We start from the raw sequence: 57,671 nt of genomic DNA, 5'->3' as shown, positions 1-57,671 counted from the left end.
CTGGTCCGCGCGCTTTGCCAGCATCGATTTCTTCTTCCATAGGTATCATCCTTGTTACTAACGCTGGAAAATGTGCCGTCTTCCAGCTGAATATTATTCGTATATATGGATGGCTCTTGTTTAACGCGAGGGTTTCAAATGACCAATAGCAAGCATCCCATTCTCGTTTTCGGCGCCACTGGAAGACAAGGAGGATCTGTCGCCAAAGCCTTGTTGAAGGCAGGATGGTCCGTTCGCGCGCTCGTTCAGGATTCCAGCAAAGTTGCATCTGTGCAATTGCGAAATGCTGGAATCGAGCTTGTGCAGGGCTCATTTGAAGAAGCCAATGTAATCCGCTCGGCGATGAAAGGCGCCTATGGTGTCTTCAGCGTGTTGCCAGCAAACCTGGCCGCCGAGGACGAAATTCGTCATGGTATCTCGATCGCAGATATTGCTGCTGAAACGGGCATCAACCATTTTGTTTATTCATCGGGCGCTAGCGTGGGCAATGAACTGACAGGCGTTCCACGTTTCGATGCGAAATCCCGCATCGAAGCCCATGTTCGACAACTGGACATGACCATCACTATCATCCGACCAACGATTTTTATGGAGATGCTGGTGCGCCCCGGTTTCGGTCTGGATGAGGGCCGTTTGGTTTCCCTCATCCGGCCGGATCACTCCATTCAGTTAATCTCTGTGGAAGACATCGGCAGGTTCGTTGCTGCCGTGTTTTCTAATAAGTCCCGTTTTGGCGGCGCAACCCTTAAGATCGCGAGCGACCGCCTGACTGGACACGAGCTTGAGGTCGCTCTCAGTGAAGCAGCCGGTCGCCCAATAACCTATGACCGGCTTTCTGAAGACGTTCTCGCTGCAAACGCTGACCTCGCACATATGGCAAAGAGCCTGGAAAGCGGGCCGCTTGCAGAGCTGATTGATCTCGAACTCATGCGCGAAATTAACCCCGAACTTGTGAAATTCGTGCCTTGGCTCGCTGGCAATGGCCGCCGTTCGCTAGATGTCGCCTTGCATGCGTCAGTATCCTGACGCTACGCCAAATCCAATAATCACAGCGGGACTGTAACGGGCACAGGCTTAGCAGGCGGCTTTCCACCTTAATTGCCGTCGTTCCTCTCCGTTTCGGCGACATCGCTGCGGATCAGCCTCTTCCCTAGTCGCGCGCAAGGGCTTCGATCGGGTTAAGATTGGCGGCGTTGCGCGCGGGGAGAAAGCCGAATACCACACCGATAATGGTTGAACAGGCGAAAGCTATTACAATGGAACCTGCGGAGAAGATCATTTTAAAGTTGGGGCTCAACACGTTAAAGAGCGTGCCGATCCCGAAAGCGACTATCACGCCCATCAAGCCGCCCACGAGGCAGACCAAGATGGCCTCGATTAGGAACTGGGAGAGGATGTCGCTGCGGCGAGCTCCAACAGCCACACGAACACCGATCTCCTTGGTGCGCTCAGTCACTGACACCAACATGATGTTCATCACACCTATGCCGCCGACTATCAGTGAGATCACGGCGACTGACGAAATCAGTAACGTCAGGGTTTGCGTGGTAGTTTCGATGGTTTCGCGAATGGTCGCCGAGTTGGTGAGGAAAAAGTCTTTTGCGCCGTGCCGACGCTCGATAAGGCGCGAAACCGCTGCCTCAACATTTCCTGGATCAACATCGTCGCTAATGCGGATCGTTATGCCTTCGACGTTCGGACGACCCAGCATGCGGCCCATAACTGTCGTGTAAGGCGCATAAATAGTCAATGTATCAATCGCCGGGCCGAAAGAATTTTCCTGTTTTGTCACGCCCACGACCCTCGCCGGCATTGTGCCCAGAAGGATGACTTGTCCCACTGGGTTTACTCGGTCAGGAAACAGGTCTCGCGCGGCATTTGCATCTATCACTACCTTCTGGCTGGAGCCGTTAATATCCCTGGGATCGAACAATTTTCCATGCGCCAATTCAAGGCCCCTTACGCGAAAGAAATCTGCTCCAACGCCGTTAACTTGCGCATTGACTGCCACATTGGCGCGCTTGACAGTTACGTCAGTCGAGATAGTTGGCGTCACGCTATCGACATACGGCTGGTTCGCGAGAGCTTCGGCGTCGGATGGTACCAAGGTCCGTATCTTGCCGGCTTCAAGATCACCGAAGCCTTTCCCGACACGCACCTCGATCGTGTTGGTGCCGAGCGAACTGATACTGTTTAGGATTTGTTGCTGCGAGCCGGCCCCAAGGGCCGAGATTGCCGCCACCGAGGCTATACCGATGATGATGCCCAGCATTGTGAGAAGCGAACGCATCTTGTGTGCCCAGATTGCCGCGCCCGCCATACGAAAGGCTTCACTCAACCGATCAAATGCGCCACGCCAACCAGCATTCGATGGGCGTTGGAGGATGGGACGAGCCATCGCGGCTGACTTGGATATATTGAGCTCGTCGGAAATGATAACGCCGTCGCTGATTTCTACAACACGATCCGCTTGCTCGGCAATCTTCTTGTCGTGAGTAACAAGGACAATGGTGTGCCCCTCTGCGTGCAGCTCCCGCAGGATTGTCATCACTTCGGCGCCACTATGTGTGTCCAGTGCTCCTGTCGGCTCGTCCGCCAAAATTATTTCGCCGCCGTTCATTAGAGCACGGGCGATCGACACTCTTTGCTGCTGCCCCCCCGATAACTTGCCCGGGACATTGCCCGCCCGCTCGGCCAAGCCCAGTCGACCCAACAGTGAAAGGGCCCGCTTACGCCGGTCTACCCCGCTGCGCCCGGCATAGATGGCCGGTACCTCGACGTTACTAGCCGCGCTAAGGTCTCCAAGCAGATGATAACGCTGAAAGATGAAACCAAACCGCTCACGGCGCAGCGCAGCCAGTTCGTCGACGGTCATCTTCGACGTCTCAAGCCCTTCGATCCAGTAGCTGCCGGTCGTTGGACGATCGAGACAGCCAAGGATATTCATAAGGGTTGATTTTCCAGAGCCCGAGGCACCGATGATGGCCATCATCTCACCTGTTTTTATGTCGAGATCGACGTCTTTCAGCACCCGCACCATCTCGTCGCCTGCGGGAAAAGCGCGTGATACCCCATGTAAGCGGATCAGTGGCTCTGTCATAGCACTGTCCTACTGCTTCGCCACTGCAAGCTGAGCCTGGCCATCTGCACGCTCGTCTGTAGACGCTCCCAGCACGATGATCTCACCTGCCTTAAGGCCGTTAAGGATCTGAATTTCTGAGCCATTGTCGACGCCGACCTGGACCTGTCGGATCTGGATCTCTCCCCCTGCGTCGAGTACCCGGATGCGTGCGATATCGTTGGCGCGTGGCGCGCCTTCTACAGCACTCAGCGGGACCAGCAGGGTCCCGCTAACGCGGCTGAGAACGATCGATACTTGCGCCGTCATGGAGGGCCGCAGAACCCCGTCGGCGTTTGCTACGTCGATCAAACCGGTGTAATAGACCGCGCCGTTCGTTGAGCCAACCCCGCTTGCCGCGGTGTTGCTCTCGTTGGAGATAGTTACCGGGGCCGGTTCCACTTGACGTAACTCACCATCGAAGCGGCGTCTCGGCTCGCCAAGAATGCTGAACCAAACCGGTAGCCCCTGCCTTACACGCACAACATCAGCCTCGGAAATATCAGCGCGCACAGTCATTGTGTCCAATCGCGCGATCATGACGATAGTCGGAGCGGTCTGCAGCGCATTTACGGTCTGCCCTTCTTCGGTGACAATCGCTACCACGGTGCCACCGATTGGGGCGGTAATTCGGGTATAGCCAAGCTCTATACCAGCGGACTCAAGCGCGATCTGCGCCTGAGCGACCTGAGCCTCCAGTGCATGGACTTCCGCCCGCGCACTATCTCGCGCAGCGACGGCTGTGTCATACTGGGCGTGCGCCGTCGAACCTCCTTTGAGCAACTCATGCTGGCGCTCTAGATCCTTTTCGGCTTTCACCAGACCAGCCATACGCGCGGTGTGGAGCGCACGGATATTGGCCAAAGCAGCCTCTCGGTCCCGTAAGGTATTGCGCCGGGTCTGGGCATCGATCTCGGCTACCAATTGGCCAGCCTCGACAACGTCGCCGATCTTGACCGCCAGGTGCTCAACGCGACCCGAAGCCTGAGCACCGACACGCACCAGCTCAAGCGGTTCGAGAACTCCGGTCGCCAATACGACCTCCTCAATGTCGCCCGTTCGCGCCTGAGCGGTGACCAGTTCTGGCTTTGCCGGTGTACGCAGAAACTGGTGCCAGACAACCAGCAGACCCACTAGGACCGCGGTCGCCAGGGTGAAACGCTTGCGGGTAATGTGTCGTGTCATTAAATATTGGTCCATGCCATTGAAAACTGGTGGCTTTTTCGGTCATGAAAATTACCCCAAAATTACGGGTACTGGTTGCCGCGGCTGGCAACTGCTCAGCGTCCTGACACTAATTTTCAGCCGTCAATGTTTGACGCACATTGCAAGGCTAACCAATCGACAAAGCCTGTCGGCAAGGTGGATGGCACCCCGAAGAGGGTCCGCCGGACGTCAAAGACGGTGACAGTCTTATTCAGCTGGTATCAACCGACTAAACCAACGATAGCACAGTCGGCGCTACCGGCGGCTCCCTACAACTTGCGGAAAACGCGCATGTCGCGCCAACGAACCGCAAAGATACTGCCTTCACCGGGAGCGGAAGAGACCTCGACATACCCCCCATGGCGCGTCACGATCTCGTTGACCATGCTGAGCCCAAGGCCCGCACCTGAGCCGTGAGGGCTGACCCGGTAGAACGGCTCAAATATACGCGCTTGCTTATCATCGGCAATGCCGCAGCCCTGATCGGCTACAGTCACACTTCCGTCAGCTTCAATACCAACTGATATCTGGCCCCTTCCACCTCCGTACTGGACTGCGTTGCGCACCAGATTGACAAATGCACGCTCCAGAGCTTCAGCATCACCACGAATGAACACGTCTTCGGCATCGCTGTCGAAGGAAATCTCATAGCCTTCGGCGATCGCCAGGGGAGCCAGGTCGGCAACCACGTTTGATAGAGCCCTATTAAGATCGATAGGTAAATTCTGCTGCGGCTTCTGCCGGTATTTCTCAGTATCTAAAAGCTGGTTCGCGATAACTGTAAGTCGCTTGGTGGCCGTCTGTAGGTGCGTTTTGTCTGCACTTGGTGAAAGGGTATCGATTCTCACCTGCAAAATAGCGATCGGTGTTCGAAGTTCGTGCGCGGCGTTAACGAAGAAGCGTTCCGTCGCTTCGAACCCACTATCAAGACGACGCAGCGCTTTGTTAATGTCGCGCACCAGGCGAAGCACCTCATTGGGCAAGCCATGCTCTTCCACCAGAGCGCCACGTGTGTCGAGAACAATCCTGTCGAGGCGATTTGCCAGAACGCTGAACGAACGCAGTGCCCACCGTGTCACAACCGGAACCCCAATCAGGGAAATGGCGACAAGGATGAGCGCCGGGACGCCGATGGCAAGGTTCCCCAGCAACACGGTCAAACCGTATTGAGACATAGAAATTCCGCCCGCAAAAATCGTTGCCTTACCGGCTTGAGTGTCGAAACGCTCCATGCGGGCTACACTCATTGGATCATCCAGATAACCATGGAGTTCAACGCTTCTAAACGTCCGCAAGAATTGTATGTTGTCTGCGATGTTGTCGGGAGGCGCGCCATGGACAAGAATAGTATCGTTGCCCATATCCGCCACGAACCACAAGTCAGGGGCGTCGTTCATCATTTCTGTCAGTTTGGCTGTCGGTTCAAGGCGGGGCCGACGGTCCGGCCCAAGATCAATCGAATCTGCTATTTCCTGAGACACCCACACTGACGTTATTGCCACATCAGGTTTGATGCCCGAAAGAAGATAAAACACCAGGCCCAGCGAGGCGATGACCGCACATAACTGTAGGACAATAAAGCCAAGAGTGAACCGCCAGCGAAGCGATGTTGTGGTCATTCTAGTTCTGCTCATGAAGATAGTAGCCTATGCCACGAATGTTCTTAATGACAATGTCGGCATCCGCTTCACCGAGCTTTCTTCGCAGGCGAGACATATTGGACTCCAGTGAGTTCGATTGGATCTCATCGTCGAAGGAATACACGTGCCCCTCAAGAGACGAGCGCAACACTGTACGACCGCGATTTCTTAGAAGTGTTTCCATAATGAGCAACTCCCGGCGGGTTAGCGCAATACGAACGCCGTTGACGCGCACATCGCATGAAACACGATCATAGGTAACATTTCCGGCAGCTAGAACGGACGACCCCGTTGTCGGAGCCCGCCGCAGCACAGCGCTCATTCTGGCAATCAGCTCGGGAATTTCGAACGGCTTCGGCAAATAGTCATCAGCACCGTCATTGAGTCCGGAAATACGCTCGCCGGTCGTCCTTAGGGCGGAAATGATTATCGATCGCGTATTTGAACCCGCGCGGCGCAAATCACCGAGGAATGTACTGCCATCTCCATCCGGCAGCTGCCGATCGATGAGGACGATGTCATAATTCGCCATAGCGATTGCTTCCCGTGCCATTGCCAGATTTCCAACAGCGTCAATAACGATACCATGCTGCGAGAGGGCTGCCCTCAACGCATCAGTCATTTCCGGATCGTCTTCGATGAGTAGAAGTTTCATAGTCGCCTAATCAGTCAAGTTTCTGACTATCACTCCGATAGTCTTTACAGCAAAACTACGGCTCTGGTTCAGATAAACTCGACGGTCGTGATGTCGTGACAATCCGGTTGTAGGACATCATCAAACTGCGATGGACGTTTAGACCGGAAAGATCGAACATCGTCCGGTATCCATCTCGCCTTTGATATGTGTCAGCCAAACCACAATATTTATCGGCAGCGACCGTAATAATCCCGGTATCTGCACCCATAGCCGCGGCCGTCCTGTTGTTCCCAGCGTTCGCGGCGGTTCCTGTCGTTGCGTTCGCTGATATTACCTGCCACGGCCCCGCCCACGCCACCCGCCGCAGCTCCGACTGCAGCGCCCTCCCATGTGCCGCTTGCCAGCCCGCCAATGATGGCGCCTCCCGCTGCGCCAATTCCTGCACCCTTTTCCGTCTGGCTGCACGCTGTCAGCATTATGCAAACGATTACACCTGAAATGATCTTATTCATGCCCGTCCTTTCGTTCCGTCACCAAAGCGGTCGTCCGTCGACCGTTGAAGCGCACCGAGGCAAAGACGTATGGCCATCGAAACTTACGGGGAAGTTACGCAGAATATTAGGTCCCTAGCCCCGGCTGCGCAATTCATCTTCGTTAAGATTGTCGAGTTGTAGGGGCTGTGGCCTTGCTCAAAAAGCGAGCCTTCCTTGTGCATTCGACGAGGATACCTGCGGTGAATGCCTTGCGCGCCAATACGCCATCGCCGGTGTCTCGCCGCCAAGCTGGTATCAGGATCATGCTCCCACGGACTGACATTTTGCCCAGTGCCCTGACACGTGGGCCAAGAAAAGTAGAGTTGAAACAACAGCTCACACAGGATGAGAAGGCGCTGTCACCGTTGACTGCCGCATTGATGTTCTCAACTTAGGTTGCCAGGAAACCGGATGAGAACAGCTTGAAAGCGGCCGATGCCTTGGGCAGTGTTGCGTGCGGATCGCCACTTGACGCGACCCAGAGTGCTGCATTAAGAGCCGCGCCGTTCAGCAGGCGCGCCGCAGCTTCGATGTCAACCGGCTTGAGCACACCCGCCTCGAACATCTCAGTCAATGCCATGCGGGTATCCTCAAGACATGCGCTCTGGCTGGGCCATTGCGATGGATCACCCAGAAAGGCCGGTCCGTCCAACAACACGATACGTTGAACCTCGGGGTCCAATGCCGCCTCAATGTAAGCCAAACCCTGCGCTTCCAGCGCGGCCCAACCAGTCAAAGCTTGTTCACCTGTCTGCCGAGCCCGCTCGGCCATTTCTCCATCAATTTGTGCCACGACTGCTGCCAACAGCCCCTTCTTGTCTCCGAAATGGTGATAGAGAGCGCCCCGCGTGAGTCCGGCCGTAGCAGTAAGATCGTCCATCGAAGCATTGGCGAACCCCTTTTCGGCAAAGGCAAGCCTCGCCGCGGCAATCAGCTTCAGACGAGTTTCCTCCATCATTGCCGACCGACTTCTGGACGCATTTCCGACCACTAAGATTTCCTTTCCTGCACACCCGGATTGACATACGATGCGTATGTCAATTACACATACGCATCGTATCTGAAACCTTGCCGCCTGTGAAGGCTTTCGTTCCATGAGGTAAATATGACTACTCCCATTCCTGTTTTCCCTGCGAACCGCCATGCACTTTACAAAGCGCACGGCTATTCGGCAGCAATTCGCTCTGGGGATCTGCTTTTCGTGTCCGGCCAGGTCGGCAGCCGCGAAGACGGCAGTCCTGAGCCAAACTATCCGTCACAGGTCCGCCGCGCCTTTGAGAATCTTAAGAGCGTCCTGTCGGCAGCCGGATGCGGTTTTGCGGATATCGTTGATGTGACCAGCTTCCATACAGATCCGGAGTCTCAAATCGAGGCATTCATGGCGGTGAAAACCGAGGTTTTCCCGAACGCGCCTTATCCAAACTGGACAGCTGTCGGTGTGAACTGGCTCGCGGGGTTCGATGTTGAGATCAAGGTTATCGCCCGTATTCCCACAGTATCTTAGCTTAGGCGCTGCCTATTCCTCCCGCTGAACTGCCAGCACAACTGGCCCGCTCACGACAACCGATCGGAGCAGCGGGACCTTACGCCAAAGAATTCAGGGAATGTGGCCATTCAGTTGATCGCATAGGTTATCAGCAATGAGCCGTTGAAATCGATATGCCTACATGGGTTGAGCGAGATCGAGTTTGTCTTGCGAACCAGAAGGCCAGCAAGGATGGCGGCACAGATAAACGCCCTGCCGCCGACGCCAGCCAATACGCCAAATTGGAGATGTGCATTAAAAACTGCATTATCCGAATAGAAGGTCAGTCCGGAAAAGGACCGTTTGGTCTTGAAAGGCCGGAAAGGTACAGCTGCCATATAGCCTGAGAACTTTGCATAACCGCTTCCGACCTCCTTGGGTGCCGCTCCCCGGTATTAATGACGTCCGCCGTTCTGGACACTACGGTCACCGAGGCTATCGGGTGGCTTGAAAATTCAGCAATAAACGGGATGGCCAGAATTCGTATGGATCCGTTCTAATTTCAGATTCGACGGTCGCAAATGAGTGTGCAATCTGGCAGACTTTCAGACAACGATAAGAACTGACAGGAGGAAACATGAGCGATCGTCACGAACACAATCCATTCGATGGCCTTCAAATGCAGGGAGTGCATTACGAGCGAGTCGATATGTCAGGCGCAAATTTCGATTGTGTGAACCTCGCAGGAGCGCAATTTTACGCGGTTCTAACTAAGGCAAAATTCACCGATACGAATTTGAGCGAAACGCTTTTTGACGATATCAGCCTTGCAGACGCGCGTTTTAACAACGCCAATATGTCCGGAGTCACCATCACTAATGCAAATTTATCGCGATTGACAATGCGCGGTGTCACCTTGGCAGACGCAGACATCAAAGACGCCGATTTGACTGGAATGAAGATCAATGGTGTTCTCGTAACTGATCTATTCAGCGCCTATGAAAAGACAAAACCCTAGAGAAATCCGACTTGCATGACAGAATATTGTGCCATTAGACGGCCGACCTGCGCGCATTGCCGGCAAGGAAGCTGGCGGGTTGGCTCCTACATCTTTGCGATCGTTGTTAATATGAAAAGAAAATAGCTGTTCTCAACTGAATGTCACTGGATTACGGAGGCGAATGATCCGGCGATGGAGGCGTCGCAAAGGTGATCAAGTTCCCGTCGGGGTCACGCTCATGTGCCAGCCTTGAATAGGCGCACGGGATATCGTCACCCAACACGACTCCACCTTTCCCGATTTGCTCCAATGTCATCAACAATGAGCGACAGTCACGCCGCATCCGGCCATTTCATTATACTTTGGGCACGTGCATGTTTCATATCAGCAAGGCTGTGTGTTTTCATCGATTTCGCTACTGATAATTGGCGCAAACGCAAGATTGCAGTTGGCCCATGACCTGCTAATTAGAATTGCCGCAATTCCGCGACCACGAAATCGAGGAATACCCTGAGCTTCGGCGAAAGTTGATGCCTAGACGGATAGATGGCGTAGACCGACAATTCGACCTTGGTCCAGTCTGGCAAAAGCGAAACGAGGTCGCCACTGGCAAGATCCTCAGCCACGTAACGTAAGGGTATCAAACTCAGGCCAAAGCCCTCCAACAGGGCATCGCGAACCGCGAGGCTGGTCGTAACCGAATAGCGACCTTGTACGGGGACCGATACTCGCTCGTCCCCGTTGTAGAACTCCCAAACGTCGGCATGGCCGGAAAGACTGAAACGGATACAGTTATGCCCCTTCAAATCTTCAGGTGTCACGGGTGTTCCCGCGGCCTCCAGGTATCGAGGTGACGCGCACAAGACGTGCGGTAGGGTCATCAGTTTGCGAGCTGTAAGGCTCGTGTCCTCGAGCGCGTCGCTTCCGCGGATCGCAAGGTCGAAACCGTCGCGAACGATATCAACACGCCTGTCGTTCAGGTCAAGGTCCAGTTTGATATCAGGAAATTGCTCGAGAAATTTCGGAATAGCTCGTGATAGGCAGACCAAGGTCGTGGTCATCGGCGCCGCGACGCGAAGCGTACCAATCGGCTTCGAATTGAGAGGCCCCATAGCCTGATCCGCCTCATCAAGCCCGTCAAGAAGAGGTACAATCCGCGAGAGGTACATCAATCCGGCCTCTGTCAGGCTCATCCGTCGTGTGGTTCTGTTGAACAGGCGAACGCCAAGCCTAGCTTCGAGCTCGGCAACGTTCTTTCCTATCGCGGCAGGTGTCATCCCAAGGCCTCTTGAAGCTTCTGCGAAGCTGCCTTTCTCAGCAGTGCGGCGAAAAGCCGTAAGAGCTGTTAATCGTTCCATATTCAATACTCTCTGTTTCGAGTGTCGATATAAATTCGATCATTAACAAATGGAAGAAGGGTTATAAATTGCCGCTATCTTGAAATGGAGATAGCCATGGTGCCTTTGCATAAAATCAACCTCGAGCCCGAAACTATCATCGACGCGATCGAACGTCGCGTTTCGACCAACCACTACGATACAGATGCAAGCATCGATGATGCGATGCTCTGTGAGCTTGTTCGACTGGCCACACTCGCACCAACCGCATTCAATCTTCAGAACTGGCGTTTCATCGCTGTACGCTCGCGGGAGGCAAAAGAGCTGTTGTGGGAGGCATCGGGTCGACAAGACAAAATAAAGGCAGCGGCCGCCACTTTCATCGTCTGCGGTCGCAATCCCAAAACGATTGATCTCCAGCGAATTCTTCGCCTCTCCGTTACTGCGGGGTTCATGCCGGAAACAGTTGCGCTCGGCTGGGTTGATGCTGTTCACCACATGTATGGGAATGATCCGCAAATGCAGCGCGACGAAGCGATCCGATCTGCGACTTTCGGCGCTGCGAACCTGATGTACGCGGCAGCCGGTTACGGCCTGGCAACGGGGGCCATGGTTGGTTTCGATCCCATTGCGGTCAGTAGAGACTTCGGACTTGCCGGTGATGAAGTCCCCGTCCTGCTGATGACTGTCGGCAAAGCCACGGCCAATAACTGGCCGCAGAAACCCCGGTGTGATCTGCGCGAAGTACTGGAGTTCGCATGATCATGACACATACAACAACGGCCGGTCACAGTTCTTCCTCGGGGTGTCGCGGCCATGGCGTCGATGTTTTGATAACCGCGATTGCTCCGACGGTCTGGGGCAGCACCTATATCGTCACGACAGAATTTCTGCCATCTGGATATCCTGTCACAGTTGCGGCGCTCAGGGCACTCCCGGCGGGTCTTTTGCTTCTCGCGATCGTCAGGCAGTTGCCTACAGGAGTGTGGTGGTGGCGCAGCTTCATTCTCGGGATTCTCAACTTCACAGTCTTCTGGTCACTTTTGTTCGTATCGGCCTATAGGCTGCCTGGAGGCGTCGCTGCAACTGTCGGCTCTATCCAACCTCTGGTCGTGGTCGTTCTTGCCCGTGTCCTGATGGACGCGCGGTTGAAGCTTGGTGGGATTCTTGCGGCCTTGGTCGGAATAGGCGGTGTCGGGCTTCTTGTGCTGGCTCCGAATGCGAAACTGGACATGATTGGTATCTTTGCGGGCACGGGGGCGGCAGTCTCGATGGCATTCGGAACAGTTCTGAGCCGCAAGTGGCAACCTCCCGTTTCAGCTCTGACGTTCACGGCCTGGCAACTGACGGCAGGCGGATTGTTGTTGGCTGTTCTGGCACTTTTGCTCGAACCAATGCTGCCGTCACCGAGCTTGCAGAATATGGCAGGTTTCCTGTGGCTTGGTCTGATCGGGGCCGCAGCAACCTACATCATCTGGTTTCGCGGTGTATCCCGTCTTGAGCCCGCGCTCGTGTCGTCCCTAGGCTTCCTCAGCCCGTTGACCGCCGTAATTCTCGGGTGGGGTTTTCTCGGTCAATCTCTAACGTTAGTGCAGGTTCTAGGGGTACTCCTGGTTCTCATCAGCATACTCACAACGCAGCGCCAATCTCTCAAGGATCGGAGCCCTGAAACCGCGGCTCGCTGATGAATACATAGGCGAAGCTCCGTTCAAACACTCGTTCCTTTAGCTGCTGCTCGACCATTACGAATGGCATCCACGTTTGCAACGATAAGATTGTGTTCGTTATTGTCGTCGATGTTGTAGCGGCAGCTTTCGGAGATCCGACAGACGGAAACTCTGTTCAAGGCTCTATGCGCAAGACCAAGAGCTTCGGATGTCACAATTGCCTTCGATGTAGCATAGGCACGTGGCACCGCATGGCTTGAAGCCTTATACGAGCCAACGACGAATATAATATGGAAAGACGCCAACGAGATGCTCCACTAAATTCTGCTACAAGGATATCAAGGTCCTGAAGGCAGGATTAGTCGAGCGGTTTGGATCAGGTCGGACTATTAGACGTGTCTCGCCTTGATTGGCAGTCCATGACAGGCCTTAATTGCAAAATTGGATTTATTTTCCGCCTTGCGTCGAGCATACGAGAGAATCCATATCGTCTGCTGTGGGCTCTATCCCGGTAAACGTGAGGAGATATGAGCGCAAATGCGATAAACGTTCTTCGATGCTTTCTTTAACCTGCAGCGTAAAATGTCCAATCTGATTGTAATAAATGACGCGGCCGCGCGTCATTGCTTCTTCTTCAGCATAATCGAAGCGCATAAACATACGTTGTAACGCCTCAATACGTTGTTGGTCGGAATTATCCACAACCGCCCGAATGTTCGCGTCATGCCGTCCCCAAAAACGTATGGCTACATCGAGGGCTGGATCAAAAAGATCATCGTCAATCCAACATTCGAATACGTTACATACAGCCTTGTTAATAGTGGGTGCCGGACGCATGGCTCGTTCAATGATTGGACCCGTATTCTTCCTGAGCCAGTAATCGAGCAACTGATTATGTAAGTCCTGAATACTATCGAAGAACCAATAAAAGCTTGAGCGAGATACTCCAAGTTTTTTTGCTATTACCTGCACTTTTACTTGGTCAACGCCTTCCCGGATCAGAATTTCTATCGCGAGTTTAAGCCAATTGTTTTTGCCGGATTTTCCTTCCGTTTCGCGAACCACTATTTCTGTCTCCATGTGTATTCTTGCAGCCCATTGATGCTAAGGCTGCGCCTGTCTTAAAACCTAGCGCATGAAGCCGCCATCAAATCACGACCTTCAGAACGCAAGGAATGGTGTACCGCATCATTCTCGTGGATAGAAACTATATGAATATATGTATGGAAAGAATACCCTATGCTTATGTGCCGCCTGTGCTCCGGCGCTGTTGGTGTCGCAAATAGCGCAGTGACACATCTGCTTTTGGGTTCCTTCAGAGGAGGTGAACCCGAAAAGGCGCCCTGATATACAGAATTCATCTTCCCCCGCTTTTAAAGAGGGGATCGAACCGCTGTAGCTTCAATATTACAAATTTCGCATTAAAGACGAAAACTAACGGCGCGAAATCGTAAGTAGTGGGCAAGGCACCCTCTGCGCGGTCCGGATTCTGAAACACGTTTGGCTAACCACGCGAGATCAAAGTGGCTGATCCAGCATTCCCCGCCCTCGACGAGGACGACGTCAACGGGGGAAAATTTCGGATAGCCTTCTGGCTCGGACTAGAGGTCTGCGCCTATACGTTCCAAAAGAAGCCCGTAAATCAGCTTACTCTTCTCGAAGGCATCGAGGCGAAAAAACTCGTCTGGCGCGTGCAAGTTTTCATCCGCATGCGCGAAACCGAGCATGGTCGCATGAACTCCTGTCGCCTGCTGCAGCGTCGTCATCACGGGAATGGAGCCACCTAGGCGCGTTCTGTATGGAGCTGCGCCATAGACTTCCTCAAGTATGGCGGCGGCGACCTCGGTCGGTCGATGTCCGGCGGGCACGAGGAAAGGCTCTCCCCAATTGTTTTCGGATATGAGCTCAGCCGTCAGACCCCACGGACAATTCTTCTCTACATGATCGCGGATCAGGTCCTGAATCTGACGCGGATTTTGGTTTGCAACAAGCCTGCACGTGAACTTCGCGCTCGCCTGTGCGGGCAAAACTGTCTTGCCACCATCGCCCTGCCAACCGGCTGTTAGTCCATTCACATCCAGTGTCGGCCGGGCCCATAGCCGCTCGCGTGTCGAATACCCTCGCTCGCCGTCGACTGCCGTTGCTCCCGTTTCCGCTAGATATGCGGCCTCATCGTAAGGAACGAGCGCAATCGCCGCGCGCACATCGTCGGAAAGCGCGACCACATCATCGTAAAAGCCCTCTATTGTGACCACGCCGTCAGGAGAACGCATCGAAGCGAGGAGGTGAGCCAGTCCCATCGCGGGGTTTGCAATGCCGCCGCCATGCAGTCCGGAATGCTGATCCTTCGAAGGCCCTCGTACAATGAGTTCAAAATCGACGATGCCTTTTAACGCCTCGACGATCTGCGGCTGCTCGGGAGACCATTGCAGCCCATCCGCGGAGAAAATCATATCGCAAGCGAGCAGTTCTGCGTTTTCAGCAACGAAGCCCGGCATGTCGGGAGAGCCAATTTCCTCCTGTCCCTCGAACAGGAATTTAACATTCACAGGCAAGCGACCATCGCTCTGCAGCATAGCTTCAACAGTGAGAATCGGGGCCAGCATGTTCCCCTTGTCGTCGGTGGCGCCTCTTCCATAAATCCGCCCCTCCCTCACCTGCGGATCGAAAGGTGGTGTCGTCCATTGCTCGAAAGGCTCTGCTGGCTGCACATCGTAGTGACCATAGATCAGAACAGTTGGTCTGCCCGGACCGGCCCCCATCCAAGAGCCAAAAACGATGGGATGGTCGCCGGCTTCCAATATTGCAGCATTAGAGATACCTGCATTCTTTAAACGATCGGCGACCCAGGCGGCTGCTTTGCGCATATCCGGAAGATTGGCAATATTGGCAGAAACCGAAGGAATGCTAATAAACTCAAGCAATTCCGCGACAGCTTGATCACGCGTCTGGTTTAGCAGCGTCTCCCATCTACGTGTCGTTTCTTGCATAGTTTTACCTTCTTTTATGTAGTCTCTTAAATCGATGTCGAGGTCGCAAAGCCGGGCGGTGTAGAGGGCAGCCACTAGGAACTGCCGGATTACTTCGCCAGTTCCTAGTGGGCAAAAAAGAACACCCATGGATAGAAAGCGTACCGAGCCGATTTACTTCGCTATCGGGGCATACGTACCCTTGCTCCACCGGTTGATATCGTAGCTTGCGCCCGTCATGTCGCCTTTATCGTCGAAGCTGATACTACCGACGACCGTGTCGATCGGCTTACCATTCTTGAGAGCTTCTACTACCTTGGCAGGGTCGTCCGAACCGGCGCGTTCGATGCCTTGTGCGAACGCTTGGATAACCGCGTAGGAGAAGAGCGTGAAGCCTTCTGGCTTGAAACCACCCGATTGGATTTTTTCAACCGCGGCCTTCGCCTCGGGTTTGGCTTGTGGATCAGAAGGGAAGACAAACAGCGTCCCCTCACCGGCCTCGCCGGCAACCTGCCAGAATTCCGGTGATGCGATGGAATCAGGCATAATGAGTTGGAACTTGTATCCCTGCTCTTCCGCCTGACGGAGGATCAGGGCAGCTTCCGGATGATAACCGCCAAAGTAGACGACGTCGACCTTGGAGTCCTTCAGCTTCGTGATGAGCGCGTTGAAATCCTTTTCGCCAGCATTGATGCCCTCGAAAACTTCTTCCTTGAAGCCGCCCGCGTTCATGGAAGTGCGCACCGCATCCGCGATCCCGTGACCATAGGCAGTCTTGTCATGCAGGATTGCCACTTTCTTGCCCGCATATTCCTTGGTGATCCAGGGACCAATGAAAGCGCCCTGCGCGTCGTCACGTGTATAAAGGCGCATGATGCTCGTCCAACCCTTGGTAACCGCATCGTCTGTCATGGAAGGGTTGGAGGAGGCTGGGCTCATCATCAAGACGCCATTTTCGGCGTAGACTGCAGATGCGGGAATGCTCGCGCCGGAGCAAGCATGGCCATCGATGAACTTGACCCCGCTGGCCGCAACACGGTTGGCGACCGAGACAGCCTGTTTTGGATCACACTGATCGTCTTCAAGATGCAGCTTGATAGGCCGGCCAAGGACTCCACCTTTGGCATTGATGTCATCGGCTGCGGCTTGCGCTCCCTGCTTGAACTGGTCGCCGATCGTCGCGAGCGGCCCCGTCAATGGGCCTACGACGGCGATGGTGAGGTCGTCCGCCCGCGCTGCAGCCCCCAGGAGCACGCTTAGTGCGGCTCCAATGATCAATGTCTTTCTCATTCTCTCAACTCCCATATCTCTCGCGTTAATGCGAGGCTCCTTCCACTTTGAAAATCTTACGCATCCTCAACGCGCATGCCATCTCCCAAAAAGAGTGGATGACATTCGAGCCAATCCCAGACATAGGCGGCGTACCCGCGATCCAAGTGAATTCGAAGGAGCTGAGGCCCGGCATGCCGGTATACGACAGCGGACACGTCGCAAAACGAGATCGCCGCACAGGGTCCAGGATTATCCGGATCGATCGAAGTCGTCCGCCTCAATAGATCAACAATGCCCCGTCCCTCGACCTCAAGCAGTCGAAGGGCCGAACTTGCGGTCGATACAGCAAAGCCTTCGTCATGCCATCCATCCGCCAGCTCGGAGACAGATATGCCTACGACCAGCAGGCGATCACGTGCCATCCGCACGGCGTAACGATCGCCAAGTGCAATGCTGAGCGCTCCGACATCCCGACCAAGATTGTAGGTACCGAGGAAACGCTCGATATTCCCGCTGACGAAACGTTGGTGCAAACCAGTCCGGCTGCTAATTTTGACCGATCTTTCGACAATCCGGGCTTGCTGCCAATCGGGCTCTGCCTGCCATTTACGCGCGTTGTCAAACATGCAGGCGGCTCCCTTCTCCGTCGAAAGCGCAAGACGATACAATGCGTGCGCGCTTGACCTTCCCCAGATGCTGCAGCTCGATCACATCACCTGTGCGCGACAATCCGCGTTCGATCAATCCAAGCGCGATCGGCTTCTGCAACCAAGGACTGAAATAACTCGACGTGACATAGCCGATAGTGCGCACACCGCCATCAACTCTCTCTATGCCGTGCGCGCCAGTTTGTAGCACTTCCTGGTCATCTACCGCTTCGAGCCCGACAAATTGCCGACGATTAGGTCGAACTGCGTCCTCAGTGAGGAGAGACCGGCGCCCGATGAACTCGACCTGTTTACGTTCCAATGGCGCGGTCGCGCCAAAATCCATAGGTCGGCTTGTGCCATCGGTATCCTTACCGATGACTATATAGCCTTTTTCAGAGCGTAAGATCATCAGAGCCTCGAGTCCAAGCAGCACAGCGTCGAAAGCCTGGCCGTTCTGTTTAAGTCGCGCCCAGAGTGCCTCAGAGGAATCGGCTGGCACGGAAATTTCGTAGGAGCGGTCGCCGGTAAAGCTGACGCGAGAAATTCGCACCGCCACGCCCTCAAATGCTCCCGAAACGGTGGTCATATGCGGCAGCGTCGCATCGTCGAGCGCAATTCCCAGGTCGATAGTTTCCAGAAGTTCGCGCGATAGTGGACCGCTGACTGTCAATGTCGCCATCTCGGCCGTTACGTTGTGGATGAAAACCCGCTGCCTGTCGAAGCGGTCCTGACGCCATTCTTCCAAAAGAGCATGAACACCTGCGACATGAGAGGAAGAGCAAGAGACAATGAAGCGGTTCTCGTCGAGCCGTACGAGTACGCCGTCATCGTAAATGTTACCGCCTTCCGAAAGAATGAAACCGTACCTGCAACGGCCGGGCGCCAGCGTCGACATAGTGTTGTAGTAAATGAAGTCCAGGAAGCTCGCCGCGTCTGGCCCAATAACTTCGATCTTGCCGAGCGGCGAACTGTCGAACAGCGCAACGCTTGTTCGAGCCGCCTTTGCTTCAGCCTGGATCCGTTCATACGGCGCGCCCGCTCCGTAATAGGCCGGACGAAGCCACCCGCCATACTCACGGAACACAGCGTCATCTTCGCGATGCGCCTTTTCCAGCGGCAAGCGTCGCAGCGGCTTCATCCGCGTGCCAGCTCGTGTACCGGCAAAGCATGCAAGTGGAACAGGTGCAAAGGGTGGGCGGTAAGTTGTTGTGCCGACGTCGGGGATACGGCGACCGGTGATTTCGGCCATCAGCGCGATGCCGTTGAGGTTAGAGGTTTTACCTTGCTCAGTTGCCATACCGAGCGTGGTGTAACGCTTGACGTGCTCAACCGAGACGAAATTCTCGCGTACCGCCAGTTCTACGTCCTTGGTGGTGACGTCGTTTTGCAGATCGATCCAGACACGATCCTTCGCAGCTGGCTTTGGCCAGGCAGCAACAATACCGAAATCATGGCTAGGCCGGTCAGCCAGATCTACAGGAAGCTGAAAATTTCCCGCGGCGGCACCCACAACTTCCAAGCCTTCTACAGGCCCTCCGGGTACGAAAGCCAGGATATCATCACGCCAATCGAGTTTACCCTGTGCCTGACAATAAAGATGAACCGTAGGCGTAAAGCCTCCCGAAACGAGCAGTGCATCCGTCTCCAACATGCTCCCATCAGAAAGCCGAACGGCCTTCACCCCTCCACGGCCGATTGCGGACATGACCGTTAGCCCGCCCAGAACCCTCATACCGGGGGGAGAGGAACTTGCCGACCGGTAGTCCACGAGCGTCACGCTGGCGCCTGCGCCAGCCAACGCCTCTGCAGTCTCATAGGCATGCCCATTATTTGTTGCGACAACGATGTTGCGCCCGGCGACGATGCCAAAGCGTCTCAGATAGACAAGTGCAGCCTCAGCCGACATGATGCCAGGCAGGTCGTTATTGCCAAACGGCAAAGGCCGTTCGATCGCGCCCGTGGCAAGCACGATCGAACCGGCCCGGACTCGCCAAAGCCGATCAGGTCCGTTCCCGTCGACCTTTTGGTTGAGGCCGACAAGGAGATGATCGTAGAGGCCGAATGCTGTTGTGTCTGTCAACACCAAGGCACCGCCTCGTTTAAGCTCCGCCACAACATCCGCGGTCCATTCGGTGCCACTTTTCCCTTCGACGTTCGCGCTGCGGAAAAGAAGGCTTCCGCCGATTTGGCAGCCGCTGTCGCAAAGCACGACCCGCTTTCCGGCGCGTACTGCATTGCGTGCCGCTTGTAGGCCGTAGGGCCCAGCACCAACAACCAATACGTCGCAATGGAAGTTAGCTTGGTCTGCCGAAGCTGGGCCCACTGCCGTTGCGTCAAGCGTCCCGAGGCCTGCCATCTGTCGTATGCGCGGCTCGAAGAGATGCCAGTCAGGAAACATGAAGGTTTTGTAGTAGAACCCTGCTGGGATGAAGCGTGAAAAAGCGTCGAGGAAGGCGCGGCGGTCTTTTTCGGCACTCGGCTGGGTGTGAACGCTTCGCACCACCATGCCATCGACAGCAAGCACCTGCGTCGCGCGCGTGTTCGGCATACCCCCAACAACATCGACAAGTACATTTGGCTCCTCGACACCCGCACCCCACAGGCCACGCGGACGGTGATACTTGAAGCTGCGGCCAAGCAGGGAAACGCCGGAGGCAAGCAGAGCTGAGGCGACCGTATCTCCGGCAAAACCCGGAACGGTTCGCCCGTCAAAAACAAAGTTCAGAGGCCGCGCCATGTCGACAGCCGTCCCAACCTGGCCACGCCATGCGCTCATTGCTGCTCTCCATCCATCAATGCGACGGAACGCGCCACCGCGTGATGCACCGTATCCCGCTCCAGACGGAAAACTTCACCGCAGGTCATGTGCATCCATACCTCGTTCGCGGCGCCACGAAGATTTTTACGGTCGTGTAGGTAAGCAGACCATTCGGCGTCAGATACCTCGCGAAAGCCTTCGGGGCGATGAGTGAAGGCATCACCTCCATAGTGGAATTCGCTCTCGCTTCTTGGACCACAGAAGGGGCATGGGAAAAGTTGCATGATAGCCTCCTAGTGCGCGATACCTGAGCCGGCGGCTTCATCGATCAGACGCCCGCGTGCAAAACGGTCGAGATCGAAAGGACGGCTGATGTCGTGGTGCTTGCCCGTCGCCAGTAGATGTGCCAACAGTATACCGCCGGCGGGAATGGCCTTGAAGCCGCCAGTGCCCCATCCGCAATTGAGAAAGAGCCCCGGCAACGGGCTTTCGCCCAAAATTGGAGAGGAATCCGGCGGTACATCGACGATACCAGCCCACTGGCGCATCATCCGCAGCTGGCGAAACGACGGAAACATTTCGAGAAGTCCTGAGATGACATCCTCCAAAACCGGCAGGTTGCCGCGTTGACCATAGGAAGGAACCCTGTCGAGCCCACCGCCGATCACGATCTCGCCCTTGTCCGACTGGCTGACATAGACGCCCGTGCTTGGAGAGAGCACAACGGTATCGAGCGCCGGGTTGATCGGCTCGGAGACGCATGCTTGCAAGGCATAGGATGTAAGCGGAAGCCGAAACCCAGCCTTGGCAGCAAGATGGGAAGAGTGACCAGCAACTGCCATGCCGATGCGATCGGCGCGAATCTCACCACGATTGGTTTTAACACCTCGACAGTGCCCGCCCTCGATGATGAATTCCTGCACCTCGCAGGACTGGATGATATCGACGCCCAGAATGTCTGCTGCGCGAGCGTATCCCCAGGCAACGGCATCATGCCGCGCCGTGCCGGCCCGGCCCTGCCAGACCCCACCGAAAATCGGATATCGCGCTTCGGGCGAAAAATTAAGAAGCGGTGCGACGCGACGCACATCCTCAATGCCGAACAGTTCGGCGTCGGCACCATTGATCTGCATCGCGTTGGTAGTTCGTGCTGCCATCTCCATGTCCGCCTCGCTATGGGCAAGTGTCAGGATTCCGCGCTGCGATAGCATGATATTGTAATTCAGTTCGCGCCCGAGCGTTTCGTACTGGCTAAGCGCCATGCCGTAGAGCGCTGCACTTTCGGGAAAGAAATAGTTGGAGCGAACGACAGTCGTGTTGCGGCCAGTATTACCGCCGCCAAGCCAACCTTTTTCTATCACTGCAATATTGCGGATGTTGTGAACTTTGGCGAGATAGTATGCAGTTGCCAAGCCATGGCCGCCGCCTCCGATGATGATAATATCATATCGCGACTTCGGATCCGGCGATCGCCAAGCCTGCTGCCAACCCTTCTGACCTCTCAGGCCTTCCCAAAGAAGCGTTAGCGCCGAATAGTGCCTCGTCATAATGAGTTCCCCAAACCAAGGCACCGCAGCGGTGATATATCATTGAGCCATGGGCGGCTGATCCTTAACCATGTTCCTTGGCGAAACGCCGGAGATCGTTGGATTGGAACTGCCACGGCATCCATTGTTACATTATTGTGTACATATGTGTCCAGAACATTTCGATTGGTGCAGTCACCCGACAAGAATTGTCGCTAATTTTTCTTTGTCCGTTCATGAGCAAACAAATGGCGCCAGTCTGCGTCACTAAACAGGCAGGGGAACATTAGAGATTCCAGAGCATATAACATTCATGCCTGTGCGGTGCGCGCTATAGCAGGCTCATTGACCGGAACAGCCTAAAGATTGGTCGGAACGGCCAACCTTAAGTCCGAGAATTTCAAATTACATGGTTAGGTCGGCCATAGGCGGTCTCAGGTCTCGCATCGGCTTTGCTAAAGCTGGGAAACAATTTCAACGCCCGAGCAATCCAGTCTAATCAATCGCACGAACCAATTTAGCTATGCTGCACTTCGCGTCAGGGCGAAATGTTCTGCATTCCCCGTTCGCCGAAATTTAATGTTTGATCCTGGTTTTTGATGGATCATTTGCTATGCCAGCCGTCGATCAGGACCGGTGTGTAATTGACGACAGCATTCAGAACCTTCTTTAAAAAGGCAGCAAGGTGATTGCTGAACCTTCTTTTGACGAAGCAACGTATCACTCGGAAACGAACCCGGCGAAAAGTTATGCCGCAGGTCAAACTCCGGCACCACAATGGTCTTAATATCCGTTTCGATAATACTCATGTGCCGCTAAGCAAACGGAAGCGAATGACTCAGCACATCCTAACGCAAGTTATGGCGACACCGCGCATAACTTGCGTCCGCAGCCCCCTTGCCTGAGCGTCATGCAAGCTGACAGGACGACGGGCCACGGACGGGACCGCGGAACTTACCACTGGCTCCGCAAGCCGACTCTCGCTCTTAGTGTCGTGCTATCGCCAAAGGACGCCAGCGATGTGCTAGCCGCGACATCCCCATAGAGAGAGTACCGGTCGTCATCCCAATTGTAGGTACCGCCCAGTCCGAGCTCTCCCCACAGTTCGTCGTTCTTTGCGAGGAGTCCGGTGCCCGCGACGTCCACCCGCGTGCCGTCTAGGAACTCATAGTTGAGGTTTCCGATCGCATGTACGGAGATGCGCTCAACCTGGCCATCCGCGTTCTTCCATATATTCTGGTGCTCGACTGCCAAGCCGAGGCGGGTAGACAGGCTGTCGGCGCGGTCAAGAGCTACATGGGCGCCGCTTTGATCAGTGAAGCTGTCGAAATCAACGCTCGAATAGACAAGCTGAGCCTGCGGTGTCAGCATCCAACTTTCGCTTAAGTCGATACGCTTGCCGCCCTCGATCGAAAGCGCATAGCCAAACGCCCGGTTGTCATGTGCCAACTCGCCCAGGATATCCGAGGAGAGATCGCTGCTAAACCAGGTCAACTGTCCCTGACCGTCGAGATAGAAACCATTTTTGCCGTACCAAGTCGCGGTCGCAGCCACGCCATAGGCGTTAGCATCGATGCTACCGTTGCCGAACACCGACGCGACGTCGGCGGAGGCGCGACCAAAATGGCCATTAATGCCGGCGGTCAGGTTGCCCGATGCACCTTCATGGAAGACGCCATCCAAGCCTGCCTACGCCAGATGTTCACCTTGTAGTCAGTCTGGCTGGTCGTCACATCTGGGCTGAATTCCGAACGCGTGCCTTCGATGAAGCCCCATACACCGTTCTTGTCCATCTTTGACCCAGACTGTCGGTCCATATAGTAGCCTTTTTGCTCGCGCGTAACGGCGCAGCGAAAGTTCTGGCTCGCGTCTTTGCAGAATACAGTTTCGATGGGTACGGGTGGTTCGTTCCAATAGCGGTTGCCGACGCGCTGATGCAGCGTGGGCAAACCATTAAGGCCAAGAAGGACTTGCGGGTAAGCTTCATAAATGGGAACGCCCGGCTGATACAGGGGGGTACTGGGAACGCCCGGCTGATTTGGGGGGGTACCCTCATCTTCCTCCCAGAGCTGGGAGCGCAGATACCAATCGCCGTCCTGGGGATCGGCAACGCCGTTCTTCCAAAGCGTATAGCCATAAGCGCCCGCGATGACCGCCTCGCGGCCGTTAATGACATAATCCCCAACTAGTTTGAATTGGCCAGCCGAGGTGCCGTCAACCTGGATAATCTTGATGCCGTCCGCGATTGTCTGCGCGCCACTGCCACTAGCATTGCGCACAATCACGTTGGTGGTGCCGGCCGTGTCTTCCCTCACCACCATCATATCCGTCACCGAATTATCGTCGCCGAGAACAGTATTGAAGATTAAAGTGCTGCCGGCCGAGCCGACATAGTTGTCCGTCGTGAGAGTCTTAAAACCATTGACCGACGGATCCGCGAACTCGATCACTCCCAGATTACTTGTCATGCCAAGCCCGACCTGCTCATAGGTAAACTCGTTCGGCGGGCAATTCTCGTAGCAATAGGGATAGGTCACGGCGGTGGTTGCGATCGCTGCATCTGTGACGAGCGAATCCGCCGTGATCAGCCAGCGCGAGTTAGGGTCTACGGCGATCTCGCTGGCGCGAATTGCTGCGCCTTGCCAGTCGGAGTTGTTTAGATTGACAACGGCCACGCTATCGCCGCGCACTACGCCAACGAAGGGCTCCCCCTGTAGCTGGATCCCCAGTCTTTCGTCACCCTCTTCCTCGGTCTCGGCGTAGACATCACCGACGACTTTGACATTGTTAAAGTTGGTGTTGATTCTGCCGAACACCGCCGCGTTGCCCTCACCGGCGGCCGCAGCCAGCGAGCGTACGACCATGCCACTCCCGGCAACAATCGTGCCCACGTCCGTGATGTTGACCTCGAGATTAGCACCATCGCCGCGGATCAAGTCACCCTGCTCCGAAACGAGTTTGCCACCGGAAACAGAACTCCGGCTCGCAGGCCCCTGCTGGAAATCGGAGATATTCCGTGTCACCACCACTCGGATCTGGTCGTTGTCCCAGTCCGTGTTCTCAGACTGCGGCATGTAGTTCGAATCATATCCCATAATCGCAGCGGCATTTTCGCCCCGCGTTCGAATGTCTACATTGGTGGCGGTGATCTCCGAAGTGACTGTGCTACCACCCGCCCCCTTCATCACCACAAGACCTCCGGCCCATTCGCCGCTCGTGGTGATCGAACTATCCGTCAAAGAAATGGCTCCTTCACCCCATACGGACACGCCGTGAGCGGCAGGGTAGTAGCTGGGAGTATCCCCCTCACAGTATCCGTAGGCGCATCCGCCCTCGGTGACGATGCTCATGTTGCGGCCATCGATCGAACCGCCATTGTAAATGAGCAGGCCCACCGCTCCGTCGCCCCTAGTATGTACATTGCCGCCGTTGACCTGAATTTCGGCGCCCACCAAGGCAAAGATGCCGACGCCGTTGGAATAGCCCCCGACAGTAGAAATCTCGACATTGGAATAGTCAGTCGCAACAGGATCCTGACAGTAGATGTTCCCAGAGCCCAACTCGGGGGAGTTGCAGGCATATGCTGCGTTTGGAAGCAACGCAGCGCCGCCGAAGACAAGCGGCGGAACGAGATATGTCGACGAAATCAGGGATAAGGCCGAGGCTGAACGGATCAGGCGTAGGCTGAAATCTGGCAGGCGCATTATAACTCACCGAGGGGCTGGGATTATCGTTTAGGCAGCCCCGTCAGCTGTCGCGCCAAGTAAATGGCCATTATCAGCTTAAAGTACAAGCCAAAACCAATAATACTCTGATCACTAAAACGTGGTTAATTAGCTCCCTCGAAAATTGCAATAACACTTCCTGTCAAGCCCGGTCAGTTCTTCTAGCCGGATGACACCGTAACCTTAGCTTAGTCTCAGCGGTCGATAAGAGCGTATGTTGACAATCACGCCGCGCCTTGGCACCGCCATCGCTTTGCAGACTAGTTTATTGCCGAACCGGTGTGGCTTCTTCTCCGGCTGCCGATGAATCGAAATTCGCCGCGTCCCGTTTCTATATTGCCAAGGCGTATCTTTATGACCGGTTACGCGGTGCCCTCAAACCGCGCCAGGAAAAAAGTGGTAGCTCGGTTGTTTGAAACCGCGTGGCTTATGCACCGAAAATTATCTGACCATTACCAAAGGCCTTACGCGCCACCACTACCCGCGATCAGCGGGTATGGTCGACGAAGGCGCTCTGGCGCGCAGTAAACCGTTGCGAATTACGCGCAACGCACGGAATTGGGACTCAGTGCGCTATTAAAATATATCGACGATTTGCAAACTTTATACGATACAAATTTCTGAATCCGTGCACCTGTATAACAGGTCACTTCAATACGGCTCAGCGCAAAGGCCCATCATAGTCGCCCTTGAAACAGTCAATCAAGCGTTGAGCGATTGTGAGATTCCAGCAAATTGTTGCAGCAGAGCCGCTCAACGATGGCATCGGCGTTAGAAGCGAAATGTTCTGGAACGTCTCGTTCTCAAGTGGGTATTCCAGATTAAACCACCCGTTTTCAAACCAGACCTTTAGTTTAGAGGAGGCATTCTCCCGAGTGATCGCTAACAAGCCACGCATAACTAAGGGGCTGAGGAGCGTCGAATGATCGTCACAATCTTTGACATGGATTGCGAAAGCCTGGTCAAACAGCGTATTTCCTGAAGCGACCTGACACGGCGTGCCTGGAAAATGCTTTTTAAAACTGTCGAGGAAGTCGGTCGTAGCTGTGCGGCGTATTATATCAACACGACCTGAAAAGCGAAGTGGTACAGATATCTCAATAAGATAATGATAGCTCGGTGCCTCTGCGGTACGGCTACTATTCAGGCGAGGCTGGCGAACAGCTTGTTCAAGCAAGCGATAAGAAGTGCCCCGATAAACCCCTTCCGTCTGCCAAGAGGTCGATCGGGATTGGCTCGCCCCAAGATTATCCTTCAGCCAGTCCTCAAAGTCGAAAGCTTCCCACCCGCTCAGAAAACTCGTCTGCCCATAAGAACGTCCGACTAGTGGTGCAACAATCCTTGAAGCGACACGCCTCCATAGTGAATTTGAAAAAGTCCACAAAAGTGTGCTGACGACGATAAATGCCACATATGGGCCAATAATCGCTATGTCAAAAAAACTGACACGTGAGACGACCAAACCGAAAGCCACCGACAAACAGATGCTACTCGATAGAGCGCGTTTGCGTTGGGGCTCTGCTTCGCGGAGCATTATCTCTAATTCAGCGCTGTCTAATCGAGGTGAAAAAGAAACGGCTTTCACCTCGCCATTTCCGCCCCTCACGGTGCCTTCAATCCAGTGTTACAGCCACACCATACAGACAAAATTTCGATCATTTTTTTTCACGCTTTCTGAAGTCATCATAAAGCTCGTCAAACCGGCCAGCTATATAATCCGCAAACCTCACGCCTTCGGCAGATCCCATAGATAGAACGGCCTGTGTCATAGTTTTCTTAATGGAAACGTCGATAGTCTGATCAAATGCTGACCATCGGCTTTGTGTTGAAACTTTTGCTGGTATCTTGCGTTTGACTTTTGAATTGAGGACAGTTCCTCCGAGGCGCTGTAGTATCAGTCTAAACCGCTGATCCGAACTTAACGCCTTAAATTCTGCACTATCAAGGATCGATCTGTAACTAAGAATGTCTCCTTTGGAATGCCAAAGATGGCACAGCATCTCCCATCTTCCTCTCCCGATACCGGGTGCCCTGCCAATAGCAAATAAAACTTTCCTGTCGATTAGAGAACCAATTTTGATCATCTCAGATACATGGGACTTTCCGGTTGAGAGCGATGCACAAATCGTTTCTCTCTTATAACCGCTCATCTGTTGTTCAACGGCAAAAAGCCACTTCTCAATAAATGATAGGTCCTCGCGCGCCGAATTTTCTTCGCCCTGTATTATGACCGCCTCTTCGTTCGACAATTCTCGTATGGCCGCTTTGAAGCGAATACCGATCAGTTTAGCCGCGGCAAGCCGCCGACGCCCATATACGATTTGAAAGCGGTCAGGCTGACCGAGGATCGGGCGAACAAGACCAGGAACTAACTGCCCCCGCAATTTCATTGACTGAGTTATTTCAGCTATAGCGTCCAGATCATAGGTTTCATCGAAGCGATCGCGAATGTGAGAAGGAACGATTGAACCAACGTCAAGTTCAACAATTGCTTCACTGTTGTGGGACGATCCCTGCCCCGCGTCGTGTTGGTTTGGTATCTGCTTTGCCCCGGAGGTAAACATGATGCTCTATGATGAAGAATAATTGGCGCGATCGGAATGCGCCCTCACATCACAGCTTTGGTGTCCCGTAAGCGCTGTAGACATATCTTCAAAATCCTTTCGGTTCATGACCCGCATCCAAAAATCAATCGCGACGGCTTCAATCGCAGAGCTGCCAGCAAGATTACTTTTTTAAGCAATCCTACACTTGTTTGTCGAGAACCTAGAGAATTCAGCTTCATAGGCGGAATTTAACAGTCAATGAGCCGAGCTTTCGCTTAAGCGAACTGCTTGTGTGGGATAGTGGAGAAAAAAATGAGATATGCAGGTTTCGTATGTCGAAGTGCTATCCCCTGCCTCTCCCACCGAGTTGAGCAACTGGGCACCTACTCAGTGATGGGCAATTACTTCGGGTTGAAGTTTCGAAATTTGTCTATGAGACGCCAATATAGACCTTCGACTCTGTTACTTATTTATACCCGCAGCAAAAAGGCTTCCCGAGAATTTTCTCGCATTCCCTTTCTAAATGGTGTTTGCCGTCATGTGTTCCCAGCTGGGAACTTTTCCAACTTGTCTGTGATCGAGAATACACCGTCTCAGACATCAGAATGTCGGCTCCCCGTTTATTGCGGGATCAAAGTAATTATTGCTCAAAAGCTGCAATCAATGATAGATTCGTGTTGTTGAGAGCGATAATTCCTTGCAGCTGCGGTGCCTTAACGAAATCCTTGAACGGCCTGCTTTATCCCTCTTCAATGCTCCCTACATTGCTCGATTTCGGACGGTCGCTGCAACACAAGCAAAGACGTATTTCACTTCAGTTAGCGCGCTCATCTCTTTCATTTTCAAAAAGATGGTTAATAAATCATCCTCATAGGGTGGATCAGAAAAGAGCGCGTAAACCCGTACGATAATGAAACCGGCAATCCGACTTAAACCCCTCTGGATCAGGATTGCAGTCAGCGATAGTCCGGTGAAGCGGGGATAGCTCTAAAATCAGGCAGCGAGCGCGCCCCCCCTCCCCTGTTCTCGAGATATCCTACGATGCACCATTTTTGCATTTCAGAAAAAACTTAGATTAAAGGCATTTGTCTCTGAGCATTTGCCTTTCTCAAACTGTTGAACTCGCGGGTTGCTCCAACAGTAAGCGCGATATGGAAAACCGCCCAGTTCTGGCTTTCTCGACCAACGAGCGTAGATAGGCGCCGGCGCACCGGATTTTACTAATGCACTGTAATATCCAAGCAATCACCGCGGCTGTGTGCTCATGACCAAGATACGTTATGGCATCCCTATGCGCGGTGGGTGCTATTCCAAGGCAGCGAGCAACGACAACGCTTGCATCTTCAAGGTCGCGCCAAGACCGAATGGGTGCTGATGAATAGTCATTGATGTCCGGGCAGCTTCGTAACACGAGTTCAATGGTGACATCGATACGTTGTTTTAATGAGTGTAAAGGCGCTGGTCGGCTTTCTATCAAATCATGAGAATTTTCTTTTTGATCTTCTTTAAGAAATTCAGGATGTGATTCATTATGGTGCCGCTCATTTTGAGCATGATTGACGCTCATTTCCTCGACATCATTCAACAAATTCATAGAGTTAAGTAATTCTTCGCTCAAAGCGGAAAGTCTCGTCAGAATAGCTGTAAGTTCTTCGATTGATGCGCGACGGGGAATTGCCTCGACGATTGTGCGAAATTTATCGTGCAGTTCGCGATATTGATCGCGTTTGCTTTCGATATCGAGGGTATCGAACAACTGCGTTATGTCCCTGCGTTTGAGTGTAATACGTTCGCGCGTTCTCTTGAGAAGTTTAATGTCCGCCTGAATGCGTTCAGCCGCCGCTGCGATTTCGGACGCGCGTTCGAGCAAAGGAGCTACTGAGAAGCCGAAAGCCTCTTCGATCTCACCTGCTTGCGTTTTATAGGCATAACGTTTGCCGTTCGGACTGTCGCGGCGCAGGATCAAACCCGCCTCAATGAGAGAGGCCACGTGTCTGCGGAGCGTAGATTCAGGCATACCATGCGCGCGCAATGCCAATTGCCGGTTGGAGGGAAACACCACCAATCCTGACTTTGAGCCGATATCATTCTCGGGATAAAACGAAAGCAGTGCGCTGAGCACCGCAAGGCAGCGATCATTGAGGCCAAAGACCGATTTGGCGATGCAAAGCTGCTTATAGATCGCCCATCTATTGACTGAGGTTCCTGTCAATTTACTTGCAGCTAAACCTTTCAATTGGACAAACGACATCCTTCGCCCACGAAATGTGGACGTTACATTCTCCTGAATGTGCATTTTCCTTCACCTTTCATAAGGCAAAAGAAAACTGCCCGCCAAATTGACGCCTAATGCTCTTGACAGTGATTCATGGAAATGCGATTCTCTAAGCGACCAAACTTGAGGAAGGCTTCCATGACGGCAACGTTATCGGGGGCCTTTTTCTTTTGCTGTTATTCTCCAATGTTCTCAGTGTTTGTTTGTCTGTTTGTACTCGTTGTAGAACCGCTCTAGGTTGCCTGAGAGCCAGTCACTAAACGGCTTCGCATCCGAACTTGACAGTTCAATTGCCACACTCTTCGGCTTGTGTTTCATCGACACGTGAACAGCCTTATCGACTGATGACCAAGTCTTTTCAGCCGCTGCCTTCTTTGCTGGCGTCTTGGCTGCTGAGCGCGTGCTATACTTCTTCAGATAGTCGTGAAGCGCATCAAATCTCTCGTCTTCCGGCAAAGCCATGAAGCCGTCCGAGGCAAGCCTTTCAAGGGCTACGCTAAGATGTGCAGGGTTGAGAATGATCTGACGAAGCGAAAGCCACTTGTCGCGGCCAATCTTCTTTGTCGCCCCTAGTGCCATCAACATCTCTGATGGCACTGCCTCTATGACGCTCAGCATCTTTGATAAAAGTGCGTCATCGATACCAAGTGCGGATTTGACCACTTCTTTGGTCATGCCATTAGAGATCAGGTTCTGAGCGAAGTACGCACGCTCGATAAAAGACAGATTTGAACGTGCCGAATTTTCCTGACCCTGTGCGATCGCCGAGGCCTGGTCATCAAGCTTCTTGACGACGGCCTTTACCCTTATCCCCAGATCAAGGGCTACCCGAGCGCGACGATGCCCGAACACAACCATGTAACGTTCGCTGTTATGCGGATTAGGGCGGACCAATATCGGGGTCGCCTGTCCATGCTCATTGATGGCATCTCGAAGCGCAATCAGTTCAGCATCGTCTTCCGATAAGCGATCGGATGCAAAGGAAACATCCAGGAGCTGCGGATCGATTTCAACAATCGTTTCTCCGTCCATAAGGCGTTTGGTGTTTTCAGCCATCTCCTCAATGGACCGAACTACTGTTTTGGCAGCTCCTGTCATGCCGTAACCGCTTTTTGCGGCCGGCGCATCACTGTTGATGGACGAAAGATCGAGACTGGCGAAGGGATTCTTACGCGACATCGAAATTATCCTTCCGGCTCATTTCGTTTAACTGACTGAAATTTCGATGGAAAACGTCTGAAAAAACGGCTGACAAAAAACTCATTTTCGCCCCCACGTCTGATGGATCAGTTCTGCCACTTCGCCGTTTGAGGCATTGAGGCTTTCCATTGCCCGTTCATAAGTTGAACGCACGAAGTCCCCCTTCTCCACTTCGTAGAGCGTCTGTTTCTTGATTGATGCGTCTGAAATTGCCGTTGATTTGAGCACATGGTTTTTCAACATGTTCTGCGTGAACATCGACTGCATAAATCCGACCATCTGAGCTTGCGGGATATCGGTGGGTTCAAACCGCGTGATAAGATAGCGGAACCATTTAACTTTAATTTCAGCGCCAGCATCTGCAACAGAAGTCATGATGCCGCCTAGCATTTGCAAGAATTGGGACATCGACATGATGTCGAGCATCTGTGGGTGAATGGTGATCAGAATTCCAGTCGAAGCCATCAATGCTGTAATGGTGAGATATCCGAGCTGCGGTGGGCAGTCGATGACAACAACATCGTATTTGTCTTCAATCTCTTTAAGGGCATTGACGATACGCAGATGGAACAAGCGTCCCTCTTCGCCTTTGCGCCCGGAGATCGCAAGCGGAACGTCGTATTCATATTCCTGCAACAGCAAATTTGCCGGAACGATATCGAGATTAGGGATATTGGTTGATTGAACAATCTCGGCGATCGGCTTTTTCTCATCATCAAAGCGCAAAGCTTCGTAGAGCGATGCAATCTCGTCGAGCTCTGGCTGAATGCCAAACAGCGAAGTCAGCGACGCTTGTGGATCGAGGTCGATCGCCAGAACACGATGTCCAGTCAGAGCAAGATATTGCGCGAGATGGGCTGAAGTGGTTGTCTTGCCTGAGCCGCCTTTGAAATTGACGACAGAGAGGACCTGCAGCGGCTCGCCTTCTTTGCGACGTGGTAGATAAACCCGCTTGTCGGATTTTTTGTTTTCTTCAAGATAACCACGCAGTTCGAGCATTTGCTCTGCCGTGTAGTAGCGGCGGCCTGAAACCACCTCGATTTCAGGGCCTTTGCCTTCGCTATGTAGCTGTCTTAAATGCGACTGCGTCACGCCAATAAGATCTGCAACCTCCGGCAGTTGAAACTTTCGAAGTGTCTTTCTGGCGTCCGGCGGGTATTGTTGTGTGCGCAACATGTTGAGCGCGCCAGAGATTTTTGAGCCCTGGCTGGCGATTTCGTGGTCAAAACGGGTCGCATTGTGTTCGTTCATTTGGTGAACTAAGGTCCTAGCTAGTGACACTTTCGCAAAAAAGCGTCAGGCATTCAAATTTTCGCAACTATAATTCCGATTCTGGCTGAGCTGCAAGGAATTTAAGGTTAACAAAAGGTTAACGCTAAAACTGAATGTCTATTAGGCGATTGTATTATTTCTTCTTGCAAACCCATCGTGGATTAACTCGGAGTTTATGAAGTCAATAAATGTGATTCAAAAGAAAAAACCGCTAGTATTTATAAGCTTTTTCTTGTGACCTTATTGATTGTAACCGCCTTTAAGCCTTAGCTGTTGCTCTGCAGTTCGAAGGCATTTTAATCTAAGCGGAAACGTTCCAATGTAACGTTCGCGAACCTTCTTGGTATTAAGTAAAGCACGAAATTGGCTGGATCGATTCTTTGATTTGTTTCGATCTTTATCTCGTTTACACCCAATGTCTATAGAATGAGATTAAAAGCGGCGAGCGGACGAACCTTGTGAAATCGGCTAACGGATTGAATAGTCATCATAAATCAATAAAAAGTACGGCTGACAAATCCGCGCAGGAGGTCGAGCCTATTCTCCATAGCTTTCTACAGCTCCAATGGTCTGATGGTGCGACTACGGCGGTACTTGGTATACGGTTGCACCAGAAACGACTGGTAGGAAAAGAAAATCTCAGTTTTTTGGAGTGGGGTCTAGCTTCCCTCGCCTCCACCGCGTTGAGAGTTACACGGAGAACGTTTTGAGCAATTGTCGGCTGAATATTAGGGTGTGTTTTAGCTGACAAATGCTCTTTCAATAACGAAGTGAGCTGGCGCGTTGTTCGAACCCTCCTCGAAACCTAAGCTTTCAACAATGGTTTTCAAATCACGTGTCATCGCTATCGAGCCGCAAATCATGATGCGGTCTTGTTCTTTGCAGAACTGAGGAAGATTTAGATCGTCGAAAAGACTTCTATCCGCAATTTTCTGCGTTATTCGGCCCTGCCGCCGAAATTCATCTTGAGTGACTGTCGGATAGAACGAAAAATGCCCCTCTGTGAATTCTCTGATCGCTGGATTGCTTTTCATCCTTGCCATCAGATCAAATCCGTAATCGAGTTCTGCTGCCATGCGGCAACATTGAACGAGAATGACCTGGTCGAAGGTTTCATACGTTTGTGGGTCTTGGATCACACTGGCAAAAGGAGCTATCCCTGTTCCAGTCGAAAGCATCCAAAGCCTGCGGCCGGGCAACAATGCGTCAAGGACGAGGGTGCCCGTCGTTTTGGGGCGAATGAGGAGGCTGTCACCAGCGCTGAGCTTTTGGAGGTGCTGCGTGAGCGGACCGTCTTCGACTTTAATCGAAAAGAACTCAAGTTTCTCTTCCCATGCAGGGCTCGCAATCGAGTAGGCACGGAATATCGGCTTTGTAGAATTTGGAAGCCCGATCATTGCAAACTCACCCGATCGAAAGCGGAAGGTTGGCTCTCTGGTGGTTGTGAATGAAAACAGTCGATTGGTGTAGTGGGTGACTGACAGGACGGTCTCAACTAGCACGCCAGATGGGATCGGAAATGACGAGGAAGCAATGTCTAAGGGCGCTGTTTGAAAACTCATGTTCTTACTCATGCTGATATACAGAAACGGGAGAGGGCATCCCAGAACCGGTCATGTGACCGATCGATATTGACGCTGCTGCCAGACGAGAGGGGTGCGTTGCTGATCAAGATCAATATCAACCACGCCACCGGCAAACAGCACATGAGACGGTGTTTCTATCGAGCCCAGCAAGGTACAATCCATAACTGCCAAAGCGCCATTTAACCGAGGGTGGCCAGACTTCCATGCGGACCATTGACCGTTGTCGAACCGCCGTTCTAACGCCGTGTGTCCTGCGAAAGCGTCTGCAATCGGCTGTTGTCCCTGTGCAAGGAGCGCAATCGAGAACCCTTCAGTCCTCAAGACGTGATCGACGACCCGGCTACTGACATCTATCGAAATGAGAAGGGCAGGGGGTTCCGCTGATAGCGACATGACGGATGTAACAGTGCGGCCAATCTTTTCAACGCCCAGCCGTGTTGTCACCACACAGACGGTCGATGCCGCAGCCGCCATTCCATCCCGGAACAAGCTTTTTCCCACCAGTGGTCGCAACGGTGATTGCAGCGCGAATTTCTGCGGAAATTCAAATTGATTGAATGCCGTCATCATGAACCCTTCCCTGGCTTTTCAGAAAAGAGATCGCGAAACTTATCGGCAACACCATGCATCTGGGCTGCATTCGCAGGCGGCTGGCCAATAGAAATAATGTTGGGCCACAATTCGGAATATTTTGTATTGAGCTCAAGCCAGAATTCCATTCCTGGCTCAGTGTCGGGTTTGATTGCGTCGATCGGGCATTCGGGTTCGCAGACGCCGCAATCAATACACTCGTCCGGGTGAATGACGAGCATGTTCTCGCCTTCGTAAAAGCAATCCACAGGACAGACTTCAACGCAATCCATGTGTTTGCAGGCGATACATTCTTCGGTGACAACATAGGTCATTTCTGATCCTGGATTATGGATTTAGGATGCCGCCCAACGACGGGCGAAGGGCGGCGAACCTTTTTGCTAGTCGAGGTTGCTCTCGGCAAATTCGTAATTGGCAAGCTTATCGAGGAAATTGCTGACATAATCCGGGCGACGGTTGCGGAAGTCGACGTAGTAGCTGTGCTCCCAGACATCGAGACCAAGCAGTGGCTTGCCTTCCCCGGTTGCGATCGGGTTGGAGCCATTAGGGGTATTCGTGACCGCGAGCTTGCCTGCTGAGGACAGAACGAGCCAGGCCCAACCCGAGCCTAACTGCCCTACTGCCTTGGCTTTGAAAGCCTCTTTGAAGGCGTCAAATGAACCAAAGTCCTCATCAATCTTGGCTGCCAACCGACCTGGAATTTTTCCACCTTCCGGTGAAAGTGCATTCCAGAAATGAATATGGTTCCAATGTTGGCCGGCATTGTTGAAAACTGCTGCAAGCGAAGTCTGCCCATGTGACATCAGGATGATCTCTTCGAGTGACTTACCCTTCAGATCATCGTTCTTCTCGACAAACCCGTTAAGCGCAGTCACATATGCCTGGTGGTGTTTGCCGTGATGCAGTTCTAGCGTTTCTTGGCTCATTCCGCCGCCTGCCAGCGCGGAAGTGGAATAGGATAAGGAGGGCAGTTCAAAAGTCATGGAGAAGCTCCAATTGAAGTTGATCTTGCGTTTTATGGGCGCAAGCGATAATTAAACAAGCATACGCTTTGAAAAACATTGTAGGGAATATGTCAAGCTCTAACTTGGAAAATAGCAACTGGTCGCCGCGCAACCCTGCGGAACGTATTCTGATGCAGCTTAAGATGCATGGCGGTCTGACGGCTGCAGCACTGGGCAAGAAGCTTGGAACAACGGGAGAGGCCGCGCGCCAGCAATTAGCGAAGCTTGCCGAGGAAGGATTGGTTGCCGCCCGGAACATCTCGGCAGGTGTCGGGCGGCCCACGCAAATGTGGGAACTGACGCTTGCCGCGCAAGCTAGGTTCCCCGATACGCATGCAGCGTTAACGGTACAACTGCTTGATATTCTGCGCAGTTCTCTCGGTGAAGATGCGCTCGACAGCATAATTTTGAAGAGGGAAGAGGAGACGCGAAAAGCGTACGAACAAGCAATGAGCGGCCTTGACGATCTGAAAGAGCGTGTTGTCGCATTGGCAGCGCTGCGATCAAGCGAAGGATATATGGCGCAAGTTGAAGAGACGCCTGACGGCTTCTTAGCACTCATCGAAAACCATTGCCCGATCTGCGCTGCTGCAGCCTCATGTCAGGGCTTCTGCCGTGCCGAACTACAGGTTTTCAGGTCAGTACTGGGCGAAAATACCGTCGTCGACCGCGTCGAACACATCGTTCAGGGAGGACGTCGCTGTACCTATTTGATCAAGGACATGATTGCATGAGCTCCTGCCCCTCACAGATAGAGCCAACAAATAAGCGTGCGTTGTCTCACGAAGCGCTCGATGAAGTGACGATCCGCATGGTTGTCGATCGCTTTTATGCCTTGGCACGTGAGGATGCGCTGATAGGCCCCGTTTTCAAGAGCGCTATATCGGATGCGCAGTGGCAAAACCATCTGAATATAATTGCAGATTTTTGGAGCTCGCTCCTTCTTGGAAGCGGCCGATACAAGGGCAGACCTTTGCCCAAACACATTGCTCTTCCAGAAATTTCTGACGCAAACTTCAGGCGCTGGCTTGGTATTTTTCGTTTTACAGTGACGGAGCTTTGTTCAGCCGAGATCGCCAATTTGTTCATGGAGCGAGCACAACGCATCGCGAATGCGTTTCGAATGAATATTCGTATGCACAGATCAGAAGATCTCGTGTATCTGCGTCCATTGGAGCCCGATATTTTCGACCTCAAGACCTGTTGACTGGAAGACCTGATGCAGCTTTTTGAGACGAATTATGCGCTTGCAAGTCACAATACGTTCGGACTTTCGTCTGTTGCACAGTTTGCAAAGACGTTGAACACGCAAAAAGACGCCATTCAACTCGCAAATTTCGCTCATCAGCAAGGCCTGCCGTTTTATTTGATTGGTACCGGCAGCAATCTTATACTTCGACCGAAAATCTCAGCTGTTGTCGGCCTCATGAACATTTTGGGGCGAAAATTAATAGGCTCGGACGCAGATCATCACTTCATAAAGGCCAGCGCCGGAGAAGATTGGCCGCAATTTGTGATTTGGACGATCAAGCAAGGTTTTAGCGGACTTGAAAATCTTGCGGGGATCCCCGGAACAGTGGGAGCAGCGCCAGTACAAAATATCGGTGCCTACGGGCTAGAACTGGCTGAACGATTGCATGCACTTACCGCATATGATGTGAAAGTCGGCGCGGTTGTCACGCTTTCGCGCGAAGAATGCGGCTTTTCTTATCGAAACAGCGTCTTTAAAGCGACAAATCGCTATATTGTCCTCGATGTGACCTTTGCTCTGCCAAAAAAATGGCGCCCGGTGCTTACCTATCAGGGGCTAAACGGAGAAACTTTTGCGAATGCGTCCGCGGTCATGGACCGGGTATTGTCCATCAGAGCCGTTAAACTGCCCGACTGGAAAATCCTGGGCAATGCCGGTTCCTTCTTTCATAATCCGGTGGTTGATCCGGATTTTGCTAACGGTATTGAAGGCCCACCCCGACACTTGAAAAGCGATGGTCGCGTGAAACTCTCTGCCGCATGGCTAATCGATGCTTGCGGACTAAAAGGAAAAAGGATTGGGGGTGCATCGGTGTACGAACATCATGCCCTTATTCTGGTTAACCTCGGTGAGGCCACCTTTGAAGATGTCTCCTTGCTTGCGAAGTTGGTTCAAACAACTGTTTATGAGCAGTTCGGTGTAAGCTTAGTGCAGGAACCTTTGACCTTTTAAGTCTTGCGCAATCCGAAATCCGAAATACGCTCTTCACCTTATTGCCTTTTGCGAACGATGCGCGACCTATGGCGGTAAAACCGACACGACATCTCGTGACATCGTTTTGGGGCGTAACTCATTTAATTCTAATGCTTGCGAGCGCCAGACGCTCAACGGACTATGTTTGGCGGTGGTATCTTTCGGAGGGATTCGACGATATCAGGACGCTGCTCGGCAACAGCTGTGACAATTGCTTCGGAAAGAGCAAAGATTGCGGATGGTGAGTTTGGTAAGAATTCACTTTTCGCGGTTGCGTAAAGGACGATATCTGCGAGAGAGGCGAGCGGTGATGTCGGGCTATCGGTTATAACCAGTATTCTCGCGTGTTTGGACCGGGCAGATTTTGTCAGTTCCAGTGTGCTTTGCGAGTATCGCGGCATCGATATCGCAATCACCACATCGTTCTGGCCAATAGCGTTAATTACATTGCTCGCGTAAGAACTCGCACCACGAAGAAGCGCGTTGGTGACGCTTTTTTCGGTGTAAAGCGCTAACCCTTCCTCCAAATAGGCTGCAGCATAGTGGCTGGCGCCGGTTCCTAGAATAATAATTCGATTTGCCTGAAGGAGCGAATGAATAAAATTGTCTGCGGTCGCACCGTCGATATTTGAGATCGCATCTTTAATTTTATCCACGCTATTAATGAGTTGCCGGTGTAACGTCGAACTCCTTCCATCAGGGCCGAAGCCTTCACCATCCGTGGTTTGTTGATGGCCCGGGACTGTCTGGAAATCAGAAACAATTCTTTCCCGGAATTCGCTAAACCCGCTATATCCAACAGTTCTGACAAAGCGGGTAATTGTAGCAGTCGAGCTACCGCTTGCTTCTGCAACGCCTTCTATGGACATAGCCACAACGTCGAGAGGCCGTGCCAATACAAAGTCCGCGATCTTCTGATGTGACTTGCTCAGAGACGGGTAAACCTCTGCCATCCGCTGCGCGAATTCGGACTTGGGACTCAAGGTAGCAGCCATTGATCATTTCCGTCGTTGACGTCTAGAAATTTTCATATAATCTAAAAATGAAAATAATCACATCAAAAAAGATGTATATTCCAAGGGAACGATTTAATTATGTACAAAACGCTCGTGATAGCTAGCTTTTTTGCGACCACAGTTCTGGGCGGCGCGGCAAATGCCCAGACTCTTAAGGTTGCGCTTTCATCAGAAGCGACCGCCGTCGACCCGCACTACCATGATCTCACCCCGAACAATGCCCTGGCAGCGCATATATTCGATAGCCTGACACGTCAGGACGAGAAGCAGAAATTGCATCCAGCCCTTGCTGAATCCTGGGAGAATGATGGTAAAAACAAATGGACCTTCAAGCTCCGGGAAGGCGTCACGTTCTCTGATGGAACGCCGTTCACTGCCGACGATGTGGTTTTCACTTTCTGCCGGACGCTGAAGAACGAGACTGCCGTTTCAGGTTCATTTGCCGACATTACAGCGAATTTTGCTTCTGTTGAAGCACCTGATGCCAAAACCCTGATCATTACGACAAAGGTTCCTGAACCATTGCTTGCTACCTTTATGGGAACAGTCGGCATCTTAAGTTCTTCGATTGTGGCGCATGATAAGATTACGTTCGATCCAGCTAAGAATTGCGGCGTCACAGGAACATGGCCCGTTGTGGGCGATTTTAACGATGGCAAGAAAGCGATCGGAACTGGACCGTATAAGTTCAAGAATTATGTGAAGGGCTCGGTTATCGAACTCGAGCGCAATGATAAATACTGGGGTGAAAAAGAACCTTGGGAAGCTGTCCGCTTTATTCCTGTACCCAATGCTGGAACGCGACTAGCGGGCCTGCTTGCCGGTGATTACGATCTCGTTGAGAACCCGGCTGCGCGTGACTTGACCCGGATCAAGGATGACAAGCGTTTTGTTGCAGAAGTCACTCCGACAACCCGTGTAATATACTACCAGCTCGATGTTGGTCGCAATCAAAGCCCGTTCGTCAAATCCGCTGATGGAAAAAACCCGCTGCAGGACGTTCGTGTGCGTGAAGCCATCTCTCTTGCGATTGATCGCAAAGCAATTATCGCTCGCTTGATGGACGGTGCTGCGGAGCAGGCAAACGAATTTTTGCCGAAGGGTATGTTCGGTACTCTGCCTGAGGCGCCGGAGCTGCGTTATGATCCGGCGGCTGCTAAAAAGCTACTCGCTGAAGCCGGTTACCCGGATGGATTTCAGCTCACCCTTTCAACGACCAATGATCGTTACATCAATGACAGCCAGATTACGCAAGCCGTCGCGCAGTATCTGACACAGATCGGCATAAAAGCCGATGTGGATGCAATGACACGGGCTCTTTATTTTCCGCGTCGTTCGAAGAAAGAATTAAGCGTCGCCATCGGTGGATGGGCATCGACCAGCGGCGAGGCCTCGTCATTCCTGCGTCAGTGGCCTGCATCCCCCAATGAGGCTGGGACCATGGGTGGATCCAACTACGGTGGTTATAATAATCCGGCCTTCGACAAGCTGATTTATGAAGCGGTAGAAACAATGGACGATGACAAGCGTTCCGCCTTGTTACAGCAAGCAACGACCGAGGTGCTCAAGGATTACGCATTCATTCCATTGCATTTTGAAAGCGGCATTTGGGCGCACAAAGCGGATATCAGTTTCACGGGCCGTTCGGACCAATTCACACTCGCTATGTCCGCAAAGCCTGCGAAGTAGTTATCTTCGACAAGTATCATTCGGGTAAAATGTGATGACTGCATATGCTTTGCAGCGCTTGATCCAAAGCGCTCTGGTGCTGCTCGCCGTTTCGGTTGCCGTCTTCTTTGCAATATACGGCATCGGGGATCCGATTGAGCTTCTTGTTCCACCACAGGTCAGTGCCGCTGAAAGGCTGGCACTGATCAAAAGACTGGGTCTAGACCTTCCGGTCTGGCAGCAATATTTCACCTTCCTGGGAAACGCACTGAAAGGCGATCTTGGGACGTCCTTTGTCCATGGAGTGCCGGTTGTCTCTCTGATACTGGGAAGGCTTCCGGCCACATTGGAGCTGGTGTTTCTTTCAATGAGCTGCGCGACAATTGTGAGCGTACCGCTAGGCCTTTATGCTGGCCTTAATACCGAAAGCCGTTTCTCGCGTCTGGTTATGGCCGGTACTGTCATCGGCTTCTCCCTTCCAAGCTTTTGGAAAGGAATGATGCTGATCCTGCTATTCAGTGTTGTTCTTGGTTGGCTTCCAACCGCGGGTAGGGGGGATACCGTCGATATTCTGGGGTTTCAGACCAGCTTGTTTACCCTCGATGGTCTCCGCCACCTCGTTTTGCCAGTGCTGAATCTTGCAATTCCAACATCCGCCTTGCTGGTGCGCCTGGTTGCTGCTGGTGCAACGGAGGCGACAACGCAGGACTATGTCAAATTTGCCAGAGCCAAGGGTGTACGCCACAAGCGTATCGTTTTCCGCCATATCATGCGCAATATTCTGATCCCCGTTATTACTGTCGCAGGTATCGAGTTCGGCAGTCTGGTGGCTTTCTCTACCATTACTGAAACCGTATTCTCGTGGCCCGGAATGGGTAAACTCCTGATCGATAGCATCTATCAACTCGATCGTCCGGTTGTCGTTGCTTACGTGATGCTTGCAACCCTGCTTTTTGTTGGAGTCAACTTCCTTGTAGATGTGCTTTACGCGGCCCTCGACCCAAGAGTGAAGCTTTCGGGAGAAATGGTATGATCAAACCGACCATTCCTCAATTTGCCAACACGCCTTTGAGAAAAAAGGTGCTCAAGCGCATTCGCAGCAAGCCTACCATGCGTGGCGCAGCCATACTGCTTGGGTGCCTTGTTATTCTCGCGATCCTCGCCCCATTTATCGCACCCCAGGACCCCTATGATCTTTCTTCGTTAAGTGTGATGGACAACCGCTTGCCGCCGGGTTCATCAAGCATGGCTGGTATGAACTACTGGTTAGGCACGGACGCGCAAGGGCGCGACATGGTCAGTGCGATCCTTTACGGACTTCGTACAAGCTTGCTAGTTGGCCTCTTGTCTACGCTAGGCGCAATGATTATCGGCGTGACGGCAGGATTGTTTGCAGCCCAGATTGGTGGTTTCGTCGACACCATCATCATGCGTCTGGTCGACTTCATGCTCGGGTTCCCATCGATCCTTGTCGCTCTTGTGCTTCTAGCCTCCGTTGGTCGCGGAGTAGATAAGGTGATTTTCGCCATTATCGTTGTTCAGTGGGCGCAATATGCCCGTCTGATGCGCGCCTCCGCCATGGTAGAAAGGCGCAAGGAATATATAGAGGCCGCCGTCAATTTCGGCCTTCCAACGCGCCATATCATGCTCGCGCATTTGCTTCCCAATTCGGTCGGTTCCGTGCTTGTCATGTCCACTATCAGCATTGCAGGCGCCATAACCCTTGAAGCCACCCTGTCGTTTCTCGGCGTTGGGGTCCCTGTCACTCAACCTTCACTTGGACTTTTGATCGCCAATGGCTTCGAATATTTGCTCTCTGGTGAATATTGGATTGCCGTGTTCCCTGGGATTGCCCTCGTTCTGTTGATCATTTCGCTAAACTTCATCGGGGATCGCGTTCGCCGCAGCTTCAATGTGAGGGCCAACACATGACGGCACTTTTAGATATCCAGGGACTGCGGACAGTCTTTCACTTGCTTGGCGGCGCTTGGTCTGCGGTAGACGGCGTTGATCTCACCGTCGAGCGCGGCGAAATCCTTTGTCTGGTAGGAGAATCCGGGTCTGGGAAATCGGTCACAGGTTTTTCCATCGTCCAACTGATTGACGCACCTGGAGAGATTGTCGAAGGCAAGATATTCTTCGATGGCGCTGATCTCTGCGCGGCTTCTGATGAAGAGTTGCGTTCACTGCGTGGCGACCGCATTGCCATGATCTTTCAGGATCCGCTTTCCACCCTCAACCCAGTTTTGACAATCGGGGAGCAGATGCTTGAGGCAATTTTTGAGCATCGTAATTCTAGCCGTGACGACGCGCGCAGAGAAGCGATGGACGCCTTAACAAGAGTTGGGATTTCATCGCCTGAAGCACGGCTCAAACAATATCCGCACGAGTTTTCAGGAGGAATGCGTCAGCGCGTGGCCATTGCGATCGCGTTGCTCAATAGTCCTGATCTTATCATCGCTGATGAGCCGACAACCGCATTGGACGTTACTATACAGAGCCAGATCCTTTACGAAGTACAACAGCTTGTGCGTCAAACTGGAACCGCTGTTTTGTGGATTACACACGACCTGGCCGTTGTTGCAGAACTGGCTGATCGGGTCGCGGTCATGTACGCCGGACAGATTGTTGAAAGCGGGTCGGTGGATGATGTGCTCGATAAACCGATGCATCCTTACACGCTTGGCCTGCTTCGTTCTTCGACCGGTATGGTTCAGCCAGGCGAACGTCTTCATCAAATCAACGGAAATGCTCCCCGCATTGATGCGCGCCCGTCTGGATGCCCATTCCGAACGCGGTGTGAGCGGGCAATCGAGATCTGCATAACGACTTATCCGGAAAAACAGATACTGGGTGATCATAGCTTTCGATGCCATAATCCGGTTGCAGCGCTGGAGGTAGTCTCGTGAACGATATTTTGTTCGAGATGAAAAGCGTCAGCAAATATTTTGAATCCAGAGCGACAACGGCCGAAAAGATCCTGAGTCTTGCCGGAAAAAAGCAACCCAATCGGCTCCTGCGCGCCGTCGATGGTGTCGATCTCAGTGTGAGGCAAGGCGAGGTTCTTGGTCTGGTTGGGGAATCGGGCTGTGGTAAATCCACATTGGCACGCATGGCGACCGGCATTCACCAACCCACGGCCGGAGATGTCCTCTACAAGCATAAAAACGTCCGCGACTTACGCAACCGCGAAAAGCTGGAGTTCCTGCTTAGAGTACAAATGATTTTTCAGGATCCTTTCGCTTCACTTGATCCTAGAATGAAGGTTCACGATATTGTTGCCGACGCGCTGAAGGTTCACAAGCTAGCGCCGAAAAGCCAAATCTCAGGCATCGTTGATCGCGCTCTGGAGGAAGTAGGCCTTGATGTCGCTTATCGTGACCGCTATCCCCATCAGTTTTCCGGAGGGCAACGCCAGCGTATTGGCATAGCGCGCGCACTAGCCGTTAAGCCGGATTTTCTTGTTTGCGACGAACCGGTCTCCGCCCTTGACGTATCCATCCAGGCTCAGGTCATTAATCTCTTCATGGATTTGAGGGAGCGGTATGGATTGACGTACCTGTTTGTCAGCCATGATCTTGGGGTGGTTCGGCATATAAGTGACCGAATTGCGATCATGTATCTAGGCCGTATTGTCGAGATCGGCGCAGCTGCCGATATATTTGCAAATCCGGCCCACCCCTATAGCGCTGCATTGCTGAATGCGAGCCCATCCGTCAAACGCCGCAAGCGCAATTTCGAGCCGTTGAAGGGGGATCTGCCTTCGCCACTGGCGCCCCCAAAGGGCTGTCCGTTCCATCCTCGATGTCCGCAAGCCATGGCTGTGTGCCGTGATCATCGTCCCGAGTTGAAAGAAATCGCCTCTCGTCAGAGTGTGGCGTGCCATTTGCACAATCTGGAGTATCAATGATTACATCGTCGCTTAATCCAGTAACCGGGGCAAGTGTATTGCCTTTCCTCGACAGGTTTCACCCTGACCACCCTTTGCAGGTAAACTTCTACCGACCAGCGCACCATAACCCGAACAGCCCTGTGGTGATTGTACAGCATGGAATGCTGCGTAACGGTGATGAGTATCGGGATTTCTGGATACCAGCAGCTGAAAAACACGGGCTGTTAATTGCTGCACCAACCTTCTCTGATGCTGCTTTCCCGATGGCTGAAAGTTATAATAACGGTCTCGTATTAGATCCGTCGGGAAATGTTCGTGAGCCTCAAGAATGGCTATACGGGGTTCCCGCGCGCGTGTTTGCTGCCTTGAAGGCGTCCGGGGTCACTACCCAAGAACGTCCCTACCTTTATGGGCATTCGGCAGGTGGGCAATTTGCGCATCGGCTTCTCGCCACACAGCCAACTTATCCTTTCTGTGCTGTCATAGCTGCAAATCCGGGCTGGTATACCTTGCCGGATATGGAGCGGCGCTTTCCAGAAGGCATGGGAGCCATTGGTTTGTCTGAGGAACAGCTTGCCCGCTGGTTCGCCTATCCAATGCACATATTTGCGGGCGATCAGGATATCGCCGAAGACGATCCGAACCTTCCTTCTCAGCCCGAAGCGCTGGCGCAAGGCCCATCACGTTTTAAGCGCGCACATTTTTTCTATGCCTATGCGCTGGAACAGGCAAGAAAGCGTGGTCTACCTTTCGAATGGAAGCTGATAGACATAGAAGGTGTTGGCCATGACGGCGCTGCTATGTCTCGTGCAGCTGCCGCGTTCTGGTTTGAAAACAGGATTCCCCCGGCCTCCGAACTTGTGTTTGATGATGCGGCACAGCTCTAAAAGCAGAAATTGGAAAATGCTATGAATGCAAATAATCGAAAAGACCTCTGGCAAAAAGTCGATGCTGAAAAAGAACGGCTTATTGAGCTCAGCGATCGCGTTTGGGGCATGCCTGAAGTTTGTTATACAGAGTTTCGCTCAGTCGCTGAACATAAGGCTGAACTTTTGCATCACGGCTTCCGCGTCACTGAAGCGATAGCGGATATCCCAACCTCTGTTATTGGTGAGGCGGGAGAGGGCGGACCTGTTATTGCATTTTTAGGCGAGTTTGATGCGCTCCCAGGTCTGAGCCAAGAGGCGGGTCAGGCCGAGCACAAACCATTGCACGAGGGCGGAAATGGTCACGGTTGTGGGCATAATCTCCTTGGATCAGGTGCGATGCTCGCTGCAATTGCGCTCAAGAATTACCTGGCCGAAAAAGGCATTGCTGGACGGGTGCGCTATTATGGCTGTCCGGCCGAAGAGGGGGGCGCGGCGAAGACGTTCATGGTTCGCGCCGGAGCATTCGACGACGTCGACATTGCCATTTCATGGCATCCCTACAGTTTTTGGGAAGTCGCTCCGGCGCTTTCTCTTGCCAATACGCGTGCGGACTTCACGTTCAAAGGCCGTGCAGCTCATGCAGCCGCCGCTCCTCATTTGGGGCGCAGTGCACTTGATGCTCTCGAACTAATGAGCGTTGGTGTGAATTACATGCGTGAACATATGCCATCTGACGCGCGTGTTCACTCTGCAATTTTGGATGCAGGCGGCATCGCGCCCAATGTTGTTCAGGCTCATGCTCGGGTTCGTTATTCAATTCGCGCGATGGAACTGCAAGATATGCATGATCTTGTTCACCGTGTGCATAAAATTGCACAGGGGGCAGCGATGATGACCGAGACGACGGTTGAGATGAGCATCGTAAGTGCGGTATCCAACACGCTTGACAATAAGCCGCTCGAACATGCGCTCTATACAGCCATGGATGAATTGGGTGCTCCCGATTTTGATGAGCAGGATCGCGCTTTTGCCCGTGAAATTCGTAAAACATTCTCTGAACAAGATATAGCCTCCGTTTTCAAGGCGATTGGCATGCCAATCACCGAGGAGCCGCTCGCAAACTTCCTAACCCCTGAAAATACCAATCGGAAGCCGTTTATCGGGTCGACCGATATCGGTGATGTGAGCTGGGTTGTCCCAACAGTGCAGGTCCACGCTCCAACGGTTGCTATCGGCACACCGTTTCATACCTGGCAGATCGTTGCACAAGGCAAGTCGCCAGCTGCTCATAAAGCAATGGTTCATGCTGCAAAGGCAATGGCTGCGACGGGTCTCAACGCTATTGTCGATCCACAATTGTTGGAAAATGCGAAAGCAGCGCTGGCTGAACATACTGCGAGAACACCATATGTTTCGCCACTGGGTCCAGATGTCATGCCGCCCTTGAATATGTCTCGCGGATAAAGGCAAGAGAATTTCGGAAAAAAATAAGACAAGAGGGTTGGCCGTGCGGCAATTTTTATAATTCTGCACGGTCGTTAATCCATCCTGACCAAAAGACGGCCTTGGTTGCCTTAACTTCGCCCCATCAAATGCAGTACCGAGATCGGTATTTGAAAACTGCGAATTAATGGAGCAAATCAATGAATGGGCGGACGCAATTACTCAAAGCGCTTGCGCTGATATCAGTTCTCTGCCCCTCAATGGCTGTCGCCGGCGATTTTAGCGCATATGCTCAAAAAGCTTTTTCTCCAGTCATTGAGAATTATAAAATACCGGGTTTGGTTGTCGGCGTTACCCGCAATGGTGTTCATGAGTTTTATACGGCAGGTCTTGCGTCGCGAGCAGATAATCGCCCGGTAACGCCCGATACGCTTTTCGAACTCGGTTCGATAAGCAAAGTCTTTACAGTGACACTCGCGGCTCTGGCTGAACAACGCGGAAAGCTCAACCTCAACGACACGCTTGCCCATCATCTTTGTGAAGACACCTGTTCAATCGGCAATAATCTCACCTTGATGGATCTTGCTACCCACCATTCCGGCGGACTGCCTTTACAGGTTCCAGATAGCGTTAAAAACGTGGAAGGTTTGATAAATTGGCTTAAGGATTGGCAACCCTCTCACCCGGGTGCGCGCAGTTATTCCAACATCAGCATTGGAATGCTCGGTTATATTTCCGGTAAGGCAATGGGTAGCAACTACCCAAAGGCCGCCCAAACGGTGCTATTTCCTGCACTTGGCCTCACCAATTCCTGGATTGATGTGCCTGAAGAAAAGATGCCGCTTTATGCATATGGCTATGATCGCAAAACGGATGCACCCATCAGGGTTTCGCCCGGTGTTTTGGATGCGGAAGCCTATGGGGTCAAGTCGAGCGCTCGGGATATGCTCAAGCTTCTCGATATAGAGTTGGGTGAGGCTGAAACCTCGGCTGAAATAAAAGCTGCCGTTGAGCGGACCCAGCAAGGGCAGTTCAAGACGGATTTCTTTACTCAAGCCATGATCCTTGAACAATATCCATGGCCGGTGAATATCAAGGACATGCTTGCAGGAAACGGCTATGATTTCATTATGAAACCCCAACCGATGCAAAAAATAACGCCGTCCCTGCCGGCACAAAGACAAGTTCTCATCAACAAAACCGGCTCAACGAATGGATTTGGCGGCTATATCGCTGCAATCCCAAGTGAGAAACTTGGTATTGTGGTGCTCGCGAATAAAAACTATCCGAACGAAGCGCGCATCGAAGCGACCTATTTGCTTATTCAAGCATTGCTGAAACAGTAAGCCGGAAACTGCCCAGTGTGTCGGGTATGGAGGCGGAGGAATTCAAAGCTGGTCTTTGGAGCCAGCGCGGAGCCAGATACTAACAAAAATAGATTTAGCCGACGCCTTTTCACCAGGCTTGGTCGGCTAAATTGGCAAAACTAACATCTTTGGACCTTCACCACCTTTGAATCTTCAGTGTCTTCTTCGGCTTCGCCAAAAAAGGCAGGCATGAGAAAAGTCATTCAGGACAAAGCTCGGCATCGGCTATTTAGCGAAAATCACGGGTTTTAACCTTGATTTGATCGAGATGAAGATAAGGATCAGGCATATCGCGTGGTTTCGGCATCCCACGCCGGTCGGGCGCAGGCGAGCCATGATGAAATTCATCGCCTCTTCCATGTGGCAATGGAAATGCAGTTTCCCGGTTGCCGATGCCGGCGAGTTCAGATGAAAGATCCGTTATATGATGCGCGACGATATGAATGACGTCACCTTCACGTTGAACGCGCCCTTTTATGCCGATCATTCCACCACCGAGCACCGCACTCCGATATTTTTCAAACACTTTTGTCCATACCACGAGATTGGCGACACCTGTTTCATCCTCGATTGTAATAAACATCACGCCCTTGGCCGATCCAGGCCTCTGCCGCACTAAAACCAGACCTGCAACTTTGACCGGGCTTCGATCCCGCATCGCATTGGCACTCGCGCAGGTGGATACGTGTCGACGCGTCAGATCTGACCGAAGAAAGGCTAAAGGATGCTGACGTAATGTAAGCCCGACATGAGAATAGTCCGCCACCACCTCACTTCCAGCTGTCATTGGTCGTAAAGGCACCGCCGGTTCCACTTGTTCGGTAACGATGAAGCGCTCACGGGCAGCTGCCGCTGAAAACAATGGCAAAGGCTCGTCCCTAAGCGCCTTCATCGCCCAGACAACGTCACGTCTTTGAAGACCAAGCGAGGGTCTGAATGCATCCGCTTCTGCCAAGTCATTTAATGCAGATGCTGGAATTTCTGCCCGACGCCATAAATCATCGACTGATGCATAAGGGGCATCGCCGCGACAAGTTATCAGCCGAGCAGCCTGCGCGTTCCCCAAACCCTTGACCATGCGCAGTCCAAGACGGACCGCAAATCTGCATTCGTCGCCACTAATAGTTTCAAGTGTCGTGTCCCATCGCGAAGCGTTAATGCAAACCGGACGGATCTCAACGCCGTGCGCTTGCGCATCGCGGACAATTTGCGCTGGTGCATAAAATCCCATCGGTTGCGCGTTTAAAAGTGCAGCGCAGAAAACGTCAGGATGCCAACATTTGATCCAGCTACTTGCGTAAGCGATCAATGCGAAGCTCGCCGCATGGCTTTCAGGAAAGCCGTATGAGCCAAAACCCTCAAGTTGCTTGAAAGTTTTTGTCGCAAAGTCACGCTCATAGCCGTTGGCCACCATGCCTTCGATCAGCTTTTCTCCGAATTTCGATACACCGCCAGTGTGCTTGAATGTCGCCATTGCGCGACGCAACATATCAGCTTCACCCGCCGAGAACCCCGCGCATTCAATCGCAACCCGCATGGCTTGTTCTTGAAATAAAGGCACGCCCAACGTCTTGCCCAGGACGGCCTCCAACTCAGGCCGCGGGTAGACAATCTCTTCTTTGCCTTCGCGACGCTTAAGATAGGGATGGACCATGTCCCCCTGGATCGGACCTGGCCGCACAATCGCGACTTCAATGACCAAATCATAGAAAGTACGCGGCTTCATGCGCGGTAACATTGCCATCTGGGCCCGGGATTCGATCTGAAACGTCCCGAGCGTATCGGCCCGTCTTATCATCGCGTAGGTACGAGGATCCTCGGAAGGAATAGAGGCGAGCTCGAGCCTGATGTCCTTGTATTGAGCAAGAAGATCGAATGCTCGACGCATGCAAGACAGCATGCCAAGCGCCAATACATCGACTTTCATGAACTTCAAAACATCAATGTCGTCCTTGTCCCACTCAATCACCGCGCGGTCTTCCATGGCTGCGGGTTCGATGGGGACAAGTTCATCAAGCCGGTCCCGGGTGAGCACGAACCCGCCAGGATGTTGGGAAAGATGACGCGGCGTGCCGACAAGCTGGTTTGAAAGTTCCAAGGCCAGCTGCAGACGACGGTCGCAAAGATTTAGATTTAGGCCTTCTGCGTGTCTCGCTTCAACACCCTCCGACCATCCCCAAACCTGCGATGAAAGTGATTTCGTTAAATCCTCCGGTAAGCCCAGCGCCTTACCGACATCCCGAAGTGCACCCTTTGCGCGATAGCGAATTACGGTTGAGCAAAGTGCTGCACGGTCCCGCCCGTAGGTTTCATAAATCCATTGGATGACTTCTTCGCGCCGTTCGTGCTCAAAATCGACGTCGATATCAGGCGGTTCCCGCCTTTCTTCTGAAACAAAGCGTTCAAACAACAGATCGTTGCGATCTGGATCGATGCCGGTAACGCCAAGAACATAGCAAACCGAACTATTTGCCGCCGAGCCTCTGCCCTGGCAAAGAATTCCTTTGGAGCGGGCGAAGCGAACAATCGAATTGACCGTCAGAAAATAAGGCGCGTAATCGAGTTTTTTAATCAATCGCAATTCGTGCAAAAGACTGCCTCGTACTTTTTCAGGCAGCCCCTCAGGATAACGCTCAGCTGCGCCCTCCCAAGTCAGTTTTTCGAGCGCTTGTAGTGGCGAAAGTTCAGGAAAAAGTCGCTCTTCAGGATATTGATACGTGAGTTCGTCGAGCGAAAACTTGCAGCGCTCGGTAATTTCCAATGTCTTCGCTAAAGCCTCCGGATAGCGAGAAAACAATCGGTGCATCTCTTCGGGAGGCTTAAGATAGCGGTCAGAAAAACGCTCGCGCCGATAGCCCAGTTCATCGACAGTGGTATTGTGACGAATAGCCGTAACCACATCCTGCATAAGTTGGCGCGAAGGTTCGTGAAACAAGACGTCATTGGTCACTACGGCCGAAACTTTTGCTGCGGCTGCGAGCGCTGCCAACTGCCACAGACGCAATTGGTCGTTGGGACGTCGCCGCAATGTGAGCGCCATATAAGCGCGGTCTTCAAAAATCTCATTTACGCGCCGTAAGCGCATCGCACATGTAGCGTCGGGTGCATCGGGTAGTAGAACCGCTATCAATCCCTCGCTATAGGCTTCAATATCAGCCCAATCGAGGTCGCATTTTCCTTTGCCCGCCCGCTTTTTTCCCAAAGAAAGAAGACGGGACAGCCGCGCGTAGGCTGCACGATCCATCGGATAAATCAAAAGTGACGTAGCATCTTTAAGGTCCAGCCTGCATCCCACAACCAGACGTATGCCTGTATCTTGTGCCGCGCGATGCGCGCGTACGATCCCCGCCAGCGAGTTGCGATCAACAATTCCTAGTGCCTTTATTCCCATCAACGCCGCCTGAGCGAATAACTCCTCGCAGCTGCTGGCACCGCGTAAAAAAGAAAAATGGCTGGTTGTCTGCAATTCGGCATATTGTATGGGGCTCATCCAAATATCCCATGCAAGAACCATGACTGACTACCGCTGTCACTTCGCTCCCCATCGCCTGAACGAAAGATCCAGTAGCGCTCCCCTGCTTCATCTTCTACGCGGAAATAATCCCGCACCGTCGCCATTTCTGCGTCTCTTTTCCACCATTCACCCCGAATGCGTTCAGGGCCGTCTGCATGACGTACCCGTCGTCGAACCCCACGCCAGGTAAACCACACAGGTGGATTGTCAGGCAGAAGCGCCATGGTTTCGATAGGCTCCGGTCGTGGCAAGAGGCGTGACGGCCGCGGCCAGTCATTTCTCCAGGTTGCTCCGGTTTCAGGAGCAAGCGGGGCTACTTTCGTCACAGAGCGCTCCGGGACATCGCTTTGCACTGGAGTGAAGCGGCAAAGGCGATTTTCGCCGACCCGATTTGCCAGCAAATCGACGAGATTGGCGATGTCATGTTGCGGCTCGTCGACCAGCGCAGCAATGCTTTGCTTGCCGTTGAGCGGTTCGACGATGACAGCCGCAAGCTCCATGATTTCGATCCCGAAACCGGGATCAATGGTTCCGATCTTATCCGAAAGAAGTCGTGTCAGTCGCTTCGCATCGCGGACAGGTTGCGCCATGCCGACACGAATAGCCTGTCGGCTGTTGTCGACACGATGCACCAATAGATCAAGGCGACGTGTGCCTAACCCTTTTTCTTCCAATATTTTGCAAAGGTCTGCTGCAAGTTTATCAATATAGCGGATAATCGTTTCGGCCGCACCGATTGGTTCAGCAAAGACCTTTCGCGCTTCTATGATTTCGTTAAGGCGCGTTGGTGCAATTGGTTCTGCTAGTTGACCCAAAGCTTGATCGATACGACGTGCAACCTCGGGACCAAAGCGAAGGGTCAATGGTGCCCGTGGGGTGCTTAGCAAATCACCGACGCTTTCAAACCCTAAGGCACGAAGGTCTGCAATTATCGGTGATTGCAAGCGCAAAGCTGCTATCGGCAATGGCGCAAGATAGGCTTGACCGCCGTCAACCGGAATGATTTTCGGCGATTGCGCGTCAAACCGCGCTGCGGCATGTGCAACTCCCCACGTGTCCGCAACAGCTCCTCGCGTTTGGATGCCGGACGCTGCGAAGCGATCAATAATTGCGTTGAGCATAGCGGCCTCCCCCCCCAAAAGATGGTCGGCTCCGGTCGTGTCGATGACCAATCCATCGGGTGGATCCGCCATGACGATAGGGGAAATACGCTGCAGCGCCCATTGTGCAAGCTTTTGCAGTCCTTCTGCATCAGCGCGCGGATTATCGTCAATGACAGATAGTCCAGGAACCAGCGCCTGAGCTTTGGTAAGCAGCATGCCAATACGCAATCCCAATGCCTCGGCTTGCCGGTCAAGGGCAGTGACAACACGGCGACGTCCATCGCGGCCGATAAGAACCAGCGGGGGTTCAACGCGAAGCGAAACGGCGCCCGAGTTCCTTCTCAGGCGATCCGTAGACCATCTGGGAAGGAAGAGCGATACGACCCTGTTCATCGCAAGCTTCCACTTCAAAATCGGCACTCTCGCCTGCGCGACAGCGAATAAGTTCAACAAGCCAGCGTGCACGGTCGAGCCCGGGAACCGGCAAAGGTGCGGAGGGGAGGGCGGAGACGCGCCAACGTGTGACACTGGCTGTTGGTTGTCCGAAATCTCCAGCTTCCGACTGCCGTCGCCAGCGGCGCAATGCAATCCCGATCGTTCCTCCATTTTCGGCGGCCAATTGCAGTCGACGTGACGCAGTCATCGACAGACGCGCAGTTTCTGCAACCACCGCACCAAGCCCACCATGACGCAGGCCTTCTTCAAAACATGAAAGAAGAGCCTTTTCGTCGCCCGCTTCAAGATGCACCATCCGGTCAGGATGAAGCCCAGCCTGGGCGATCGCTGGCATGAACAAATCGCTCCGCGTTACCAACCAAAGGATTTTACCCTTGGTTCGTGCTGCGATGCCGGCGGTAAAAAGTGCTGCCGCAGCCCCATCAACAGCACCATTGCCGCCGCCAGCCACCTCATGCAAATTTCCCAACGCCAATCCACCACCGGGCAATTTGGCGTCGATTTCCGCAAGGCCAAACGGCAAAACCTGACGCACACGACCTTGTCCGCCTTCAAGCCGCTCAATGCGTGTCCGCAATTCGGCGATAACAGGATTTGCGGCGATCTGAGGCATTCCAAATACGGCTCCCTTTCTGGGGTTTGCAGCGCCCGTTAAAGCTGATAAGTTCCCTATTTGTTCCGATTGTCAGCGTGAGTCAATCGGGTGTGTGAACTGAAAAATTCTTGGATCAGGTGGGGTTTGGATGAAACCTACAAACGATTCAAAGAGATATCAGCGAGCAGGGTAGTCAGGATTTTTTTCTTCTCAGATGGGGACAATGGCGGCTTATCTAGAAAAACTCAATGAGCGGCAGCGCCAGGCTGTCGAATACGGCGTCGGCCTCGCGGAGGGTCGCATTGGTGGCCCCTTGCTGGTAATTGCCGGTGCAGGATCTGGCAAAACCAATACCTTGGCCAATCGTGTTGCTCATCTGATTGTTAACGGTGCCGATCCTCGCCGGATTTTGCTGATGACGTTCTCGCGCAGAGCCGCCTCAGAAATGGGGCGGAGGGTCGAGCGTATTTGCCGGCAGGTTTTAGGCGATAATTCAGCCATTATGACGGATGCATTGGCCTGGGCTGGGACGTTCCATGGTATCGGCGCGCGGCTACTGCGTATTTATGCCGAGCAAATCGGCCTGAATGTGGATTTTACTATCCATGACCGTGAAGATAGCGCCGATCTCATGAACCTCATTCGTCATGAGCTCGGGTTCTCTAAAACCGAAAGCCGCTTTCCGACCAAGGGAACTTGTCTTGCGATCTATTCGCGTACAGTCAATGCGGAATGTGCCCTTAGCGAAGTTCTGAAGTCAGCCTATCCCTGGGTCATCGGCTGGGAAGAGGAACTGAAAAAGCTCTTTGCAGCCTATGTTGAGGCAAAGCAGGCCCAAAACGTACTCGATTATGACGACCTGCTTTTATATTGGGCTCAGATGGTGTCAGACCCGGAATTAGCGGACGACATCGGTGGACGCTTCGATCATATTCTCGTCGACGAATATCAAGATACCAATCGTCTGCAGGCGTCGATTCTATTGTCGTTGAAGCCGGGTGGCCGCGGATTGACCGTTGTTGGCGACGATGCGCAGTCGATCTATTCGTTCCGGGCAGCGACAGTGCGCAATATTCTTGATTTTCCGAACCAGTTTTCCCCCACACCTGCAGACGTCATCACGCTTGATCGGAATTATCGCTCGACCCAGCCCATCCTTGCTGCAGCCAACGGAGTTATTGATCTGGCGCGTGAGCGGTTTACCAAAAACCTTTGGACGGATCGTCAGTCTGAACAGCGGCCGCTACTCGTCACCGTAAAAGACGAAACAGAGCAAGCAAATTATGTCGTAGAGCAGGTGCTTGCCAATCGTGAGGTGGGCATCAGCCTTAAACAACAGGCTGTGTTGTTTCGGACCTCAAGTCATAGCGGTGCACTGGAAGTCGAACTCACACGCCGCAATATTCCCTTCGTGAAATTTGGCGGACTGAAATTTCTCGACAGTGCGCATGTGAAAGATTTGCTCGCAACAATCCGTTTCGCTCAAAATCCGCGTGATCGAGTTGCAGGTTTTCGCCTCCTTCAGATGCTGCCCGGAATAGGCCCCCAGACCGCCGCCCGAATTCTTGACACGATAGCCGATGATCCTGAACCGCTCATGTCGCTTGCGGAAATTCCCCCGCCGCCAAAAACATCACAGGATTGGCCTGCCTTTGTAACTTTAATGTCGAGTTTACGAAAAGCAGAAGGCGGGTGGCCGGGCGAGGTCGCTTTGGCGCGAACGTGGTATGAACCACATCTTGATCGCATTCACGAGGATGCAGATACAAGGAAGGCTGATCTTTTACAGCTCGAACAGATCGCAGGGGGATATCCGAACCGAGAGCGTTTCCTGACCGAGTTAACGCTTGATCCGCCGGATGCGACCAGCGACCAAGCAGGCGTTCCTCTTCTTGATGAAGATTATTTGATCCTCTCGACCATTCATTCCTCAAAAGGCCAGGAATGGCGTTCGGTGTTTATGCTCAATGTTGTGGATGGATGCATTCCGTCTGATTTGGGCGCGGGAACCACAGCTGAACTTGAGGAGGAGCGGCGTCTGCTCTATGTCGGCATGACACGTGCGCGCGATAACCTCTCGCTCATCACGCCACAGCGTTTCTTCACTTATGGGCAGAACGCTCAGGGAGATCGTCACGTTTACGCTTCAAGAACCCGCTTTATTCCAGCTTTCCTGCTTCAATATTTTGAAGCGACGAGTTGGCCGAAAGTTTCTCACTCAGCCGGGGAACGCAGCGCTCGACAAGTCAGAATAGATGTCGGTGCCAGAATGCGCAGCATGTGGAAATAGTACCAATATCCTGTCCTGCAAGCTTTTCTTTCGCACGATGAAGGCGAGAAACCAGCGGGACAGGATATCGAAAGCGCTGCACGCCCCTTAAGGGTTTTCGCTTATAGATGCGATCACCGTTTTGCGTTCGCTGCTACCAGTCCGTGTTGTCGGGAATAATCCACGTATCGCATTCAACACATTCACGGCAAAGACCACAGCTGTCTAAATCGAACGCATTTGCTGGTCGCTTCTCCTGACAGCAATCACAAATCATCATTGTCGGGCGAGCCGATTCCGGCGGAAGTATCTCAATGCGCATAGTTTCATCGTCAGTTATGGCGAAGACGGTCATTGCGTTCTCACTTGGTGTTCTTTCGAATATTTTCTCAAAGATAAGAGAACATCAAGCTACTTTCCAGTCTCCAGGAAACTCACCCAAGCCTGGACAAAACGCTTTCATCGAACCAGAACGAACTGAAAGTTCGAGGCCGGCGTTGCTCCGCTCTATGGCCAGAGAGCCCTCAGAATACAATTTTCACTGCAAAAGCTTTGCCTTCATGGCTTCTCCAACAATTGTAAGCTGGAGAATGGGCGCACCACGAAGGACGTTTTCCTCGACAAGGTCGAGTTGCTCCAACCGGTTGATCACCCGGTTTGAAAGGCGCTGATCGCCCACGAGCCAACCAGTTCCGATTTTCTTTTGGTGACGAAAGAATGCGATGGCGCGGAGCGCGTTTTGCTGCGAGCGGGTTAAGCTACGTGCCGTCTCATCTGCATTATCATGATGGATGGTGGGGAGCATATCTTTTCCTTCCCGTTCAAACATGTCTGCCGTCAATCAGTACCTGACAACCCGACAAAAGGGCCGCTAAGGCCGCAGCATCGCAATGACACAGTAAAATGCGTTTCCTCGTCGTTGGTTCCGTTTGCAGCAATAGGCTATACCCGCTTGGGGTTCCGATTTCCTCGGGAAACAAGAGATATTGGTCGCACTCGCAATGCGGCGTGGGGGTAACTCCACCGTGGGTTCGAATCCCACCCTCTCCGCCACACCGCCGATTGCCCTCTATAGCGCGATATTGCCGCCGATCACCGCCGTTTCTACGATAAAATCCTGACATCTCAGCGTCGGCCGTAATGAATGATCTGTAAGCGCGGCTTTCTTTGCACGGCAATTCAAGGTGTCCACCTTGAAGGTGTACCCCTTGGTTTTTGGTGTAATCTCTTGCGGGTGGCCCGGAATGCGGGAAGCTGTGACGAGATGAAGGGCCCCCG

51 protein-coding genes and 1 tRNA gene (1 of these 52 running past the window's edge) are annotated in these 57,671 nt (G+C 52.9%); 18 read left to right on the top strand and 34 right to left on the bottom strand.

Going from position 1 to position 57,671, the window contains the following annotated elements; genetic code table 11:
- Positions 1-40, bottom strand: the beginning of a protein-coding gene (locus QSJ70_RS22115) for a winged helix-turn-helix transcriptional regulator (protein WP_285539675.1). It extends 365 nt beyond the left edge of the window; 40 of the gene's 405 nt are visible here — the first part of the coding sequence; its start codon is at positions 38-40; its stop codon lies off the left edge, out of view.
- A gap of 98 nt (positions 41-138) precedes the next feature.
- Between QSJ70_RS22115 and QSJ70_RS22110 the strand changes: the two genes are divergently transcribed.
- On the top strand, positions 139-1,026 hold the full coding sequence (locus QSJ70_RS22110) for an NmrA/HSCARG family protein (protein ID WP_285539673.1): 888 nt from the start codon (positions 139-141) through the stop codon (positions 1,024-1,026).
- A gap of 124 nt (positions 1,027-1,150) precedes the next feature.
- Here the strand turns inward: QSJ70_RS22110 and QSJ70_RS22105 are convergent, their stop codons facing one another.
- The 6 genes from QSJ70_RS22105 to QSJ70_RS22080 all read right to left on the bottom strand — a co-directional run bounded on the left by QSJ70_RS22105 (position 1,151) and on the right by QSJ70_RS22080 (position 8,092).
- Positions 1,151-3,100: a MacB family efflux pump subunit gene (locus tag QSJ70_RS22105; RefSeq protein WP_285539671.1), complete on the bottom strand. Its 1,950-nt coding sequence runs from the start codon at positions 3,098-3,100 to the stop codon at positions 1,151-1,153.
- Between the two features lie 9 nt (positions 3,101-3,109).
- Positions 3,110-4,303 carry an efflux RND transporter periplasmic adaptor subunit gene (locus QSJ70_RS22100; RefSeq protein ID WP_285539669.1) on the bottom strand — a complete coding sequence of 398 codons (1,194 nt, stop codon included), beginning with the start codon at positions 4,301-4,303 and terminating at the stop codon, positions 3,110-3,112.
- A gap of 290 nt (positions 4,304-4,593) precedes the next feature.
- Complete coding sequence (locus QSJ70_RS22095) at positions 4,594-5,943, bottom strand: sensor histidine kinase (protein ID WP_285539667.1); 1,350 nt, start codon at positions 5,941-5,943, stop codon at positions 4,594-4,596.
- Between the two features lies 1 nt (position 5,944).
- On the bottom strand, positions 5,945-6,619 hold the full coding sequence (locus QSJ70_RS22090; protein ID WP_285539665.1) for a response regulator transcription factor: 675 nt from the start codon (positions 6,617-6,619) through the stop codon (positions 5,945-5,947).
- A 209-nt stretch (positions 6,620-6,828) separates the two neighbouring features.
- Positions 6,829-7,113 (bottom strand): YMGG-like glycine zipper-containing protein, encoded by a 285-nt coding sequence (locus tag QSJ70_RS22085; protein WP_285539663.1) that lies wholly within the window; start codon positions 7,111-7,113, stop codon positions 6,829-6,831.
- A gap of 412 nt (positions 7,114-7,525) precedes the next feature.
- The gene (locus QSJ70_RS22080) at positions 7,526-8,092 is read right to left on the bottom strand and encodes a TetR/AcrR family transcriptional regulator (RefSeq protein WP_502871710.1); all 567 of its coding nucleotides are present in this window, start codon (positions 8,090-8,092) and stop codon (positions 7,526-7,528) included.
- Between the two features lie 147 nt (positions 8,093-8,239).
- Between QSJ70_RS22080 and QSJ70_RS22075 the strand changes: the two genes are divergently transcribed.
- The gene (locus tag QSJ70_RS22075; protein WP_285539661.1) at positions 8,240-8,638 is read left to right on the top strand and encodes a RidA family protein; all 399 of its coding nucleotides are present in this window, start codon (positions 8,240-8,242) and stop codon (positions 8,636-8,638) included.
- 110 nt (positions 8,639-8,748) lie between these two features.
- Here the strand turns inward: QSJ70_RS22075 and QSJ70_RS22070 are convergent, their stop codons facing one another.
- Positions 8,749-8,997: a hypothetical protein gene (locus QSJ70_RS22070; protein ID WP_285539659.1), complete on the bottom strand. Its 249-nt coding sequence runs from the start codon at positions 8,995-8,997 to the stop codon at positions 8,749-8,751.
- 239 nt (positions 8,998-9,236) lie between these two features.
- Here QSJ70_RS22070 and QSJ70_RS22065 point away from each other — a divergent pair, with 239 nt between their 5' ends.
- On the top strand, positions 9,237-9,617 hold the full coding sequence (locus tag QSJ70_RS22065; protein WP_285539657.1) for a pentapeptide repeat-containing protein: 381 nt from the start codon (positions 9,237-9,239) through the stop codon (positions 9,615-9,617).
- Positions 9,618-10,066: 449 nt separating this feature from the next.
- Here the strand turns inward: QSJ70_RS22065 and QSJ70_RS22060 are convergent, their stop codons facing one another.
- Positions 10,067-10,957 (bottom strand): LysR family transcriptional regulator, encoded by an 891-nt coding sequence (locus QSJ70_RS22060; RefSeq protein ID WP_285539655.1) that lies wholly within the window; start codon positions 10,955-10,957, stop codon positions 10,067-10,069.
- Between the two features lie 96 nt (positions 10,958-11,053).
- On the opposite strand from QSJ70_RS22060, the gene QSJ70_RS22055 reads away from it, so the two are divergent.
- Both QSJ70_RS22055 and QSJ70_RS22050 read left to right on the top strand, forming a co-directional pair.
- On the top strand, positions 11,054-11,698 hold the full coding sequence (locus QSJ70_RS22055) for a nitroreductase family protein (protein ID WP_285539653.1): 645 nt from the start codon (positions 11,054-11,056) through the stop codon (positions 11,696-11,698).
- Positions 11,699-11,700: 2 nt separating this feature from the next.
- A complete protein-coding gene (locus tag QSJ70_RS22050; protein WP_285539651.1) occupies positions 11,701-12,621 on the top strand; it encodes an EamA family transporter in 921 nt (306 codons plus the stop codon).
- A 23-nt stretch (positions 12,622-12,644) separates the two neighbouring features.
- Here the strand turns inward: QSJ70_RS22050 and QSJ70_RS22045 are convergent, their stop codons facing one another.
- The 19 genes from QSJ70_RS22045 to QSJ70_RS21955 all read right to left on the bottom strand — a co-directional run bounded on the left by QSJ70_RS22045 (position 12,645) and on the right by QSJ70_RS21955 (position 35,956).
- The gene (locus QSJ70_RS22045; protein ID WP_285539648.1) at positions 12,645-12,908 is read right to left on the bottom strand and encodes a hypothetical protein; all 264 of its coding nucleotides are present in this window, start codon (positions 12,906-12,908) and stop codon (positions 12,645-12,647) included.
- 142 nt (positions 12,909-13,050) lie between these two features.
- Positions 13,051-13,668 (bottom strand): TetR/AcrR family transcriptional regulator, encoded by a 618-nt coding sequence (locus QSJ70_RS22040; RefSeq protein ID WP_285539646.1) that lies wholly within the window; start codon positions 13,666-13,668, stop codon positions 13,051-13,053.
- 536 nt (positions 13,669-14,204) lie between these two features.
- Positions 14,205-15,593, bottom strand: a complete 1,389-nt coding sequence (locus tag QSJ70_RS22035; protein WP_285539643.1) for a dipeptidase — start codon at positions 15,591-15,593, stop codon at positions 14,205-14,207.
- 153 nt (positions 15,594-15,746) lie between these two features.
- Positions 15,747-16,862, bottom strand: coding sequence for a branched-chain amino acid ABC transporter substrate-binding protein (locus QSJ70_RS22030; protein WP_285539641.1), 1,116 nt, complete (start codon positions 16,860-16,862; stop codon positions 15,747-15,749).
- A gap of 56 nt (positions 16,863-16,918) precedes the next feature.
- On the bottom strand, positions 16,919-17,470 hold the full coding sequence (locus tag QSJ70_RS22025) for a sarcosine oxidase subunit gamma family protein (protein ID WP_285539639.1): 552 nt from the start codon (positions 17,468-17,470) through the stop codon (positions 16,919-16,921).
- Entirely contained in the window at positions 17,463-20,270 is a 2,808-nt protein-coding gene (locus QSJ70_RS22020) for a 2Fe-2S iron-sulfur cluster-binding protein (protein WP_285539637.1), read from the bottom strand. Before QSJ70_RS22020 ends, QSJ70_RS22025 begins: the two co-directional genes overlap by 8 nt.
- On the bottom strand, positions 20,267-20,536 hold the full coding sequence (locus QSJ70_RS22015) for a sarcosine oxidase subunit delta (protein WP_285539635.1): 270 nt from the start codon (positions 20,534-20,536) through the stop codon (positions 20,267-20,269). The genes QSJ70_RS22020 and QSJ70_RS22015 overlap by 4 nt, the downstream gene beginning before the upstream one ends.
- A 9-nt stretch (positions 20,537-20,545) precedes the next feature.
- On the bottom strand, positions 20,546-21,799 hold the full coding sequence (locus QSJ70_RS22010) for a sarcosine oxidase subunit beta family protein (protein WP_285539633.1): 1,254 nt from the start codon (positions 21,797-21,799) through the stop codon (positions 20,546-20,548).
- A gap of 933 nt (positions 21,800-22,732) precedes the next feature.
- Positions 22,733-23,461 carry an autotransporter outer membrane beta-barrel domain-containing protein gene (locus tag QSJ70_RS22005; RefSeq protein WP_285539631.1) on the bottom strand — a complete coding sequence of 243 codons (729 nt, stop codon included), beginning with the start codon at positions 23,459-23,461 and terminating at the stop codon, positions 22,733-22,735.
- Positions 23,422-25,482, bottom strand: a complete 2,061-nt coding sequence (locus QSJ70_RS22000) for an autotransporter outer membrane beta-barrel domain-containing protein (protein WP_285539629.1) — start codon at positions 25,480-25,482, stop codon at positions 23,422-23,424. The genes QSJ70_RS22005 and QSJ70_RS22000 overlap by 40 nt, the downstream gene beginning before the upstream one ends.
- A gap of 682 nt (positions 25,483-26,164) precedes the next feature.
- Complete coding sequence (locus tag QSJ70_RS21995; RefSeq protein ID WP_285539627.1) at positions 26,165-27,088, bottom strand: hypothetical protein; 924 nt, start codon at positions 27,086-27,088, stop codon at positions 26,165-26,167.
- A gap of 70 nt (positions 27,089-27,158) precedes the next feature.
- On the bottom strand, positions 27,159-28,067 hold the full coding sequence (gene repB / locus QSJ70_RS21990; protein ID WP_285539624.1) for a plasmid partitioning protein RepB: 909 nt from the start codon (positions 28,065-28,067) through the stop codon (positions 27,159-27,161).
- A gap of 1,090 nt (positions 28,068-29,157) precedes the next feature.
- The gene (repC, locus tag QSJ70_RS21985; RefSeq protein WP_285539623.1) at positions 29,158-30,345 is read right to left on the bottom strand and encodes a plasmid replication protein RepC; all 1,188 of its coding nucleotides are present in this window, start codon (positions 30,343-30,345) and stop codon (positions 29,158-29,160) included.
- Between the two features lie 171 nt (positions 30,346-30,516).
- Complete coding sequence (repB, locus tag QSJ70_RS21980; protein ID WP_285539622.1) at positions 30,517-31,503, bottom strand: plasmid partitioning protein RepB; 987 nt, start codon at positions 31,501-31,503, stop codon at positions 30,517-30,519.
- An 81-nt stretch (positions 31,504-31,584) separates the two neighbouring features.
- Positions 31,585-32,775: a plasmid partitioning protein RepA gene (gene repA, locus QSJ70_RS21975; RefSeq protein WP_215781191.1), complete on the bottom strand. Its 1,191-nt coding sequence runs from the start codon at positions 32,773-32,775 to the stop codon at positions 31,585-31,587.
- Positions 32,776-33,536: 761 nt separating this feature from the next.
- On the bottom strand, positions 33,537-34,370 hold the full coding sequence (locus tag QSJ70_RS21970) for a ferredoxin--NADP reductase (RefSeq protein WP_502871709.1): 834 nt from the start codon (positions 34,368-34,370) through the stop codon (positions 33,537-33,539).
- Positions 34,371-34,409: 39 nt separating this feature from the next.
- A complete protein-coding gene (locus QSJ70_RS21965; RefSeq protein ID WP_285539618.1) occupies positions 34,410-34,952 on the bottom strand; it encodes a flavin reductase family protein in 543 nt (180 codons plus the stop codon).
- A complete protein-coding gene (fdxA, locus tag QSJ70_RS21960; protein WP_285539616.1) occupies positions 34,949-35,287 on the bottom strand; it encodes a ferredoxin FdxA in 339 nt (112 codons plus the stop codon). Before fdxA ends, QSJ70_RS21965 begins: the two co-directional genes overlap by 4 nt.
- A 66-nt stretch (positions 35,288-35,353) precedes the next feature.
- On the bottom strand, positions 35,354-35,956 hold the full coding sequence (locus tag QSJ70_RS21955) for a superoxide dismutase (protein ID WP_285539614.1): 603 nt from the start codon (positions 35,954-35,956) through the stop codon (positions 35,354-35,356).
- Positions 35,957-36,108: 152 nt separating this feature from the next.
- On the opposite strand from QSJ70_RS21955, the gene QSJ70_RS21950 reads away from it, so the two are divergent.
- The 3 genes from QSJ70_RS21950 (at position 36,109) to murB (ending at position 38,180) form a co-directional block, all read left to right on the top strand.
- Positions 36,109-36,711 (top strand): helix-turn-helix transcriptional regulator, encoded by a 603-nt coding sequence (locus QSJ70_RS21950; protein WP_285539612.1) that lies wholly within the window; start codon positions 36,109-36,111, stop codon positions 36,709-36,711.
- Between the two features lie 77 nt (positions 36,712-36,788).
- Positions 36,789-37,184, top strand: a complete 396-nt coding sequence (locus QSJ70_RS21945; protein WP_285539610.1) for a group III truncated hemoglobin — start codon at positions 36,789-36,791, stop codon at positions 37,182-37,184.
- Between the two features lie 12 nt (positions 37,185-37,196).
- Positions 37,197-38,180: a UDP-N-acetylmuramate dehydrogenase gene (gene murB / locus QSJ70_RS21940; RefSeq protein WP_285539608.1), complete on the top strand. Its 984-nt coding sequence runs from the start codon at positions 37,197-37,199 to the stop codon at positions 38,178-38,180.
- Between the two features lie 152 nt (positions 38,181-38,332).
- Here murB and QSJ70_RS21935 read toward each other — a convergent pair whose 3' ends face one another.
- Positions 38,333-39,196, bottom strand: a complete 864-nt coding sequence (locus QSJ70_RS21935) for a MurR/RpiR family transcriptional regulator (protein ID WP_285539606.1) — start codon at positions 39,194-39,196, stop codon at positions 38,333-38,335.
- Between the two features lie 99 nt (positions 39,197-39,295).
- Between QSJ70_RS21935 and QSJ70_RS21930 the strand changes: the two genes are divergently transcribed.
- From QSJ70_RS21930 to ampC, 8 genes are all read left to right on the top strand, one after another.
- Positions 39,296-40,906, top strand: coding sequence for an ABC transporter substrate-binding protein (locus QSJ70_RS21930; protein WP_285539604.1), 1,611 nt, complete (start codon positions 39,296-39,298; stop codon positions 40,904-40,906).
- A gap of 34 nt (positions 40,907-40,940) precedes the next feature.
- Positions 40,941-41,918 carry an ABC transporter permease gene (locus tag QSJ70_RS21925; protein ID WP_285539603.1) on the top strand — a complete coding sequence of 326 codons (978 nt, stop codon included), beginning with the start codon at positions 40,941-40,943 and terminating at the stop codon, positions 41,916-41,918.
- Positions 41,915-42,817 carry an ABC transporter permease gene (locus tag QSJ70_RS21920; RefSeq protein WP_285539601.1) on the top strand — a complete coding sequence of 301 codons (903 nt, stop codon included), beginning with the start codon at positions 41,915-41,917 and terminating at the stop codon, positions 42,815-42,817. Before QSJ70_RS21925 ends, QSJ70_RS21920 begins: the two co-directional genes overlap by 4 nt.
- On the top strand, positions 42,814-43,794 hold the full coding sequence (locus QSJ70_RS21915) for an ABC transporter ATP-binding protein (RefSeq protein ID WP_285539599.1): 981 nt from the start codon (positions 42,814-42,816) through the stop codon (positions 43,792-43,794). Before QSJ70_RS21920 ends, QSJ70_RS21915 begins: the two co-directional genes overlap by 4 nt.
- Entirely contained in the window at positions 43,791-44,795 is a 1,005-nt protein-coding gene (locus QSJ70_RS21910; RefSeq protein ID WP_285539597.1) for an ABC transporter ATP-binding protein, read from the top strand. The genes QSJ70_RS21915 and QSJ70_RS21910 overlap by 4 nt, the downstream gene beginning before the upstream one ends.
- Positions 44,792-45,664, top strand: a complete 873-nt coding sequence (locus QSJ70_RS21905) for an alpha/beta hydrolase family protein (RefSeq protein ID WP_285539595.1) — start codon at positions 44,792-44,794, stop codon at positions 45,662-45,664. Before QSJ70_RS21910 ends, QSJ70_RS21905 begins: the two co-directional genes overlap by 4 nt.
- 21 nt (positions 45,665-45,685) lie before the next feature.
- Positions 45,686-47,110 (top strand): M20 family metallopeptidase, encoded by a 1,425-nt coding sequence (locus QSJ70_RS21900; RefSeq protein WP_285539594.1) that lies wholly within the window; start codon positions 45,686-45,688, stop codon positions 47,108-47,110.
- Between the two features lie 179 nt (positions 47,111-47,289).
- Positions 47,290-48,435 carry a class C beta-lactamase gene (gene ampC, locus QSJ70_RS21895; protein ID WP_285539593.1) on the top strand — a complete coding sequence of 382 codons (1,146 nt, stop codon included), beginning with the start codon at positions 47,290-47,292 and terminating at the stop codon, positions 48,433-48,435.
- 250 nt (positions 48,436-48,685) lie between these two features.
- Here the strand turns inward: ampC and QSJ70_RS21890 are convergent, their stop codons facing one another.
- From QSJ70_RS21890 to QSJ70_RS21880, 3 genes are read right to left on the bottom strand one after another with little or no spacing between them, the layout of a single operon-like run.
- On the bottom strand, positions 48,686-51,946 hold the full coding sequence (locus tag QSJ70_RS21890; protein WP_285539592.1) for an error-prone DNA polymerase: 3,261 nt from the start codon (positions 51,944-51,946) through the stop codon (positions 48,686-48,688).
- Positions 51,943-53,466: a DUF6504 family protein gene (locus tag QSJ70_RS21885; RefSeq protein WP_285539591.1), complete on the bottom strand. Its 1,524-nt coding sequence runs from the start codon at positions 53,464-53,466 to the stop codon at positions 51,943-51,945. The genes QSJ70_RS21890 and QSJ70_RS21885 overlap by 4 nt, the downstream gene beginning before the upstream one ends.
- The gene (locus tag QSJ70_RS21880) at positions 53,381-54,142 is read right to left on the bottom strand and encodes an ImuA family protein (protein WP_285539590.1); all 762 of its coding nucleotides are present in this window, start codon (positions 54,140-54,142) and stop codon (positions 53,381-53,383) included. The genes QSJ70_RS21885 and QSJ70_RS21880 overlap by 86 nt, the downstream gene beginning before the upstream one ends.
- 205 nt (positions 54,143-54,347) lie before the next feature.
- Between QSJ70_RS21880 and QSJ70_RS21875 the strand changes: the two genes are divergently transcribed.
- Positions 54,348-56,414: an ATP-dependent helicase gene (locus QSJ70_RS21875; protein WP_502871708.1), complete on the top strand. Its 2,067-nt coding sequence runs from the start codon at positions 54,348-54,350 to the stop codon at positions 56,412-56,414.
- 517 nt (positions 56,415-56,931) lie between these two features.
- Here QSJ70_RS21875 and QSJ70_RS21870 read toward each other — a convergent pair.
- On the bottom strand, positions 56,932-57,198 hold the full coding sequence (locus QSJ70_RS21870) for a hypothetical protein (protein ID WP_285539588.1): 267 nt from the start codon (positions 57,196-57,198) through the stop codon (positions 56,932-56,934).
- 167 nt (positions 57,199-57,365) lie between these two features.
- On the opposite strand from QSJ70_RS21870, the gene QSJ70_RS21865 reads away from it, so the two are divergent.
- Positions 57,366-57,446: transfer RNA gene (locus QSJ70_RS21865), tRNA-Ala, on the top strand.
- Between the two features lie 16 nt (positions 57,447-57,462).
- On the opposite strand, the gene QSJ70_RS21860 is transcribed toward QSJ70_RS21865, so the two are convergent.
- A partial coding sequence (locus tag QSJ70_RS21860) for a hypothetical protein (protein WP_285539585.1) occupies positions 57,463-57,671 on the bottom strand: 209 nt, incomplete at its 5' end.

It is taken from the genome of Brucella sp. NBRC 12950 (assembly GCF_030268145.1).
Classification (GTDB): Bacteria; Pseudomonadota; Alphaproteobacteria; order Rhizobiales; family Rhizobiaceae; genus Brucella.
Note: the sequence above shows the minus strand (reverse complement) of the source record. Positions and strands in the feature narration are given on the sequence as shown.

Excerpts from the sequence above, each read along its gene's own strand:
- QSJ70_RS22110 (WP_285539673.1), top strand. The coding sequence starts at position 139 with ATGACCAATAGCAAGCATCCCATTCTCGTTTTCGGCGCCACTGGAAGA.
- QSJ70_RS22105 (WP_285539671.1), bottom strand. The coding sequence starts at position 3,100 with ATGACAGAGCCACTGATCCGCTTACATGGGGTATCACGCGCTTTTCCC.
- QSJ70_RS22100 (WP_285539669.1), bottom strand. The coding sequence starts at position 4,303 with ATGACACGACACATTACCCGCAAGCGTTTCACCCTGGCGACCGCGGTC.
- QSJ70_RS22095 (WP_285539667.1), bottom strand. The coding sequence starts at position 5,943 with ATGACCACAACATCGCTTCGCTGGCGGTTCACTCTTGGCTTTATTGTC.
- QSJ70_RS22090 (WP_285539665.1), bottom strand. The coding sequence starts at position 6,619 with ATGAAACTTCTACTCATCGAAGACGATCCGGAAATGACTGATGCGTTG.
- QSJ70_RS22085 (WP_285539663.1), bottom strand. The coding sequence starts at position 7,113 with ATGAATAAGATCATTTCAGGTGTAATCGTTTGCATAATGCTGACAGCG.
- QSJ70_RS22080 (WP_502871710.1), bottom strand. The coding sequence starts at position 8,092 with ATGATGGAGGAAACTCGTCTGAAGCTGATTGCCGCGGCGAGGCTTGCC.
- QSJ70_RS22075 (WP_285539661.1), top strand. The coding sequence starts at position 8,240 with ATGACTACTCCCATTCCTGTTTTCCCTGCGAACCGCCATGCACTTTAC.
- QSJ70_RS22070 (WP_285539659.1), bottom strand. The coding sequence starts at position 8,997 with ATGGCAGCTGTACCTTTCCGGCCTTTCAAGACCAAACGGTCCTTTTCC.
- QSJ70_RS22065 (WP_285539657.1), top strand. The coding sequence starts at position 9,237 with ATGAGCGATCGTCACGAACACAATCCATTCGATGGCCTTCAAATGCAG.
- QSJ70_RS22060 (WP_285539655.1), bottom strand. The coding sequence starts at position 10,957 with ATGGAACGATTAACAGCTCTTACGGCTTTTCGCCGCACTGCTGAGAAA.
- QSJ70_RS22055 (WP_285539653.1), top strand. The coding sequence starts at position 11,054 with ATGGTGCCTTTGCATAAAATCAACCTCGAGCCCGAAACTATCATCGAC.
- QSJ70_RS22050 (WP_285539651.1), top strand. The coding sequence starts at position 11,701 with ATGACACATACAACAACGGCCGGTCACAGTTCTTCCTCGGGGTGTCGC.
- QSJ70_RS22035 (WP_285539643.1), bottom strand. The coding sequence starts at position 15,593 with ATGCAAGAAACGACACGTAGATGGGAGACGCTGCTAAACCAGACGCGT.
- QSJ70_RS22030 (WP_285539641.1), bottom strand. The coding sequence starts at position 16,862 with ATGAGAAAGACATTGATCATTGGAGCCGCACTAAGCGTGCTCCTGGGG.
- QSJ70_RS22025 (WP_285539639.1), bottom strand. The coding sequence starts at position 17,470 with ATGTTTGACAACGCGCGTAAATGGCAGGCAGAGCCCGATTGGCAGCAA.
- QSJ70_RS22020 (WP_285539637.1), bottom strand. The coding sequence starts at position 20,270 with ATGAGCGCATGGCGTGGCCAGGTTGGGACGGCTGTCGACATGGCGCGG.
- QSJ70_RS22015 (WP_285539635.1), bottom strand. The coding sequence starts at position 20,536 with ATGCAACTTTTCCCATGCCCCTTCTGTGGTCCAAGAAGCGAGAGCGAA.
- QSJ70_RS22010 (WP_285539633.1), bottom strand. The coding sequence starts at position 21,799 with ATGACGAGGCACTATTCGGCGCTAACGCTTCTTTGGGAAGGCCTGAGA.
- QSJ70_RS22000 (WP_285539629.1), bottom strand. The coding sequence starts at position 25,482 with ATGCGCCTGCCAGATTTCAGCCTACGCCTGATCCGTTCAGCCTCGGCC.
- repB (WP_285539624.1), bottom strand. The coding sequence starts at position 28,067 with ATGTTTACCTCCGGGGCAAAGCAGATACCAAACCAACACGACGCGGGG.
- repC (WP_285539623.1), bottom strand. The coding sequence starts at position 30,345 with ATGCACATTCAGGAGAATGTAACGTCCACATTTCGTGGGCGAAGGATG.
- repB (WP_285539622.1), bottom strand. The coding sequence starts at position 31,503 with ATGTCGCGTAAGAATCCCTTCGCCAGTCTCGATCTTTCGTCCATCAAC.
- repA (WP_215781191.1), bottom strand. The coding sequence starts at position 32,775 with ATGAACGAACACAATGCGACCCGTTTTGACCACGAAATCGCCAGCCAG.
- QSJ70_RS21970 (WP_502871709.1), bottom strand. The coding sequence starts at position 34,370 with ATGAGTAAGAACATGAGTTTTCAAACAGCGCCCTTAGACATTGCTTCC.
- QSJ70_RS21965 (WP_285539618.1), bottom strand. The coding sequence starts at position 34,952 with ATGATGACGGCATTCAATCAATTTGAATTTCCGCAGAAATTCGCGCTG.
- fdxA (WP_285539616.1), bottom strand. The coding sequence starts at position 35,287 with ATGACCTATGTTGTCACCGAAGAATGTATCGCCTGCAAACACATGGAT.
- QSJ70_RS21955 (WP_285539614.1), bottom strand. The coding sequence starts at position 35,956 with ATGACTTTTGAACTGCCCTCCTTATCCTATTCCACTTCCGCGCTGGCA.
- QSJ70_RS21950 (WP_285539612.1), top strand. The coding sequence starts at position 36,109 with ATGCAGCTTAAGATGCATGGCGGTCTGACGGCTGCAGCACTGGGCAAG.
- QSJ70_RS21945 (WP_285539610.1), top strand. The coding sequence starts at position 36,789 with ATGGTTGTCGATCGCTTTTATGCCTTGGCACGTGAGGATGCGCTGATA.
- murB (WP_285539608.1), top strand. The coding sequence starts at position 37,197 with ATGCAGCTTTTTGAGACGAATTATGCGCTTGCAAGTCACAATACGTTC.
- QSJ70_RS21935 (WP_285539606.1), bottom strand. The coding sequence starts at position 39,196 with ATGGCTGCTACCTTGAGTCCCAAGTCCGAATTCGCGCAGCGGATGGCA.
- QSJ70_RS21930 (WP_285539604.1), top strand. The coding sequence starts at position 39,296 with ATGTACAAAACGCTCGTGATAGCTAGCTTTTTTGCGACCACAGTTCTG.
- QSJ70_RS21925 (WP_285539603.1), top strand. The coding sequence starts at position 40,941 with ATGACTGCATATGCTTTGCAGCGCTTGATCCAAAGCGCTCTGGTGCTG.
- QSJ70_RS21920 (WP_285539601.1), top strand. The coding sequence starts at position 41,915 with ATGATCAAACCGACCATTCCTCAATTTGCCAACACGCCTTTGAGAAAA.
- QSJ70_RS21915 (WP_285539599.1), top strand. The coding sequence starts at position 42,814 with ATGACGGCACTTTTAGATATCCAGGGACTGCGGACAGTCTTTCACTTG.
- QSJ70_RS21905 (WP_285539595.1), top strand. The coding sequence starts at position 44,792 with ATGATTACATCGTCGCTTAATCCAGTAACCGGGGCAAGTGTATTGCCT.
- QSJ70_RS21900 (WP_285539594.1), top strand. The coding sequence starts at position 45,686 with ATGAATGCAAATAATCGAAAAGACCTCTGGCAAAAAGTCGATGCTGAA.
- ampC (WP_285539593.1), top strand. The coding sequence starts at position 47,290 with ATGAATGGGCGGACGCAATTACTCAAAGCGCTTGCGCTGATATCAGTT.
- QSJ70_RS21890 (WP_285539592.1), bottom strand. The coding sequence starts at position 51,946 with ATGAGCCCCATACAATATGCCGAATTGCAGACAACCAGCCATTTTTCT.
- QSJ70_RS21885 (WP_285539591.1), bottom strand. The coding sequence starts at position 53,466 with ATGAACAGGGTCGTATCGCTCTTCCTTCCCAGATGGTCTACGGATCGC.
- QSJ70_RS21880 (WP_285539590.1), bottom strand. The coding sequence starts at position 54,142 with ATGCCTCAGATCGCCGCAAATCCTGTTATCGCCGAATTGCGGACACGC.
- QSJ70_RS21875 (WP_502871708.1), top strand. The coding sequence starts at position 54,348 with ATGGCGGCTTATCTAGAAAAACTCAATGAGCGGCAGCGCCAGGCTGTC.
- QSJ70_RS21870 (WP_285539588.1), bottom strand. The coding sequence starts at position 57,198 with ATGCTCCCCACCATCCATCATGATAATGCAGATGAGACGGCACGTAGC.